Origin of the sequence: Pseudomonas sp. 9.1(2019), from assembly GCF_009910445.1 — a bacterium.
GTDB classification, from domain to species: domain Bacteria; phylum Pseudomonadota; class Gammaproteobacteria; order Pseudomonadales; family Pseudomonadaceae; genus Aquipseudomonas; species Aquipseudomonas paraversuta.
The window spans coordinates 1-57,671 of sequence record NZ_VBWF01000010.1 but is presented as its reverse complement, the minus strand read 5'-3'; the positions used below and the strand labels follow the sequence as shown (position 1 = coordinate 57,671).

The window sequence follows — 57,671 nt, the reverse complement described above, 5'->3', positions numbered from 1 at the left end:
CACCCACTCGGGACCGGTCTCGTGCTCGTTCTTGGAATACACCACGCCCACCGCATGGTCCGGATCGGTGAACTCGATCAGGTGCTGACCCAGGTGGTGCGAGGTGCCATGGAACTGGTCGCGCAGGGTGTCATCTACCCAGGCTTTAAGGTGCGCGCGTCCGGTTTTTTCGCGACCGACGCGGATGTCTTCGGCAAACAGATTGACGTGGGCATCGAGGTCGCGCATGTCCAGCGACAACGAATATTTACCGGCCAGCTGACGGATTTCTTCAATCGATTCCAGGCGGTCAAGCCGGGCAAGCAAGGCGTTCTGTTCCATAAAAAGTCCTTATTCCAGTACCGTGTACAACTCGCTGCTGCGCCCGCCATCTACCGGCAAGCTGGCACCGGTGATGTACGAGGCTTCGTCGCTGGCCAGAAACAGAATGGCGTTGGCCACTTCCAGGGGCTGGCCGACGCGCTTGAGCGGGATCAGTTTTTCGGTATTGAGCCGGGTCTTGTCGTCGGTCAGCATGCCGGCGGTGGCCGGGGTCTCGACGATGCCGGGGATCACCACGTTGCAGCGGATGTTGTGGCTGGCACCTTCACTGGCGGCCGCGCGGCTGAAGTTGATCACCGCCGCCTTGGCAGCGGAATATCCGGCCATCCACGGCGTGCCGAACAGCCCGCAGATCGAGGCAATATTGATGATCGAACCGCTGCCCTGGACCCGCATCAGGCCCATTGCCGTGCGGGTGCCCCAGAACGTGCCGTCGACCGTGGTTGAAAAGTTGGAATGCCAGTCGGCGGTGCTAGTGCTGTCAATTGCGCCCCAGCTGTAGGCCATGGCGTTATTCACCAGAATGTCGAGGCGGCCATTGCGCTCAGCGGCAGCGCCGATGGCACCGACATAGGCGGCTTCATTGCTGACATCGGCCACCGCACATTCAGCACGGCCACCGGCATCGCGAATCTGTGCCGCTACGGCTTCCAGCGGCTCGATGCGGCGACCGCAGAGCACCACCAACGCACCCTCCTGGGCAAACCGCAGGGCGGTAGCCGCGCCAATGCCCGAGCCTGCGCCGGTGATAAATGCAACCTTGCCTTGTAAACGAGTACCCATGCTCTGCTCTCTCCTGTCGGTGCCCCGGGGTCAGATAAACGCCATGCCGCCGTTGACCGCGAGGTTTTGCCCGGTGATGAAGCCGGCGTCTTCGCTGGCCAGAAAGGCAGCGACGCGGGCGATTTCTTCGGTTTCACCCATGCGTCCCAGAGGGATGGCCTTGAGCATGCTTTGCATCCAGTCATCCGGGATGTCGGCCATCATCGGAGTGTTGGTCGGGCCCGGAACAATGGTGTTGACGCGAATGCCGTTGGCGGCCAGCTCACGGGCCATGCTGCGGGTCAGCCCCATTACGCCGGCCTTGGCCGCGCAGTAGTGGCTTGGACCTTCGCCGGTCAGGGCCGAGGTGCTGGAAATATTGATCACCACACCCGGGGTGGCGGCCTTGAGCATCAACTTCACGGCTTCACGGCTACAGAAAAAAGTGCCGGTGAGATTCACCCCGATCACCCGCTGCCAGTTCTCGTCCGGTGTCTCGGCGAATGCATCAATGGAGCCGATGCCGGCGTTGTTGACCAGAATGTCGAGGCTGCCGAAGCGCGCCTGTACAGCGGCCATGGCGGTCGCCACCGAATCACTGTCGGCGACGTTGCAGATCACGGCCAGCGCCTTGTCGCCCAGCCCTTCAATGGTCTGGTTGGCCGCATCGAGGTTGATATCGGCCGCCACTACCACTGCGCCCTGCTCGGCGAAATGGCGCACAATCGCCCGGCCCATGCCTTGCCCTGCACCGGTCACAAACGCAACTTTATTCAGCAACTTCATGGTGTTTCTCCCACCTGCCAGATGTCGGCCGCCCGTAAGCCGTGGGCGGTGCATGGGGACAATCATTGACTGGAGGAAAAAGCTGAACATCGTCCGATGGGACTAAGCACCGAACCGCAGGCAGCAAGCTTGTCCGGGATGGCAGCAATGGACTGCAACAAATACCGCTTCAGTGATCAGGCCCCCTGAGCCACAGCTGGTCTGAATGGACGATGTCCATGGCGCAGGGTTCGTGGAATAAATCGCTCACTAGAACAAAACCGGGAGAACCCGTCGTGTCGATAACTTTACGTCCCACCTGGCGAACTCACTACGCGTTAGGCGTACTGGCTGCCATCTATGTTTTCAACTATATCGATCGGTTGCTGATGGCGATTCTGATCGAGCCGGTAAAGGCTGAATTCGGTATTTCCGATACCGGTATCGGCCTGCTTTCAGGCGTGACCTTTGCGGTTTTCTACACCCTGTTCGGCTTTCCTTTGGGGCGATTGTCTGACCGTATCGGACGCAAGAAAGTCATCGCATTCAGTTGTATTGCCTGGAGCGTGATGACCATTTTCTGCGGTTTCGCGGCCAGCTTTGCGATGCTGGTGGTGGCCCGGATCGGCGTGGCCATCGGCGAAGCCGGCGGCACTGCCCCGTCGATGGCCATGGTCTCGGATCTGTACCCGCCGGAACGCCGCTCCACCGCACTCTCGGTGCTGATGCTGGGCTCAAGCCTGGGGGCGATTTTCGGCCTCGGCCTGGGCGGCTGGATCGCCCAGCATTACGGCTGGCGTTTTGCATTCGTGGTGATCGGTGCGCCGGGGATTTTTCTCGGTCTGCTATTACTGCTCACCGTACGGGCACCGAAACCTGCAATGCTGGTCAGCCCCAATCAAGTGGCGCAAGCCCACTGGGCGGTGACGGTACGCGAACTGTTCCAGACCCCGTCCTTCCTCTGGATCGTGCTCACCGGCGGTTCCGCGGCCATTGCCGGCTACGCCATCGGCACCTGGAGCCCCAGCTTTCTGATCCGCTCCCACGGCCTCAGCCTGCAGGACGCCGGGTTGCTGGCGGGCGTCGCCGGCGGTGTCGGGGCTACCTTGGGCACCCTGACCTGCGGCATCCTGTGCGACCGCCTGGCGCGTCGTGACAAAGGCTGGCAAATCGGAGTGCCGCTGCTCGGCACCCTGATCAGTATCCCCTTTGGCCTGGCCTATTTTCTCTGGCCAACCGGCACGGCATTCCATGTCGGCAGCACCCCGGTACCCAGCGCATTCCTGTTCTATTGCGTGTTCAGCTTCTTCGGCACCTGGTGGGCAACACCCTGCCTGGGCGCCATCTCGCACCTGTTCCCGGCCACCCGCCTGGCCCAGGCCACAGCGATTTTCGTGATGGCCATGACCCTGCTCGGGGTGGGTGTCGGCCCGCTGCTGATCGGCATGCTCAGCGACGGCTTTGCCCACACCCTGGGTAACGAAGGCCTGCGCTACGCACTGGCGTCCTGTATCTCGCTGCTGGTGCTGGCCTCGGTATTTTTGGCCATGGCCTTGCCGCGCTATCGCAACCATTTGAACAACACCCCTGCCCCAGCGCCCCTGGCTGAAGCGGTCAGTGCCTGATATTCCGGAGATTGAGTGATGACTGAACAAGACCTTCCGCTGCCCGTCGGCCATTTCGTGACACTGGACTGCGGCCTGCGCCTGCACTTTCTCGATGAAGGCAGCGGCCCGGTAGTCCTGTGGCTGCACGGCAGCGGCCCGGGTGCCAGCGGCTACAGCAACTTCAAAGGCAACTACCCGCAGTTCGTCGCCGCCGGCTTTCGCAATCTGGTGGTGGATCTGCCGGGCTTCGGTCGCTCCGACAAACCCGAAGACACGCAGTACAACCTGGACTTCTTCGTTAACGCCATGTCCGGGTTTCTCAAGGCCGTGGGGGTCAAGCGCGCCACCCTGCTGGGCAACTCCCTGGGCGGCGCCATTGCCCTGGGGCTGGCACTGGCCGAGCCCGAGCGCGTGGAGAAGCTGATTCTGATGGCCCCCGGCGGCGTTGAAGATCGCGAAACCTACTTCAAGATGGTTGGCATTCAGCGCATGGTCGAGCTGTACAACGCCGGGCCCCTGGGCATCGAGCAGATGCGCCGGATCATGAGCCTGCAACTGTTCGACAGCTCCCAGCTCGAAGACAGCCTGCTGGCCGAGCGAGTGGCGGTGGCCGTGCACCAACCGCGCAATCTGTTCACCACCATGATGGTGCCGAACATGACCGAGCGCCTTGAAGAGCTGCAAGTACCGATCCTCGGTTTCTGGGGCACCGACGACAACTTCAACCCGGCCAGCGGCGCCCTCAAAGTGCTCAAGCATGCACCGGATGCGCGTTTTATCATGCTCAACCGCTGCGGCCACTGGGTCCAGGTTGAACACCGGGAGCTGTTCAACAAGGCGTGCCTGGACTTCCTCAAAAACTGAACAGGCAACATTGACGGCGGCCTGCGGGTCGCCCTCAGCCCTTCTTATCCTGCTCGGACTGAAAAACAACAATGACAAAATTCTCTCAGTTGCTGGCACCCGGTCGCATTGGCTCAATCGAGCTGCGCAACCGCATCATCATGGCGCCCATGGGCTCCAACTTTGCCGAAGCCGATGGCCACTGTGGCGAACGGATTCAAGCCTATTACGAAGCCCGCGCCCGTGGCGGCGCCGGGCTGCTGATCATGGGGGTCTGTTCAGTGGCGTTCCCGGCGGGCACCGCCGAGCCGTTCCAGGTCGGCGTGTCCAGCGATGACTTTATCCCGGGCCTGAGCCAGCTCGCCGAGCGCGTTCACCGCCACGGTGCAAAAATTGCCATGCAGCTGCAACACGCGGGCAAGACCTCGGTACGGGATATGGCTGAAGGACGGCAACTGTGGGTACCGTCAGTGCCCCCGGTACTGCAAAGCGACATGATGGCGGCCCTGACCCCTGAGGAACTGGCCAACTTCGTCAGCTCCATGAAGCGCCGCGCCGAAGGCTCGCCCATCCGCGTGATGGACAGTGCCGACATCGGGCAAATGATCGACTGGTTTGCCTGCGCCGCCGAGCGTGCCCAGCGCGCCGGTTTCGACGGTGTCGAACTGCACGCCGCCCACGGCTATATCATTGCCGGTTTTCTGTCCGGCTATTACAACCAGCGTGAGGATGAGTACGGCGGTTCGCTGGAAAACCGCGCCCGCCTGCTGCTGCAGATCATCGCTGCCGTGCGGGCCAAAGTCGGCTCGCAATTTGCCGTATGGCTGCGTCTGGACGCCGAAGAACTGCATACCCCCGGCGGCATCAGCCTGGACGACGCCAAGGCGGTGGCACGCATGGCCGAAGCGGCAGGCGTGGATGCGGTCAGTGTGTCGGCCAGTGCGCGGATCACCAGCGGCGTGGTGTTTACCGAAGCACCGCTGGTGCATCAAGCCGGCGGCTTCATGGAATGGACTGCGGCGATCAAGCGCAGCGTGCAGGTGCCGGTAATCGCCGTAGGCCGTATCGAACCCCAGGCCGGTGAAGCCGCCCTGAAGCGTGGTGATTGCGACTTTATCGCCATGGCCCGCAAGCTGCTGGCCGATCCCGAACTGCCGAACAAATTGCTCAACGATCAGGAAAGCAGCATCCGCCCGTGCATCTACTGCTACGTGTGCGTGAGCCAGATCTTCGTCAACGAGCGGGTCAAGTGTGCGGTCAACCCCATGACCGGCCACGAATTCGAATACGTCATCAGCCCCACCGCCAGCCCCAGACATATTGCGGTCATCGGTGCCGGGCCTGCCGGCATGGAGGCCGCAAGAATAGCTGCCCTGCGCGGGCATCGGGTGACCCTGATCGAACGCAGCGACCGCCTCGGCGGGACCCTGTTCTTTGCCGGGCTGGCCTATGCCGAAAACGCCCGCTTGCTGGACAACCTCAAGGTCCAGGTGCAGCAATCTTCGATTGATCTGCGCCTCAATACTGAGGCCAGCCCTGCCCTGCTCCGCGACCTGGGCGCAGACCAGGTGCTGGTTGCCGTCGGTGCCGAGCGTGCGGCCCCCGACATCCCCGGTGCAGATCAGGACCATGTCTGGAGCGGTGATGAACTGCGGCGCCTGATGACCGGCGACCGGGCGGAGGAAATTGCCAAGCGTAAATTGTCCTTCACCCAGCGCACCCTGATGAAAGCCGGCAACCTGGCGGGGGTCACCGACAGCAGCGAGGCCATGCAAAAACTGTCACGGGTATGGATGCCCCTGGGCAAGCGCGTGACCATCATCGGTGGCGGCCTGGTTGGCCTGGAACTGGCGGAGTTCCTGATCGCCCGCGGGCGCCAGGTGACCGTACTGGAAAGCGGTAGCCATCTTGGCCGCGAACTGGCCATCGTGCGCCGCTGGCGGGTGCTGCATGAAATACGCGTGCATGGCGGACAGCTGATCACCGGTGCCAGTGTGATAGCCATTGAAGGCAATCGCGTGCGCTATCAACTGGCAGATGGCAGTTCAGGACAGAGCGAAGCAGACTCCGTGGTACTGGCCATTGGCGCGCAACCCGACACCCGTTTGCTGGATGAACTGACCCGCGCAGGGTTATCGGCCAGCAGCATTGGTGACTGTCAGAGCATTGGCTACATCGAAGGGGCAATCAGCGCCGGCCACAAAGCCGGACGCGAGGCCTGAACCCGCCGGGGGCGGCATCCCGCCCCCGGCGTTGACCTGTGTTACTTCCTGAGTGCAGCTATAGTGCTGAGTTTCAAGGAGATAACCATGACTACCGACCCCCGCCATTATCGAATCGACAACATCGAATTCAACGTCCACGACATAGCGCGCAGCAAAGCCTTCTATGGCGCCGTGTTTGGCTGGACGTTCACCGACTATGGCCCTGCCTACACCGAATTCAGCGACGGCCGTTTGAGCGGCGGCTTCACCACTGGCGAGCCGGTGCGCCCGGGTGGCCCGCTGATCATTCTGTACGCCGACGACCTGGCCCTTGCCCGACAGGCCATCCTCCAGGCCGGAGGCAGCATCTCCCGCCCCGAATTCTCCTTCCCGGGCGGCAGCCGCCTGCATTTCACCGACCCGGATGGCTATGAACTGGCGGTCTGGACCCAGGGCTAGAATATAAAACTGCGCCATGAGCATCGCTGGCAAGCCAGCTCCCACAGGTTCTGTAACCCCGATCACATATTTCATCTGTAGGAGCGAGCTTGCTCGCGAGCTTCTCAAGCAGTCCACAGTCACCCGGTTTTCAATATAAGGCCGCTAAAAAGCTCGCGAGCAAGCTCGCTCCCACAGGTTCTGCAACCCCGATCACATCCCATTGTGGGAGCTGGCTTGCCAGCGATAAAGACAACCCGGCAACCCGTTACAGCGGTAAAAACAAAAAGCCCCGTCGTTAACCGACAGGGCTCTTGCTGTTACTTGCAGCTGCTAGCTTATGACCACTTGCTTAACGCCCCATCGCCCGCGCAGCATCGGCGGTGTATTGGTCGGGAGTGAATTTGCCTTCATTGAGAATCGGGCCTTTCTTGGCTTCGTTGGTCATGCCGTAGCCGGTGTATTGCCCCGAATTCAAGTCCATGAAGAACTGGGAACCCGCCTGCCAGCCACTCATGTCAGGGTGGTAGTAGTAGTTGACCATCGCGTGCTTCCACAATTGCCCACGGGCATCGTAGTTGTCCGCCATCACCGCGTTCCAGGTGTCTTCGTCGATGAACAGCACGCGCTTGCCGTACAGGTGGCGATAGCCTTCTTTCAGATCGGCTTCCACCACCCACACACGACGCAGTTCATAACGCATCAGGTCCGGGTTGGGATGGTTGGGGGTCAGCATGTCGGCGTATTTCACCGTCCCCGCGTTCGGCTTGTAGGCGTTGGCCGGGCTGTAGATTTCACGCTTGCCCAGCAGCTTCCAGGTGTAGCGCTCCGGCGAGCCGTTGAACAGGCGGTCTTCATCCACTGTCATGGTGCCGTTGGTGCCGATCATCGGCTGGTCATAGCCATAGCCGGGCAGCAAGCGCACGCGGCGGGTCGAGGGGCTGTAGCTCCAGGCCTGACGCGGGTTGGTCTGAAAGTCGTAGGGTTCGTGGGAGATGCTGATCACACCGTTGTCACGCGCCGGTTTAAGGGTGGTGTTGTTGCCCATGGCCTGAATTTTGTCTTCGGTTTTGGGTTCAACAATCGGTGAGTTGGCCTGCGACAGGCCCCGGGCATAGGCACGCCCCCAGCCAATGCTGCCATTGGGCAGAACCGAGGCCAGATCACTGGTTTTTTCTTCGGTCCAGGCACGGGCCGGCAACTGGTGGTTCCACAACACTTCCATACCGCTTTTAGGGATAGGGAACGGGACCTGGCCCAAACCTTCAATGCCCATGCCATCGTTCACCAGCTTGGCGTTCAGGGCGTTGCTCATGGCGCGCCGGCACACGTAGTCCGGGTAGCGGAAATCACGGTGGCCCGGGTAGATGTTCATCTTGTAAGTGGTCGGATAACGCTTGAACAGCGCTTTCTGGCCTTCGGTGAGTTTGTCTTCGTACTGGGCCATGTTTTGCGCAGTGATCACCACAATCGGCTTTTCAGCGGCATAGGGATCCACTGGCTGGTCACCGGAGAATTTAACGTGGTTCCAACCCGGTACTTCGCCCAGGTATTTGCCGGTGTACGGCGGGATGGTGCCCGCCGCATTACCGGCCTGCTCAGCACCGACACAGGTCAGCTCCTTGCCCAGTTTGGCTGCCTCTGCGCCAGACACCTGGGCAAAAGCCGGACCGATGGCCAGTACGTTGACGGACATGGCGGCTGCGAGCATTACGCCTGTTCTTGTTATTTTCATGTATTGCCTCCTACGCGTAAAAGCTTGCTAAGGGGTATGCGTCCATTCTTCGCCATTTGCCGGCGACTACATCGTCCACAAAGACTACTCAGGGCGTTACCAACAACTCTTTAAGCAAACCTTTGAGCATCTTGCCCGACGCATTGCGGGCAAAAGGGGTGTGCTGGACATGGATCTGCGCCGGCACTTTGAAACTCGCCAGACGCTGGGCGATAAAGCTGCGCACCGCCTCGCTGTCCGGGGTGTCGGACGGGTCACCGCGCACCACCAGGAACACCACTTCCCCCAGCAAATCGTCCGGCACCGAAAAGGCGGCGGCTTCGATCACGCCAGGCATTTCACAGGCGCAGGACTCCACTTCGGCTGCGGATATTTTCTCCCCTCCACGGTTGATCAAGTCCTTGGCCCGGTCGGTGATATAGAGAAATCCTTCGTCATCCAGCAGGCCGATGTCACCGGTGTCGAGCCAGCCATCGCGCAAGGTCTGGGCGCTGGCCTGGGGCAGGTTCCAGTAACCGCTCATCAAGGTCGGTGAACGGATCCAGATCAGCCCGCTGACGCCATTGGGCAGTGGCCGGTCCGGACTGTCACCGATACGCACATCGACGATCGGCAATGGCCAGCCGGCAGCAGCCGGTTTGTAAACAAACTGATCACCGCCGATGGCCGCGCAAATCCCGTTGCTTTCGGTCAGGCCGTAACCACTGCCACCCACCGCTTCCGGTTTGCGCTGGGTCAGATGCGCCAACAGACTGCTGGACGGCGCCGCGCCCCCCAGCCCCAGGCCGAACAGGCTCTTGGTATCGGCCGTGCCGAAACGTGGCGAGGTCAGCAGTTGTTGCATCATCACCGGCGCGCCGTTGAACTGGGTGCAATGTTCATCGCGGATCAGGTCCAGAGCCTTTTCCACGTCCCACTTGTACATCAGCAACAAGCGGCGACCGCTGCGCAAGGCCAGCAGGAATTGCGCATGCAGGCCGCTGACATGGAACAACGGCACTGCCATCAAGGTGGTTGGGGCATAGCCGCAGTTGATCACCACGCTGATACGCTCCGGCGAGCTCAGGGCACAGAACGCCCCCTGAAACTCCAGTGCCACCAGGGCCTGGCACACCGCGCCATGGGTCGACAGCACGCCCTTGGCCAAGCTGGTGGTGCCTGAGGTATAGAGGATCATGGCCGGGTCATCGGCCGTCACTTTCAGGGCCGGTGCAGTCAGCACCGGGGCCGCCAGCAGATCTTCCAGACGCTGGCAGTGTTCAGCCAGCAACTGGCCGGCGGACAGACCGACCACAATCGTCGCCAACCCCTGTTCGCGCAAGTCGCCATCGAGCAAGTGCAGGCGCGGCTCGTCACACAGCAACAGCCGTGCACCGCTGTCCTGCAGACCATGAAACAGCTCGTCGCGCAGGCCCCAGCTGTTGAGGGGGACGCACACCCCGCCGCAACGCTGAATGGCCGCAAACGCCACCAGCCACGCGGGCTGATTGCGCATGGCAATCGCCACCCGGTCGCCCTGACGCACGCCGAAACGATGCACCAGCTGGCCGGCCAGCCGGTCCACCTGATCGAAAAACTGGCTGAAGGTCAGACGCTGTTGTTCCCACACCAGAAACTCGCGCTCGCCATGCACCCGGCCACTGTCGATTGCAGCCCAGACGTGGGCAGCGGTATGCCGAAAATGCTTCGATCCGCTCCCCGGCTGGGTGACCACTTCAAAAGGTGAGCCGGCACCAGTCAATTGCTGCCAGGCGCTCTGCCACTGTTCAAGCTTCATCTTATTATTCTCCTGACTGGCAATCGGCCTAGGCGTGCGCGGGCATCAGATCTGCGTAGCGCTCGCAGTGGTAATCGGCATCCCCCAGACTCGCCTGGGCTACCCGTATGCGTTTCAGAAACAGCCCCACGTCCAGCTCATCGGTTACGCCAATCCCGCCGTGCATTTGCACCGCTTCATTGGCGACATTGAGGGCCATCTGCCCCGCTTTCCACTTCGCCAGACTGGCAAAGCGCTGGCGCTCGGCGGCGCTCAGACGGCTGTCGTCCAGCGCCGCAAGCCCGGCCATCACCGCACTGCGCGCCAGTTGTATCTGCACGTACAGCTCGGCAGAGCGATGCTGCAGTGACTGAAAGGAGCCGATCTTGACGTCAAACTGAACCCGGGTTTTCAGGTAGTCGAGGGTCATGGCGAAGAGCTTCTCGGCCATGCCCAGCATTTCGCCAGCCAGGCACACGCGGCCGCGGTCCAGGGCAATCTCGAGCGCCGGGCCTGCGGATCCGGGTTCACCCAGCAGCGCGTCATGCCCGACCTGGACCTGGTCCAGCTGCAGTCGCGCATGATTGCGCGAGTCGATCAGCGGCAGCGCCTGGACGCTCAGGCCCGGGGCATCAGCGGCCACCAGAAACAGACTAAGGCCCGCTCCTGCGCCCTTGGCGACCACCAGGTAGGCATCCGCACCCACGCCGTCGATGACAAAATATTTGTTGCCGCTCAAGCTGTAGCCGTTTGCATTCGGCACCGCCTGCAACGCCACGTTCGCCGGGTTGTGGCGTGAGCCTTCGTCCAGGACCAGCGCCAGGCGGCGCTCGCCGCTGATAGACGCCGATAACCAGCGATCCTGTTGCCCGGCGTTACCCTGCAGGTGCAGCAACGAGCCGCTGAGCACCACGCTTGAAAGCAGCGGCGAGGCACTGAGGTTGCTGCCAATGGACTCAAATATCGGCCCCAGGCCCATGCAGCCGAAATCCAGGCCGCCGAGATTTTCCGGGAACGGAATCGCGCTCCAGCCCAGCGCCACAGCGTCCTGCCACAGTTGCGGGTCAAAACCGTTGACACCGCCCTCATCGCGCAGTGCGCGCTGGCGCGATACGGGGCTGCGCGCGGCCAGGAACTCTCGGGCGCTGTCGGCCAACAACCGGTGATCTTCGCTATAAACCAGGTTCATGCTGAGTTCCTTACTTCACGTCAGGCAGGCCAAGGACCCGCTTGGCGATAACATTGAGCTGGATTTCCGACGCACCGCCGGAAATCGTCAGGGCAAAGCTGTTTAACCAGCCGCGGGTGATGGCCTGTTCCTGGGGGCTGAAAGCGCCCTTGTCCCAGCCCAGAGCGTGATACCCCATCACGTCCAGCAACACCTCGAACTTGTCGCGTTCCTGTTCGGTGTGCACCAGCTTCATGATCGACATCAGCCCGCTGACGTCCTGCCCGGCACGGGCCTCCTGGCCCATGCGCTGGACTGTCAGGTTGTAGCTTTGCTCGTTCATGGCGCAGGCCACGGCACGGGCTGCAAGGGCCAACTCGCCCTGGCCGGATGGCTCGGGCAAGTACTCGTTGACCAGTGGCAGCAAGTGGAAATGCGTCGGCAGGCTGAACTCGCCGAATTTGGACATGGCTTTGCGTTCGTGTTGCAACAGGCGCTTGGCCAGGTTCCAGCCACCGTGCAACGGACCGATGAGCTGGCTTTTAGGCACTTTGACGGAGTCGAAAAACACCTGGCAGAACGCCGATTTTCCGCTGATCAAATCAATGGGCGCAACGCTGACCCCGGGGCTCTTCATGTCCAGAACAATCAGGCTGATCCCCGTGTGCTTGCTGGCCGCAGGATCAGTGCGCACCAGGGCGTACATCCAGTCCGACTTGTCACCATAGGAGGTCCAGATCTTGCTGCCATCCACCACGAAGTGATCGCCGGCATCCCGGGCCGAGGTTTTCAGGCTCGCCAGATCCGAGCCGGCATTGGGCTCGGAAAAACCCTGACACCAGCGCACTTCGCCACGGGTCATCGGGGTCAGGAGGTTTTTCTTTTGTTCTTCAGTGCCGAATTCCAGCAATACCGGGCCGAGCATCCAGATGCCCAGATTGATTTGCGGCGGCCGGCATTTAAGACGGCGCAGCTCGCTTTCCAGCACCGCGTTGTATTCCTCGCTCAGCCCGGCGCCGCCATACGCCTGTGGCCAGTCCGGACAGAACCAGCCCTTGTCGCGCATGCGTTCGAACCACAGCCGGGCGTCGGCATTGGGAAACTCGACCTCGTTCGCACCCCACACCAGCTCGCCTTCAGGAATGGCTTTACGCTGCGAGGGCGGACAGTTGGCCTCAAGCCAGCTGCGGGTTTGCTCTCTGAACTGATCAATGGCGTTCATGGGTTTCACCTGTAAATGGTCACCTGCTGACACAACACATGCAGGAACGAGCTATTTGTCGAGCACAGCTCGCTCCTGCGGTTAGGTGATGGGTGTCAGCGTTGGGTACGCGGCATGCCCAGGCCGAACTGGGCAATCAACTCGCGCTGGATCTCGTTGGTGCCGCCACCAAAGGTCAGGGTCACCGAGGCACGTACTTCGTACTCCAGCTCGCCTTGCAACAACGACGCCGCCGAGCCGCCTTGAATCAGTCCGTTGGCCCCGACGATGTTGCTCAGCAGCCGCAGAATCTCGATCGCCGACTCCGAGCCGTAAACCTTGGTGGTCGACGCCAGCGCAACGTCCATGCGCTCGCGCTCCAGGTCAGCGGCAATCCGCAGGTTGATCAGGCGCATGGCTTCAAGCCGCGCATAACATTGCGCCAGACCGGCCCGCACCCACGCTTTGTCGGTGGCGCGAACACCTTGCTCGTCGGCCTCACGGGCCCACATGAAGACCTTGCGAAACAGCCCTGCCACCTTGTCGGACCATGCCCCCAGCCCCAGCCGCTCATGGTTGAGCTGCGCCGTGATCAACTTCCAGCCACCGTGCAACTCGCCCACCAGCATGTCCCGGGGCACCTGCACGTTGTCGTAGTAAGTGGCGGCGGTCGGGTTGCTGGTGGTCGGGATCACAGTGGTCGTAAAACCTTCAGCCGCAGTGTCCAGAATCAGGATCGATACGCCCTTGTGCCGTGGGCGCTCAGGGTCGGTACGGGCCGCCAGCCAGATGTAATCGGCCGACTCGGCGCCCGAGGTCCAGAGCTTGGTGCCATTGACCACAAACTCGTCGCCTTGCAGCCGGGCGGTGGTTTTCAGCACCGCCAGGTCGCTGCCGGCATCCGGCTCGGAATAGCCGATGGCAAAAATGATTTCGCCCGCGGCGATGCCCGGCAGGAATTTGGCTTTTTGCAGCTCGGTACCGTGGGCCATCAACGCCGGCCCCACCGTGCTGATGGTCACGAACGGCAGCGGCGCACCGGCAATATTGGCTTCTTCAAAGAAGATGAATTGCTCGGTAGGACCATAACCCTGGCCGCCGTGTTCCTTGGGCCAGCCCACCGCCAGCCAGCCGTCACGGCCCATCTGGCGGATGGTGTCGCGGTATAGCTCGCCGCCCTCTTTGCCGCGCAATTGTTCACGCAGCTGCGGGGTCATCAGGTTCTGGAAATAGTCCCGCACCTTGAGGCGCAGGGCGTGTTGTTCGGGTGTGAGGTCGACGAACATGTGAGCTCCTTAGGCCGTACCAAGAATCAGGCCGCTGGTGGGTACGCCGGTACCGGCGGTCACCAGCACGTTCTCCACGCTGTCGACCTGGTTGACCGCAGTGCCACGCACCTGGCGTACGGCTTCAGCCACGCCGTTCATGCCGTGGATGTAGGCCTCGCCCAATTGTCCGCCGTGGGTATTGATCGGAAACTTGCCGCCGCGGGCATGGTGCCCGGCGCGGATGAATTCCTTGGCTTCGCCGCGTTCGCACAGGCCGAACTCTTCGAGCTGGGGCAGTACAAACGGCGTGAAATGATCGTAAATGATCGCCGTTTGCAGCGCCTCGGGCCCTAGACCCGACTGGCGATACAACTCTTTGGCAACCACGCCCATTTCCGGCAGGCCGGTAATGTCGTCGCGGTAGAACGAGGTCATGATTTGCTGGCCCGAGGTAATCCCCTGCGAACCGGCCTTGATCGTCACCGGCTTCTGGCGCAGGTCTTTGGCCCGCTCGGCCGAGGTGATCACCATGGCCACGGCACCGTCGGATTCCTGGCAGCAGTCGAGCAAATGCAGCGGCTCGCAAATCCAGCGTGAAGCCTGGTGTTCTTCAAGGGTGATCGGCTTGCCGTAAAAGAATGCGGCCGGGTTGGTCGCGGCAAAATCACGTACCGCCACCGCAACCCGACCGAAGTCTTCGGAGGTGGCGCCATAGGTGTGCATGTAGCGCTGGGCAAACATGCCCACCCATGACGCCGGGGTGTGCAGGCCGTGGGGCATGTACCAGCCGTAGTTGACGTTTTCGAAAATCGGCGTCGAGGCGAAACCGTAGCTGCCGCTGCCGAAGCGATACCACGAACGCTCGTTCATGGCGCGGTACACCACCACAACCTTGGCCACACCGGTGGCCACGGCCATGGCCGCGTGCATGATCGGCGCACAGGCGGCCCCCCCGCCATGGGGCACCTGGGAGAAGAACTTGACGTCCTTGCAGCCCAGCAAGCGGGCGATTTCGTATTCCGGGACTTTATCCACCGAGTAAGAGCTGAAACCTTCAACTTCGGACGGGTCGATTCCGGCGTCTTTAAGGGCGGCCAGGGTCGCTTCAAGTGCCAGGCGCAGCTCGGTGCGCCCTGAATTTTTCGAGAACTCGGTCGCACCCAGGCCAACAATGGCGGCGCTACCGGAAAGTGACGATTGCGTCATGTGTGCTGTCTCCCGCTATCAGGGCAGAACCAGCGTGACCGTTCCGGTCACGTGGTTGCCCATCGAATTTTTGCCGCCAAGGGTTATTTCCACCGTGCGGGTGGCAGCATCCAGTCCGGTGACTGCGCCATTGAAGGTCATGCTGTCGCCGGGGTAATTCGGCGCGCCGAGCTTGATCTTCAGCGAGGCAAAACGCGCCTCGGGGCCCGCCCACTCTTCGACATAACGCTGCACCAGACCGTTGGTGGTAAGGATGTTCATAAAAATGTGCGGCGAGCCCAGGGCCTGGGCAGCGTTCAAATCATGGTGACCCGGGAAATAGTCACGGGTGGCAATGGCGCCGCCGGTAACCAGACCCACGGTGATCGGGATCGCCAGGGCCGGCAAGGTTTCGCCGGGGCGCACATCGTCAAAGCGCTTGGTGTTCTGCAAGGTCATATTTCCATCCCAGCTTGTCGTTATGGCTCAGCCAGTCGCCGAGGCGTTCCAGGCATGCTGCCGATCCACCCAGGGCACAGCCCAAAGCGCGGCTCCAGTAGAGAAAGCGATGCATCGGGTACGTCAGATCGACGCCAATGCCGCCGTGTACGTGCTGGGCGTTGTGCCCGATCAGATGACCTGCTTCGCAGGCATGCCAGGCGGTGGCCAGGGCCTCGGACGGCGCGGGCAAGCCGGCATCCAGGCGATAGCACAACTGCCACAGATTGCTGCGCAACGCCTCAAGGGCGATGTGCGCGTTGGCCATGCTCATTTGCACCGCCTGAAAACTGCCGATGCTGCGTTCGAACTGACGTCGCTCGCTGACATACTCCACGGTGCGACGGATCTGCTCGGCGCTGACCCCCAGCTGCAATGCCGCCAGTGCCGCGATGCTGCGTGGTTCCAGCCAGTCCAGGGCGCAGGCCGGCAGCAACTGTTGCGAAGTGATAAACAGCCCGTCGATGGACAAATCAGCCACCGCTTCGCCATGGGTCATACGGCCCGGCACATGGCTGATCGCCGCAGCGCCCAGCTCGACAAATGCCAGCCGCGGCTGACCCTCGACGCTCACCAGCAGCAACGCCGCCTGTGACTGTCCGGCCAGAGCCAGGCCGGCCACCCGACCGTCAAGGCTCCAGCCCTGGCCCTGCGCAGTGGCCTGTAATTGCAGGCCCCGGGCACCGCTCAAGCCCCCAAGGTCGAGGGTCAACAAGACGCGACCGGCAGCCGCATCCGTGGCCCATGCCTGCAAGACCGGATCAGCCCAAGCGGCCAGGGTTGCTGCGGCCAGTTGATGGCGCCACAACGGCACCTGCCCCAGAGCCCTGCCCTGGGCCTCGAGCACCGTCAGCAACTCGGTCATGCCCAGCCCGCTGCCGCCGTGGCTTTCAGGGATGGCCAAAGCCTGCAGCCCGGTCTCTGTGCACAGTTGCCACAGCGGCTCCATAAAGGCATGTTCGCTGGTGTCGAACTGACGCAAGCGGTCATCGGTGCAGTAGTCGGCAAATACGCTACCGGCCATTTCGGCGATAGCGTGTTGATCTTCGGTGAATTCGAAATCCATGCTCGCTCCTTACTCGGCTGCCGGTAAAGAAAGTGCCCGGAACAACGGCAACGTCAGTTCGCCGTCGAAGGTCTTGAACTCAAGTTGCAAGGGCATGCCGATGCTCAGCTCTTCGCGCTTGACCCCCACCAGTCCGGCCACCAGGCGTACGCCCTCTTCCAGCTCGATCAAGCCGATCGGGTTGGGATGGTCGAACGGCGCGACTTCGGGGTAATGCATGATCACGAACGAATACAGGCTGGCGCGGCCGCTGGCCTGCACGCTGTCCCAGTCGAACGAATGGCACTCGATGCATACCGGCGCCGGTGGATGGCGCAGGGTCTGGCACTGGGTACAGCGCTGGATCAACAACTTGCCCGCGTCGCAGCCTTCCCAGAAAAACCGCGTGTCATCGCTCATGCCCGGCTTGGGGCGCTTGACCACAGGGGCGGTTTCAACTTTTGCCGGGGCCGCTTCAGCCGCCTTGGGGTTGGCCGGACGGAATTTGAATACCCGGAACAGCAACTCGCCGACTTCCTCGTCACCGCTTTTGTGCTCAACGAAGTAGCTCATCACCAGGGTGACAAAAAATCCGGTACCAAGACCGGTGGTTTTTTCGTCGCCCACCGAGTCCAGCCGGGTGGTGTAGTAGAGCTTTTCCCCCGGACGGACGTTGCGCTTGAACGTCAGTTCGGAGTTGACCGCCACCACCGAGCCATAGCCATACGACTCAATCAGCTTGAGCACTTCGTAGGGGTTTTCGGTGGTCGAGCCCGGTGCATAGTTGTTCAGGTGAAAGCCTTCCATGCACCACACCTGCAGCATTGCAGGCGGCGCCACCAGCCCGTCCTGCACGCTGTTGGCGGCAAACAGCGGGTCGGTATAAAGCGGGTTGTCCACGCCCATGATCTCGCACCACTGGCGGATCATCGGGGCGTTGACTTCGTCCCAGGCGTAGACGCGACCATATTCACGCCCCACCAGGGCGCGCACGTCGGTTAGCAATTGAGAATCAGCCAAGTTCGTCTCCTGCAAATTGAGAGCGGCAACCCACTGGCCGCCGCTGAAGGTCGATCAGTGAGCAGCGCTTTGCGCCGCACCCAAAAATGCCGGACGTTCGCCGCCGCCGTGCAGCAGCAGATTGCAGCCGCTGGCATACCCCGCCATGGGCGAGGCGATAAACAGACAGGCGTTACCGATGTCCTCGGGCAGCGCCATGCGCCCTGCCGGGATCCCGGCGCTGACTGCGGCAATGCCGTGTTCATCGCCGTAATGCAGATGCGCCTGCTCGGTGCGTACCAGCCCCGGGCTGACCGCCACCACGCGCACTTTGGGCGCCCACTCCACCGCCAGCGATTGCACCAGTGCCAGTATCCCGGCCTTGGCCGCGCCATAGGCCGCGGTCCCCGGGGAAGCGCGCAAGGCGCTGATACTGCCGATAAACACAATGCAACCGCCGCCATCCTGTTGCTGCATCAAGGCATTGGCCTGTTGCGCGACATTCAGCGGGGCGATCAGGTTGAGGCGGATAATGCCTTCGTGAAAACGTGGCGAAGCGCTGCCGGCATCGGCGGACGGACTGCCACCGGCGTTGTTGATGACCACATCGAGGCGACCGAAGTCGGCAGCAATCCCCGCAAACATGGCTTTAAGCGAATCCACATCACGCACGTCGCAAGCCATGAACAGCGCTTGCGCAGAACCTGCCTGCGGCAACGCCTCAGGTGCAGTCCTGCCGCACACGATCACCTGCGCCCCGGCCTCCAGAAAGCTGCGGGCAATGCCTGCACCGATGCCTTTGGTACCGCCGGTGACCAGCACCACTTTGCCGCTGTAGTCCAGCCCTGAGAGTTGGCCCATGACGAGCTCCTTTTTCTACTGATGGAGCCACTCTAGGGGCAATCCGGGGGCTGCTCGTCGTCTGAACGGACGATGAAGCGCCCTCTTGCGAACGCAACAATCCAGCGCACGCTGTGGTGACAGCCCCTGTTAATGAGGAACCCCATGTCAGACCCATCTGCCGCGCCGGTACTGCTTGAATTCCCGGCCCCGGGCGTCGCTTTGCTGCGGCTTAATCGCCCCCAGGCCACTAACGCCCTGAGCCTTGAGCTGCAAGCCTTGCTGTCACGCTATTTCACAGAGCTGGCCGAAAACCCCGAAGTGCGCTGCATCCTGCTGACTGGCGGCGACAAGGTGTTTGCTGCGGGCGGCGATATCAACAGCATGGCCGGTGTCGGCCCGATCGATATTTACCAGCGCCATACCGAGCGGGTCTGGGCCCCCATCCAGCACTGCCCCAAGCCGGTGATCGCGGCGGTGTGCGGTTACGCCTACGGCGGCGGCTGTGAACTGGCGATGCTGGCCGACATTATTGTGGCCGGGCGCAGCGCGAAATTTTGCCAGCCGGAAATCCGCATCGGGATCATGCCGGGAATCGGTGGCACCCAGCGTCTGGTGCGCGCCGTGGGCAAGGCCAAAGCCATGCGCATGGCATTGACCGGGCAGCCGATCACCGCCGAGGAAGCCTGGATCTCCGGGCTGGTCAGCGACCTCGTGGATGATGACCAGGTGCAGGCCCAGGCACTGAAGATGGCGACGTTGATCGCTGCGATGCCGCCACTGGCTGCCGAGCAAATCAAGGAAGTGATTCTGGCCGGGGTCGATGCCCCGCTGGAGACCGGCCTGGCCCTGGAGCGTAAAGCCAATGCGTTGCTGTTTGCTTCGCGGGACCAGAAGGAAGGCATGCAGGCGTTTATTGAAAAACGTGCGGCGGTGTTTGAAGGCAAGTAAGGGCGCGCGCGCTTCGAAGACAATGCTGGCGATGATCCACGCAATCAGCAAGGTCGCTGCAGGAAACCCGCCGCAGTCTCATGAACTGCGGCAGGTTAGCCCGGCACGCACCAGCCGCTTTATTCCAGAGCTGACCTAACGTCGTACATTCATGAAACTATTAAAGTAATTTGTCCTGAACGCTCCGCCTATGGTCCAGGCGACTTCGTCTGCAGCAACAGGAACCACATAATCAAAAAACGCTCTGTTGACCGGATTCTGCATAGTTTGAAAACTGATACCTGCTGCATGCCTTCTGAATTCCGGGGTGAAGGTTCTCAAGCTCTCAGGATCGATCCCGTTGATGTACAAATCCACTGGCAGGTTTCTGGCCCGGCCATGGGTTGCGATTACCCTGACCTCACGGACATAAGATGGATTGTTGGCGAACACAGGGAAATTGACACCGCCGCTGGTAACGGTGTGACCGGGTACAGTATTGAGTGGCAAGGGTAATGTTGGCCTTGGATGTGCGCCTTGATAGTAGGCTCGCACTTCGTTGAATGCCTCCATGCTGCTGATACTGTGGTTATAGGCCGAAACAGGAGCCGCACGGCTCAATGGGTCTGCTGATCCGGCAATGTCCATATGGCGAATTGCGCGCCATGCCTCGCCCTGATCCACGGCTTGGAAGGCCAGAGTTCGCAGGCTCAAGGGCTGGAATCTGCCGGGTGGAAACCCCTGACCCCTGCCCCCTGCATGTTGCAGTTTGTACTGCCAGCTGCCCACGAACTTGCCGGCCTTTTTGACTCCCTTGGCCGCAGCCCCGGCCATCGACGGGGCCGCCGAGGCCAGCCCCGTTGCCATGCCCACCCAGCCCAGAATCCGTCCGGCGTTTTCATTGCCACTGGCCAGCAAGGCTATCGAGGCCACGTCCGCTGCCAGCGATACCACGCTCAGGGTCGCGGTGGTGACCGCCGTTACATAGCTGGCGGTCAGCGCCGCAGTGGGCGCTGCCAACGCACCCAGGGAGGCCACGGTGCCGATCACGGCCAGGGCGATGCCGGCCGCCGGCAACAGCCAGTCCAGCCACGAATGGCCCGACGGGTCGATGCGGTTGACCGGGTCGCCGGCGCAATAGGCATAGCCATTGAGCCCGCCTTCGCCGAAGGGGCTGAGGCTGTCACGGCTGTGGAAACGCATCAGCACCGGGTTATAGATGCGGTAATCACCCAGGAAGTACCAGCCGCTGTCCTGTTCGCGCAAGGCGCCGGCGTAGCCGAGGCTGCCAATGCCCGGTGCGCTCGCGCCGTAGGCACTGTAGACGGGGGTGTGGATAGCGTCCTGGGCTTCTGTGGTCACTGAACCTTGGGCGTCGGTGCCCAGCAGCATCACTTCGCGCACTGCCGATGCCAGTCGGCTTTCTGCCACCGGGACGTCACCGGCCCGTACCCAGCGGGTCTGGGTGTTTTCACCCAGCTCGCAGCTGAGCTGGCCGCCGGTGTGGTAGCGCCAGCGCGGGCCGGTAGAGTCTTCGGTCTTGATGATGTTGCCCGCCGGGCCGTAGTGCCAGCGGCGTTCGCCGGTAGGCAGGCTGACGCCAATGAGTCGGCCCAAGGCGTCGTAGTGCAGCGGATTACCGCGCTCGTCGCGTTTGAGATTGCCCAGCGCGTCGTACTCCAGGGTTACCGGTGCTGGGTAATCGGCGCGACTGTGGCTGACGCTGAGCAGCTGGGTGAGATCGGCGGGGTTGTAGCCGAATACGCTGACATTGTTGGCGCTGGCGTCGGCAAAGACCGTTTCCAGACGCAGGACGTTGTCGAGGGCGTCGTATTGAAAGTGCTGCTCGCGGTAGGTTTTGCCGTGGGCATCGTCGGGCAACGACGGGCCTGCAAGGCGATGGGCAATCACCCGTCCGCGCAGGTCGTAGTCGAAGCTTTCACTACGCACCAGAACACCGTCACGGGTCAGTTCACGCTGGGTCAGCTTGCCGTCTTTACGCCATTGCTGGGTCTGAACTTCAAGGGAAAGCTGGGTGGGCGTGCGGGTAGCCGTTTCACGACGGGCCGGGCGACCCAGGCTGTCGTAGCCCAGGGTTACGGTCATGTCCCGCGAGCCATCGTTTGATTGGGTTCGCTGCTGGTGAATCCGCGAAGCCACATCGTAGGTCACGCTGACGGTTACATCGGGGCCTTGCTGTTGAATCAAGCGACCCAATTCGTCGTACTGGCAGCGCTGTTCGGCACCGTCGGCATCGGTCAGGCGCGTGACTTTTCCCGCAGGGGTGGTGCTTTGCTGTTGCGAGCGTGGTTGGTCGCCATACCAGGCGTAGTCGGCTTTGGTCAGTTGGCCTGAGGGAGACCAGTGATCTTTTTGCAGACCCAGATTGCCCCGGGATTCCAGCAAACGGCCGCTTAGCGGATCGTATTTATTGAATACGCTGATCCCGGGCGCTTGCAGCGACAGCAATGCGTCGCCCAGTTCCGGTTGGCGCTCACTCTGCACTCGGGTTCCATCTGGCAGAATCCGGGTATGGGCGTGGATTTGTCCTTCGGCATATTCCCATTTGGAGACACCCTGCCCGACCTTTTCCCACACCAGTCGGCCCAGGCCGTCATATTTGCGCTCGCCCAGCAGGACTTCATTAGTGCCCAACGACGGATGAGTGATCGATACCGTGGCCGGTAAATCGCCGTCATGGCCTTCGGCGTAGGTGCGTTTAATAAGCGACCCATCAGGCAGCGTTGTCGATACCAGCCGATCCCGCACATCCCACTGCTGTCGGGTCTCCCGGCCCATGGCATCGAACTGGCTGACGCAACGGCCAAGGCCGTCATAGCTCCAGCGCAAGGTGTGTTGCAACTCCCCTTGGGCGCAAAATAATTGCTCGGTCAGCGGCTTGCCATCCAGAGTATGGGTGGTCACGGTTCTGGCCCCGGCCACGCCATTGGCGTCGGTCTGCCAGCTGCTGCCGGTCAGGGCCACCGGGTCGGCCAGAGTGTGTTGGGTGACACCGTCCGCGCCGGTTTCGGTCAGCACATTGCCCCAGTCATCAAAGGTGCGTTCAGTGGTCAGGCTCAGGGCCGGAACGTCTTCGTTACCCGGGTCGTAGCTTGTTTCACGGAACACCCGGCCCAGCACGTCATATTCCGCGGTCCAGGCGGTATAGGTCGTACCGCTGTCGGTTTGTTTTTCACGGCGGATTTCCCGGGCCATGCCATCGAGCCAGACAGTTTCCTTACGCCCGGAAGCGCCGATTCGGGTCTGGCAGCGCTCGCTGGCCGACAACGAATAGGCCCAATTGACCTCAGCCTCGAACGCCGAATCCGGGGCTGCGACTTCCTGAGTCACACGCCCCAGGGCATCGTGGGCAAAGGCCATGCGCAGCTGCTCGTCGGTCTGTTCGGTGACCATTAGCCCCGAGTACAGATCCTGTGAGGATTGGGAGCTGGATTTATGTCCGTCGTGGCTGGTGATCGTGACGTTTTCCTGCAGTACCGCCCGCTCCTTTGATCGAGTGTTGCGGGCCAGACTCAGGGTATAGCTGTAGGCCCGGGTGGTGCCTTTACCCTCTACGGTTCTGGTTTCGCTAAGCATGCGAGCGTGATGGGGCGAGGCCGGAGCATTGATAAAGGTCTGGCTGGAACGGCCCAATTCAGTGCGTTTCTCGCCCTCAACCAGCAACAAACGTTCTTCACTGCTCTGGACAAAAGTCGGCAATGCAAACCCCGGGGCATCCCCACGCACCGGTAGCGCCTGATAACGGTAGCGGGTCTGTTTGACCGGGCCTTCGGTACCGGGTGGCGGGCTGACCGTACGACTTTTCAGACGGGTGATGCGGCCCAGTGGGTCGGCCGGGCAGTTGTCGGTCTCGCCGCTCACCGGGTAGTACTCGGACTCTTCAATTGCGCCCAGAGCATTGCGATGCCACACCGGGTTACCCAGCTCGTCGTAGCGGGTTTCTTCTTCGGTAACAAGTTCTCGCAGCACCCGTTGGCCATCCAGCTGCGCCTTGCGGGTAATGACCTTGTGCGGGAACTGGAAGTAAGGCAGTTGCCGGGCAATGGGCAGCCAGGGCTCGTCGTAATAGGTGGTCTCGGTTTCCTGCAGGATCTGGCCCTGCAAGGTGCGTTCGCGGGTCAGCAGGTGGAAGCGGTTAAAGGTGCGGCTGATGGTTTGCAGGGGCGTGCCCCGGGCATCCATCAGGGTTTCGGTGGAGCCATAAAGGAAATCGCCGCCCCCGGTCAGGTGGTAGAGATTGTCTTCGCGGTTGCGCCATTGACGCACTGCCGGCCAGCCGAAGTAATTGTTGCTGCCATACAGCCCATAGTCATAACGAACCAGTTGCACCGGCTGACCATCTCCCGGGTCCTTGCGGGTCTGGATCACAACCGGCATCCGCGCAAACGGCGCCCCTGCAGGCAGGTTGAGGCCGTTGGCCTCGCTGTAAGTCACTTCCTCGGTGCTGCCGGTGGGCTGGGTGCATTTGTTCAGCAGCAACAGACCTGAATCACCGCGGGTGTATTCAAACTGCCAGCCATTATCGGGCAGGCCGTCCACCGTCACCCGGCGCAACTGCCCGGAGACCCGGTGAAAAGACATCACCACCTGTGCGGGGGTATCCGGCTGTAAGGTCAGATGGGTTGTCACGCCCTCGTAGGCCAGAGCCAGCACAGTGCGGCCTTGGGCATCACTGACTTTTTGCAGGTACGCCGCGTTGCCGACCGAACGCCAGTCAAAGGTCAAGGCGCTGCCATCGGCGCCCACCAGGGTGCTGACCACCCACAGGCTGGCATGCCCCGGCAAAGGAATCAGGCGCTCACAGCTGCCGTCGTTATGCCGGACCCACATTTCCTGACGCTGAACGGCCACTGCGACTACCGGCAAACGCACATCGGGAAAGCGCATGTTCTGGCCAACAATCTCACCGCGAAAACGCTCGCCGGAATTGAGTTGCAACTGCTGGCTGGCGCCATCCCAGGAGGTGGTGCCGAGCATCCAGCCCAGACCGAAGCCCTGATCTTCGCCCATCAGCGGGCTATGGCTCAGGCGCAACTGGCTGATGGGCCCGCGCAAATCGTTGGCGGCGCCGGTGGGCAGGGTTATCGAGGCCGAGAACGCACCGGTGCGCGGATCGACGCCGGCACTGATGCTGCTCATAAAGTTGTAGGCCCCGGAATATACGTCGCCACTGCTGAGCAGGCTGGCGGCGGACTGGATATCGGGGGTGTGCTCAGATAAATCAGGCATGTTCGCTACTCCTTGGTTCGCTGAAAGGAGTCGCAAAATAGAATCTCTGACTTGAGGGTAACAATGAGCAAGGGCTGTAAGTGATGCCGCTACAGAAAGAAATGAGAGCCGGATCAGTTCCTCAACGACAGCAGAGTTCAGAACGCTGCACCCACACAAACTTTGAGAGTAATCCTATATAAGCACATTTCCTTACTCGCTAACTTACCAGGCTGCAGACTTGCTACATTGAACAGCAACCGTTCATTTATAGACTTGCCAATAACCCTATTGAAATTTGCCCATGGCATCCAATGAACGGCCACCTGCCACTCACCACAACTAAACAATGACCGATATATTACCCAGGGAGACGGGGATGGGCGGCATCATTTACAGGCATAAATTTGTTTTCATCAAGTCGATCAACCCTGCGGCGGAGCATGCCATTCTCTTCGCTCACGGAGGCATCAGACGCTCTCAGAAGGCCTATGCGACACCGGTGATTGTGCCTAAAGGAAGAAAACTGGTTTATTACGCCTACCACTCTGAAGATACAAACACCGACGTGGGGTGGCGCCTGCTATTGAATAACAGTACTTACAACCCCGCACGCGAACCTAAAAACATTAATCCTAAAGAATTCATCCACGCAGACAACACCACGTTTAACTACACACTGAGCAACGCATTCGAATCAGAGCTGGCATTACCCACTGCTCATCATGATGTGATCGGTGTCATCACAAGAACCTATATGCAAGAGGTTTTTGAAGCGATATCAATTTACCGGCCAGCCATTAAATATATTCACTGCATACATTGCAGGGCCGTTTACAGGCACCGTGGCAGTGAGCGACTGTATTTCGAACAACCTCAGATTTATGACGAGGTGGTTCGAAGTACTCAAACGCAAAAAGGGTATTACGACCGAGCCTGGGAGTACCTGTTCGGTTAATAAAAACCGATCGAAGGTTCTGCTGCCATGACCCGGACATGTATTTCTGCCAGAGCTGATTATTGACCCTGCGGTTTCAAGCGGGGGGACAGGCGCTTGGGAGCAGAGCGCAGGTGCTGTGGTGGTTAGCCCCAAACACCTGCCTGCCAACCGGCCCGGCAGTTGCACGCAACAGCGTAACGGGCAATCGAAATGCGGTTCCTAAACAATCAGGGACCGCAGCTCATTCTTCGCCACCTTGTTCGATGCATTGACCGGCAACGCCTCGTAGAACCTCACCATGCGCGGCACTTTGTAGTTGGCCATGTGTTCCCGGGCCCACAGAATCAGACCCGCTTCGTCCAGCCGCTGCTCATGGCGCAGCACCACACAGGCACAGCCCACTTCGCCCATGCGCTCGTCCGGCACGCCAATCACCGCCACCTGGGCGATGGCCGGGTGTTCGATCAGGCCCGCTTCAATTTCCGCCGGGTAGCAGTTGAAACCCCCGACGATAAACATGTCCTTGAGGCGATCGGTGATGCGCAAGTTGCCCGCAGTATCCAGCTGGCCAATGTCGCCGGTGTGCAACCAGCCTTCACTGTCGATGGTTTCGGCTGTGGCCCGGGGATCTTCAAAGTAACCCTGCATCACGTGAAAACCTCGCAGGCAGATTTCTCCGGTATCCCCCGCTGCCAGGGCCCGGTTTTGCGGATCACGGATGCTCACTTCGGTGCCGGCAATGGCCCGCCCGCTGGTGCTGGCAATGGTCTGCGCCGGGTCATCCGGGTTGCAAATGGTGGCCAGGCCGCCGCACTCGGTGAGGCCGTAGGCCGTGGTGACCACCGCAAAGCCCAGTTCGCGACGCATCCGTTCGATCAGGCTCGGGGCAATGGTCGCCGCCCCTGTGACGGCAATGCGCAAGCTCGAGAGGTCGGTTTGCGCCAGTTTGGGGTGCGCCAGCATCGACAGATACAGGGTCGGCGGCCCCGGCAGTACGTTGATATTCTCGGCCGCAATGCGCTGGAAGACGGCTTCGGCGTCAAACACCGGGTGCGGCAAAATGGTTGCCCCGGCCAGCAGGCACGTCAACCAGCCCGCCTTGTAGCCGAAAGCATGGAAAAACGGGTTGATCACCAAATAACGGTCACCGGCCCGCAAACCAATCACCTTCACGTATTCGCTGAATGCCCGGATGTTCTGCCCGTGGGCACTCATTACCCCTTTGGGTTTACCGGTGGTGCCCGAGGTAAACAGCAGGTCGCTCAAATCATCGGCACTGACCCCGGCGGCCCGCTGCCTGGCGTCGGTTTCGCTGACGCCGGCCCCCGATGCCAGAAATTCATTCCAGGCCGGGGCATCTCCCAGCAGCACCAGCCCCTCAAGGCTGTCCGGGCGATGCGGGGCGAGCAAGGCCAGGTAGTCGGTGCCTAAAAACTTCGGCTGGACGAATAACAGCCGGCTGGAACTGCGCTGCAGAATATCCGCTGCCTCGTTGCCTTTCATCCGGGTGTTGACCGGCACCATTACCGCCCCTGCGCAATGAATGCCCAGTGCCGCAATGATCCAGTCCCGGCCATTGGGGGCCCAGATGGCCACCCGGTCACCCTTGCCGATGCCCCGGGCCATCAGGCTGCGGGTCACGGCCAGGGCCAGGCGCGGCAAATCGCGGTAGTCGGTGCACACGCCGTTTTCTTCAATGGCGGTACGTCCTGCGTGTTGCTGCGCGGCGCCAAGCAGTAACTCGGGAATAGTCGTAGGGCTGAAAGTCATCGATCACTCGTCCGGCTGATTATTCGGGGAAGCACACCCGCAGGTGTTCGCTGTTGGGCACGGACTGGCATGCCAGGACCCAGCCGTCATTGAGTTCCTGTTGGTCAAGGGCATCGTTGCGCAGCATCTCGACACTGCCCCGCTCCACGGTGCACATGCAGGTGGCGCAGGACCCCACCAGACAGGAACTGGGGGGTTTCAACCCGGCGCGCAGCATGGCATTGAGCACCGTTTCGCCTTCGGCGCAGGGCACTTCGAACTCCTCGCCATCCAGGCGCACCGAGAGCTGGCTGCCGATTACATCAGTGTTGACCGGGGCCGGGGCTGCGATGCTGCCCTCTTGCGGCAACGAAACAAAACGTTCGACGTGGATGCGCCCATGTTCCATGCCGATGTCATGCAAAGCACTGACAGCGGCATCCATGAACGGCCCCGGACCACAGATAAAGGCCTGGGCATGCACAAACGGCCTGGCCATTTGCGCCAGTTGCGCAACCGAAGGAATCCCTTGTACCGAGTCCAGCCAGTGGATCACCTGCAGGCGCTGCGGGTAGGCGCTGGCCAGGGCCTTGAGTTCGTCGGCAAAAATCACCGAGGCCTCGTCGCGGTTGGCATAGATCAGCAGGACCCGACCGCTGCCGGCGATCAACGCCGAACGCAAAATCGACAGCACCGGGGTTACCCCGCTACCGCCGCCAAACAACAGGAAATCATCATCGAAATGGCGCGGCACAAAGACCCCGGCCGGAACCAGCACCTGCAGTTGGTCGCCTTCGCGCAACTGCTGGCATAACCAGTTGGAAGCGCGACCGTCACGCACCTGCTTGATCGTGACCCGCAGCGGTTCATCCACCAGCGGCGTGCTCGACAACGAATAGCAGCGCGGCAACCAGCCGCCTTCAAACGGCACCCGCAGGGTCAGAAACTGGCCGCTCTTATAGGCAAACTGCTCGCGCAAGTCCTGGGGCACCTCAAACACCAGCGATCTGGAGTCCGCGGTTTCAGTGACGATTTGTGCCACGCGCAGAGAAATATAGGCAGGTGAATTCATATCAAATACTCATTACAAACTGGCCACTGTCGATCCGCAGTTCGATACCGTTGATTGCACGTGACTCGTCGCTGGCAAGAAACAGCACACTGGCAGCGACATCTTCAGGCAGGCACATGCGTCCCATGGGGTCGGCATCGATGGTCAGGCTCCAGGGGTCCAGGCCCGCCGGCAGGGTGGCCGTGGTCATGGGGGTGAGAATGCCGTCCGGGTGCAGGGAGTTGCAGCGGATGCGATATTTGCGACGCCGGCACATCACCGCCACGGTGCGCGACAGCGCTGCTACGGCACCTTTGGAGGCGCTATAGGCGGCGTAGTCATCACGCCCGGCCACACCGGCGATGGAGGACATATTGATGATCGAACCGCCGGCCCCCTGTTTCATCAGGCCAATGGCGGCGCGACACCCCAGAAATACGCTGTCGGAGTTGATCCGCTGCACCCGCTGCCAGTCGCTCAGGCTGGTGTTTTCAATGTCGCCCTTGAGCAGGATTCCGGCATTGTTGAACAGGATGTCCAGCTGGCCATGGCGCTGGCCAATGGTTTCGATGACCCGCGTCCACTGCACTTCACAGGCCGCATCGTGCTCGATGAACAGCGCCTGGGGGCCGATTTCTTCAGCCAGGGCCAGGCCTGACGCCACATCGATATCACTGATCACCACGCGCGCGCCTTCGCGGGCCAGGAGCAGCGCGCTGGCCCTGCCCACACCACTGGCGCCGCCAGTGATCAGGGCAACCTTGCCTTCAACTCGTGTGCTCATGCTGCAATCCTTGTTGGATAGAAGTGCCGGTGGACGCCCGCTGGCCCGCCACCGGTTCATCGCGTTCGAGATCACTGCCAGCGGTGCTGGCCCGCCCTGCCCGGCGTCCCGAAAACACGCAGTCGGCAAGGGACAGGCCACTGATATACAGGTGTGAGGCCACGCCTATTGCGGTACGCCCGGCGCTGTACAACCCGGCAATCGGCTGGCTGTTGTCATCCAGCACCGCGCCCGTGTTTTCATCGACTTTAAGCCCGCCCAGGGTCAAGGCCCCCAGCGGAAATACCGGGTTGTCGACGCTGATATTGCAGGCGTAGAAGGGTCCTTTATCCAGCACCTGGCGACTGCCTTCAGACTTGCCGAAGGGGTCCGCCACTTCGCCCCGGGCAGCGGCGTTATACCCCCGCAGCGAGCTGCTCAATTCACCGGACTGCATGCCGCAGACCTGGGCCAGCCGGTCAGGGTTATCGCCCTTGCGCACCCGCAGCAGCATCAGGGCCAGTGCCGGCAGGCTCTGAAACCACCAGTAACCACCGAACAGGGCCTGGCGGATCGCCTGCTTGCGCAAGCGCGCATCCAGCACCAGCCATGCCTGACCGCCCTGCTCTTCGCACAACGGCTGGCCCAGGGTGGCGCCATAAACTTCCTCATTGCAGAAACGCTGCCCCTGGGCGTTGACCACAATCCCCTTGGGCCAGCAAAACGGCGGGTTGATAAAGCGCCAGGCCGATACCCGGCTCAGGCGTTCGCTTTTGCCCCCCACTGACTGTCCGAGGCGCAGGCCGCTACCATCGCAACCGGTGGCACCGACCTTGAAATTACGGCGGAATTTGGGGGCATGTTCACGGATCAAATCGCGATTGAAGATAAAACCGCCGGTGCTCAGAATCACTCCGCGCCGGGCCCGGACCAGCACAGGATGCCCATGGTCACGTTCAAGGCGGCTGATCTTTTGCCGCAGGCGATCGCAATAACCGGGGGCAAAGTTTTGCCAGCGCTCGGCACGGGCTGCCAGACGTGCATGTACACGGGCTTCGCGGGTGCCCTCGGGCAAACGCCAAAGCTCGGCACCCAGCACGCGCCCGTTGTCATCCACCACCAGGCGGCGCGCCGCCGATTGCAACAAGGGCTGTACCCCGGCGCGCAGGCAGGCGGCTTGCAAATGGCCATAGAGCACGGCACCGCATTGCCCCTTGCCAACGGTGCGATGCCCGCGGGGTGCCGCGGGGTGCTCGCCACTATGGGACGGCACCAGTTCGTTGCCGGAGTAATACAGAAAATAGCCATCGGCCGGATATGAGGTTTTGCCACCCGGTGGCAGGCTGTGGGCATAGCGTGCGCCATGGCTTTCGAGCCAGCGCAGGTTGTCGGCACTGTCATCGCAAAACTTGCGCAGGGTGTCGTCGCTGATCACGCCCCGGGTTTCGTGCTTGAGGTAGTCAAACATCGCTTGCGGGGTATCGCTGAACCCGGCGTCCTGCTGTTGGCGGGTACCGCCACCGGCATACACCACCCCGCCACTTTTGGCGCTGGCACCGCCGCCGGTAAAACGGTCGGCAACAATCACTTCAGCCCCCTGGCTGCGCGCTTCCAGCGCAGCACAGGCACCGGCGGCGCCCCAACCGATAACCAGGACATCGCAGCTGTAGTCCCAGCCCCGGCCATCCAGGCGGTCGGCCTGTAACGGGGCCAGGATTTTGGTATTGCTGCCGGAACGGGGCCGGCTCATGACAGCGCCTCGGCGATGGCGCCCGCCGCCACCGGTACGTTGCTGCTGGCAATATGGTTGGCGGCGATATAGCCAAAGGTCATGGCCGGGCCAAGGGTGCCGCCGGCACCGGGGTAGCTGGTACCCATGACCGAAGCGGAGCAGTTGCCAATGGCATACAGGCCGCTGATGGGCTGGCCGTCCTCACGTACCACCTGGGCGTAGCGGTTGGTCAGCAATCCGCCCTTGGTGCCAATGTCTCCGGCATCCAGGCGCATGGCGTAATACGGACCTTTGCGCAGCGGCGCCAGGCACGGATTGGGCTTGATATTGCTGTCACCGTAGTAACGGTCAAACACATTGGCGCCGCGCTCGAAGTCAAGGTCGACACCGGTTTTCGCGTATTCATTGACCTTGTTTACGGTGCTGGTCAAGCCGGCACCATCAACGCCAATCTGCAAGGCCAGTTGCTCAAGGCTGTCGGCCTTCCAGTACAGGGTATTGAGCCATTCTTTGCGCAGACGGCTGTCTGGCATCACCTGGGCCGGCATCAGCGGGCCCATGGCGTAATGGAAACGGAAATGGCCATCAAAGATCACCCATGACGGCACCGTGCGGCCGCCGGTTTTCTGGTTGTCCTTGTACATGGCATCAACGAATTCAAGATACGGCGCAGCTTCGTTCACAAAGCGATGGCCCAGGCTGTTGACCACAATGGCCCCCGGAAACGCACGCTCGGCAAACACGCCGCGGGGTTTTTCTTCACCGGGCACGGCAATGGTCGGCGCCCACCACGCCCAGTCCATCAACGCCGTGGCCGCGCCGATATTGAGCCCCGCTTCCAGTGCGGCACCGGTGTTGTTGCCCGGTGGCGTGGCACTCCAGCCGGCCTTGGTGGGTTGCGGCAGGAATTTTTCCCGCAGGGTCTGATTCTGCTCGAAACCACCCGAGCCAAAGATCACCCCACGCCGGGCCTTGAGTTCGAGAATCTTGCCCCCCGTGGCGACCTTGATCCCGCAAACGCGATCACCGTCCAGCAGCACGTCCTGGAAATCGGTGTTGAGCCACAACGGCACATTGCGATCCATCAGCGAGCGACGCAGGGACGCCACCAGGGAACTGCCCAGTGCCGCACGACGGTCGTACTTGCTCTTGCGCCGCCACTTGAAGTCCATCTTGTAGCGGGCCATCAGCCTGAAGATCAGCCATTGCCAACCGAAGCTGCGGGCCATGGCCTTGTGCGCATCGCGGGCAGTCCAGGCAATACGCCCCATCAGCAGGGTCGAGGGCGAAGGCTTGCGCAGGTTGGGCAGTTCTTCTTCGAGCAAACTGGTGTCGAACAGCTCGGGGTCAAGGGTCCGCCCGCCCGGCAAGGCGCCGGGCAGTTGCGGGTAATAATCCGGATATTTGTCGGCCACGGCATAGCGCACCCGGCTATTGGCGGTGAGCTTTTTGATCATCGGCGCAGCGTTATCCAGATACGCCTGCAGGCGCACCGGATCGCCGTGTTCGCCGGTAGCGGCCTTGAGGTATTGCATTGACAGCTCAGCGCTGTCCCGCCCGCCGATGGCAGCGAAGTAATGGTTGTTCGGAATCCAGATACCGCCGCCGGAAATTGCCGATGTACCGCCGTATTTGTCGCTCTTCTCGACAATCAGAACTGAAAGGCCCTGATCGGCAGCAAACAGGGCCGAGGTCATCGCCCCCGCACCGGAGCCGACCACGATTACGTCATAGCTGGACTGAGACTGAACTTGAGCCGTCATTATTGTTATGCCATCCGCTGAGGTCAGAAAGTCATTACTCGATCAAACAAAAGGGTCCGAGTTGGGTAAACCCAATTGCACCACGCCATAGCTGCGGCGATAGGCCGCCTCGTTGTTGGCGATATGCCCGCGCGCCTGATGCAGGTCGCGGAAATAACGGGCCACCGGGTTGGTGTTGTACAAACCCGAGGCTGCCATGCAACGCAGCAGGTCGCTGACCCGGTCGGCGCAGACATTGGTCACATGGGATGACTGGTAGCGATACAACAGGCGGGTTTCAACGTCCGGATACTCGCCTGCAGCAGCCAGCGCCATGAGGTGTGCGTAATTGCGCATCAGCACCAGCTTGAGCGAATCAACGGTGATGGTGGCCTCGGCGACTGCCGCCTGGGCTGCCGGGTCTTCGGCGGTTTTGGCGCCATGCTTGCCGATATGCGCAGCGGCGTTGGTCCGGAACTCGTTGATCGCCCCTTGCAATGCACCCAGCGCCGAGGTGGATACCGCGCGGGCAAATACCTGGGCAAACGGGATGGAGTACATCGGGTTGGTGTTGACCAGCCGTCCCGGGGTGGCTTCGATGCTGTAGTTGTTGGTGCGTTGCACCCGGTGTGCAGGGACAAAGGCATCTTCAACGATGATGTCGTGACTGCCGCTGCCGCGCAGGCCCAGTACGTCCCAGTTCTGTTCGATCCGATAGTCAGAAGCCGGGATCAGGAAGGTGCCGTGTTCGGTCGGGCCGGTTTCATCTTGCGGCACGATGCCGCCCAGCAGGCACCATTGCGCATGCTGGCTGCCACTGGAGAAACCCCAGCGCCCGCTGACCCGGTATCCGCCCTTGACCGGAGTCACTTTGGCCACAGGCATATAGGTCGAAGCCACCAGCGTGGAGCTGTCTTCGCCCCAGACATCGCGTTGTGCTTCTACCGGGTAACGCGCCAGTTGCCACGGGTGAACACCGACCACACCAAAGACCCAGGCAGTGGACATGCAGCCCTCGGCCAGGATCATCTGAATTTCAAAGAAGGTGCGCAGATCCACTTCATGACCGCCCCACATCTTCGGCTGCAGGGCACGAAACAAGCCGGCCTCCTGCATGTCGCGAACGGTATCGTCGGGCAGTTTGCAATCCTTGTCCGCCTGGGCTGAACGGCTTTTTAGCGCAGGTATCAGATTGCGCGCGCGTTCCAGCAGCTCAAGCTCTATCGGACTTTTCTCTCGTATCTGATCCATCCGTCTGTTCTCCGTCAGTCTCTCGCTGCGCGAATGCGCGGGCGCTGTATGACGAATAATCCGGCCTGGCGCGCTGCTGATCATCGTCAAAGCGGACTAGGCGTTACGCCACCAACCCCCGCAGGGGTTGAAGAGCTGCGCGAGGCTGCGATCGATTGCGCAGCGCTGGTGGACCTTGCCAGCCTGGGTTACCGATCGCAGCCTCGCGCTGCTTGTCAGCGACTACAGACGCTGCAATGGGTTATCAAACAGTGGGCAATTTCGCCCACGGCCGGTCCTGCTCGATTTGTGCGCTCAGACGCAACAGCACGTCTTCGCCGCCCAATGGCCCGGTAAACATCATGCCGATCGGCAAGCCGTTGTCGCTCATGCCCACCGGCAACGAGATCGCCGGCTGCCCGCTGACGTTGGCCAGTACGGTAAACGCCGCGCTGCCCATGGCGTTGTGGGCGTAGCTTTCCCAGGGCTGGTTGAGGCTGAGCAGGCCCAGTTCCGGGGTGACGTTGGCAGTGACCGGCGACAGGATCACGTCGTAGGTGTCGAACTGCTGCTCCATGTAGCCACCAATGCTTTCAAACGACTGCCGGGCCCGGTACAGGCCCTCGCCCGTGACTTTCTTGCCATTGTCCAGCACCACCTGGGTGATGCGTTCAAAGTCATCGGCAGTGGCCGGCCGGCCCATCGCCTGTTCGCGGTCGTGAACCAGGGTCAGCAAGGCGTCGCCGATCACCGATCCGTGGGCACCGAACAACTGGCGCGGGTCGATATTCAAGCGCAACTCTTCAACGTTGTGCCCCATCGCGCTCAGGCGTCTGGCCGTATCGTCCAGCACCTTTGCAACTGCAGGGTCCAGTGGCGAACCGGTCAGTGAATCCCGTACCAGGCCGATGCGCAAACGCCCGGGGGCGGTGCGCAGCTCTTCGATATACGGGCGTACCAGCGGCTTTGCCCAGTACGGGCTGCCTGGCTCATGACCCTGACCGACATCCAGAAACAATGCCATGTCGCGGATATTGCGCGATACCACGTTGCCGACGCTGGCACCGAACCAGCCTTCATATTTGCCCGGGCCGCTGGGGGTACGGTAACGGGTGGGCTTGAGGCCAACCACACCGCAATAGGAGGCCGGAATACGGATCGAGCCACCGCCGTCAGTGGCATGGGCCACCGGCACAATGCCGGCCGCCACTGCCGAAGCCGCACCACCGGAGGAGCCCCCTGCGCTTCTGCCCAGGTTCCACGGGTTGCGGGTTTGCCCCCAGAGCAGGGATTCGGTGGTGGTGGTAAGACCAAACTCCGGGCACGCGGTTTTGCCGAAGGGTACAGCGCCAGCCGCCTGATAGCGGGCAATCAGGGTGCTGGTTTGTGGCGCCGGCGGTGCATCCTTGAACAGACGGCAACCATTGGTGGTGCGGGTGCCTTCAAGGTAGGTGTTGAGGTCCTTGATCAGGATGGGCACGCCAGCCAGCGCGCCGGTGGCGGGTGCCCCTGCGGCGCGACGGGTCTGGAGCAGCGCCCGGGCGTACTCATCGTGACGCATGTTGACCGCATTGACCTTGGGGTTGACCGCATCACAACGGGCCATGGCCGCAGCCAGCAGGTGCTCGGGAGTGAGCTCACCCTTTTGCACGGCCCGGGCCATGTCGGTGGCGTCCATCGCCAGATATTCGTTGGATGATACGGCGCTCGAACCCGCCGCACCGGCATAGCGGCCGAGCAGACCGGCGCCTGCGGCCAGGACACCGGCCTTGAGTACGTGGCGGCGTTGCCAGCCGGCCGGGGTCTGGGTGTCTTCTGGGGTAGCAGCAGGGATTGGCAAAATATCTCTCCGGATCACATCTTGTTGTTATGGGCAGGAGCAACCGCTCGACACTGGATTGCCCGCGATTGCGACACCCCGACCGGTCTGAACCGCCGGGTTGCCGGCATCGCGAGCAAGCACGCTCCTGCAGGGTTGATTTATTTCTGGGTGGAATCAGTCAGGGGTGACCATCGACTGCATGGTCGCCTGGAAGTGTTCGCCATAGGGCGGCAACATGCCCCACTCGCGGCGCGGATCATGGGCCGCAGCCTTGAAAACGGTGCGCATGTGGCTGAACTCGAGGAAGCCTTCACGGCCGTGGTAATGCCCCATGCCGGAGGCACCAATGCCACCAAACGGCGCGTCGTGCATGGCCGCGTGCATCATCACGTCGTTGATGGTCACGCCGCCCGAGATAGTGCGCTGCAGTACATGACGCCGCTCTTCTTCGCTCTGGCCAAAGTAATACAGGGCCAACGGTCGATCCCGTGAATTGATGTCCGCCAGCGCCCGGTCGATCTCATCGTAGGGCAGCACCACCAGCGCCGGCCCAAAGATTTCTTCCTGCATGATCAGGCTGTCACGGGGCGGATCGATCACCACTTGCAGGGGGCGACGCCGCGCCTGGGGATCAGCCTCCAGCTCCCGCGGGAAGCTCTCCACCCGGGCGCCCCGCTGTCGGGCGTCCTGCACGTAGCTTTCTATGCGCTGCAAGTGCCGGGCGTTGACCACGGCCACCACATCCGGATTGTCGGCCACGGTCGGCAACAGCTCGTTGTAAGCCGCACCAAGGGCGCCGATAAAGTCTCCCAATTGCTCTCGGGGCACGTACACCACGTCCGGATTGATACAAATCTGCCCGCCGTTGTTGGCTTTGGCCACGGCAATGCTGAATGCAGCCTTGGCCAGATCGGCGCTGCGGGAAATGATCACCGGCGATTTGCCCCCGAGCTCCAGGGTCAGCGGCACCAGATTTTCGGCCGCGTTGCGCATCACCGAGCGCGCCACGGCAGTGCTGCCGGTAAATACCAGATGGTCAAACGGCTGCGAAGTAAACGCCTGGGCCAGGTCTGCATCACCGAGCACCACCGCGACTTCCAGCGTATCGAACAATTCACCGAAGGCCCGGGCCAGCACCTCGGCTGTGCGCGGTACCACTTCCGAGGGTTTGAGAATGGCCCGGTTACCCGCGGCCAGCACGCAGGCCAGCGGACTGAGCAAGGTGAACAGCGGCGCGTTCCAGGTGCCCATGATCCCGATCGAGCCCTTGGGCTGATGCATCACCCAGGCCTTGGCGCCCAACTGGTCATAGGGGGCGAATACCTCGCGCGGCTCGTCCTGCACCCAGTGCGCAACATGGTCGCGGGCATATTTGAGCGATGCCAGTGAACCCAGCACATCATTCATCAACGAAAAACCCTGGGGCCGGCCACCAAAGTCCGCATCCATGGCTTCAACCAACGGCTGCTGATAACGCACCAGCAGCTCTATCACCCGCTGGATCCGTTGCTGACGCTGTTCAACGCTGACCGGACCGGCCTCGATAAAGGCTTTTTTTTGCGCTGCCAACAGGCTGGACAGCTGTTCTGGGGCCGTACTGCTGCATGTCATGGATCAGTCCTCTTGGCATCGTTTTAATGCGCCGACGCTAGACAATTACGACCCTCCACGCCTCGTCCGATCGGACGATAATCGGCTGTATTCGTTAGTCCATTAAGACGATGTAGGGCCCCACTGCGAGGGGAATACTGCAAGCACGAAAATTCAATCCATGAGGTTCGTCATGGCAATGCAAAGCAGTTTCGATCCCCAGGCATTCCGTACCGCACTCGGTACCTTCACCACCGGGGTGACCATCATCACCACCCAGGCTGAAGACGGATCACCTATCGGGATCACCGCCAACAGCTTCAACTCGGTGTCGCTCAATCCGCCGCTGGTGCTGTGGAGCCTGGCCAAGTCCGCCCGCAGCCTGCCGGTATTCAGCTCGGGCAAACACTGGAACGTGCACGTGCTGTCGACCGAACAGGAACCTCTGTCCGGGCGCTTTGCCATGCAGGGCGAAAACAAGTTCGCCGAAATCGAACTCGACAGCGGTATCAGCGAAGCCCCGCTGCTACAGGATTGCACTGCTCGCTTTCAGTGCCGTACAGCCTTTCAATATGAAGGCGGCGACCATGTGATTTTTGTCGGTGAGGTGCTCGCCTTTGATCACAGCGACCGCGCGCCGCTGGCGTTCCAGAGCGGCCAGTACGCACTGGCAACCCGCAAGCCCCGTAGCGAGCTGCGCCTGGCAACCACCCCGCCACCTCCGGAATGCAGCTACACCGAGGATTTGCTGGGGTATTTGCTGGGCCGCGCCCACTACCAGCTGCTGGACGCCCTGCATCGCCTGTTGAGCAACCAGCAACTGGACGAACATGCGTTTTTCATCCTTTCCGTGCTGTGCATTCGCGACAACCTGACCCTGAACGAGATCAACACCTTCGTCAGCTACACCGGGCACGTGGTCACGCTGGCCAGCATGCGCTTCCTGGAAAAACAGAATCTGGTGGCACTGGAGGGCAGCAACCATGAACCGCGCTACGTCCTGACCGCCACCGGCCGTGAAGCCTCTTTGCAACAGCTGGCCCTGGCCAAGGCAGTTGAGGAGAACGTCTCGGCCAAACTAGGCCCCGGCGATGCCCAGGCGCTCAAGGTGCTCCTCAAGCGACTGATCAGTGTCAGCGACCCGGGACTGCCTGACCTGTGGGCTCCCCGTTAATAAAGGATTATGTATGAGCATTATTTCGCGATTTGACCTGACCGGCAGTGTGGCGGTGATTACCGGCGGCGGCCGCGGCATTGGCCGGGCCATTGCCCTGGCCTACGCCGAAGCCGGCGCCGATGTGGTGCTGGCGGCACGTACCCTGGGCGACGTTGAAGCGGTTGCCCAAGAGGTCCGCCTTTTAGGACGCCGGGCCCTGGCCCTGAGCTGTGACGTGAATGACAGCGAGCAGCGCAGCGCCCTGGTGACCCAGGCGCGTGAACACATGGGCAGCATCACCCACCTGGTGAATAACGCTGGCGGCGCCGGTCCGAACGATCCGCTGACCCTGAGCGTCGAGCGTTTTGAAGAGATCATGCGCTTTAACGTGTCCTCGGCTTATCACCTGTGCCAGCTCTGCGTGCCCCATATGCGCGCTGCAGGCGCGGGCAACATTATCAATATCACCTCGGGGGCGGCGCGCTACGCGCAAACCCAGTTCAGCGCCTACGGCACGGCCAAAGCCGCTCTGAGCCACATGACCCGTCTGCTGGCCCAGGATTTCGCGCCGCTGGTGCGGGTCAACGGGATTGCCCCCGGACCGATCCTGACCGACGCCCTGAACCGCGTCCTGCCGGTGGCCATGCGCGACGTCATGATCAAGGCCACGCCGCTGCAAAGTCTGGGCGAGGTGGAAGATATTGGTGCCGCCGCACTGTACCTGGCCACCCCGGCGTCGCGCTGGGTGACCGGCAAGATTCTGGAAGTGGACGGCGGTGCCGAGTCCAGCGTCTGGCCGGGCTGACGCTGTACCCATGAACCTGTGGGAGCTGGCTTGCCAGTGCTGCACACGATTGGGTTTTGCAGTCAGAGCGTGCGCAATCCATCGCTGGCAAGCCAGCCCCCACAGTGACTCATATTTTCCGGATTTTAGAGAGAGTGTTTATGGACCCGAAGTTGATTGAAGCCCTGGGCGATGAACTGTTTCACGCGCTGCTCGAACGCCGCAGCCTGCAGCCGCTGACCCAGCGTTACCCGGACCTGACGCTGGAAACGGCCTATCAGATTTCATTGCGCTTCCTGCAACGGCGCGAAGCCCTCGGTGAACAGGTGATCGGCAAGAAGATCGGGGTCACCAGCCGTGCCGTGCAGGACATGCTCGATGTGCATCAGCCCGACTTCGGCTTTTTGACCAACCGTATGCAGGTCGCCGATAACAGCGATGTCAGCTTCAGCGCCAATCTGCTGGTGCAGCCCCGGGCCGAAGGTGAAATCGCCTTTATTCTCGGCGAGGATCTGCACGGGCCCGGCATTACCGCCGAGGACGTGATGGCGGCCAGCCAATGGGTGGTGCCGTGTTTCGAGATTGTCGATTCGCGCATCGCCGACTGGAAAATCCGCATTCAGGACACCGTGGCCGACAACGCCTCATGTGGCGTGTTTGCCCTGGGCGAGCAGCGCATCGATCCCCGTGATCTGGACCTGGCCAAGGTCGAACTGCACCTGCTGAAAAACGGCCAGCCGGCCGGCAACGGCTTCGGTTCGGCGGTGCAGGGTCACCCCTGCGCGGCAGTGGCCTGGCTGGCCAACACCCTGGGCAAATTCGATATTCCGTTTCGCAAAGGCGAAATCATTCTGTCCGGGGCCCTAGCGCCGCTGGTACCGGTGCTGCCCGGCGACGAGGTCAGCCTGACCCTCAGCGGCCTGGGTTCTGCACGCCTGCGCTTTGTGTCTTAAACCCAGTTCGAGAGGCTTACCATGAGCAATAAAATCAAGTGTGCCCTGATCGGGCCGGGCAACATTGGCACCGACCTGCTGTACAAACTGCTGCGCAGCGAGGTGCTGGAGCCTGTGTGGATGGTCGGTATCGATGCCACCTCCGAAGGCCTGACCCGCGCCCGCGAGTTAGGTCTCAAGACCACCAGTGACGGCGTCGACGGCCTGTTGCCCCACGTCCTGGCGGACAATATCCAGATTGCCTTCGATGCCACTTCCGCTTACGTGCATGCCGAAAACAGCCGCAAGCTCAATGAGCTGGGGGTGCTGATGATCGACCTGACACCTGCGGCCATCGGCCCGTATTGCGTGCCACCGGTCAATCTGCAAGCCAATCTCAAACGCGGCGTGATGAACGTCAATATGGTCACTTGCGGCGGCCAGGCGACAATTCCGCTGGTGGCTGCAGTATCCAGCGTGCAGCCCGTGGCGTATGCCGAGATCGTGGCCACGGCGGCGTCCAAATCGGTCGGCCCGGGCACGCGCAAGAATATCGACGAATTCACCCGCACCACCGCCAGTGCCATCGAGCAGGTCGGCGGCGCGAAAAAAGGCAAGGCGATCATTATCGTCAACCCTGCCGAGCCACCGCTGATCATGCGCGACACCGTGCATTGCCTGACCGAAACCGCGCCGGACAAGACGGCGATTACCCTGGCAATTACCGACATGATCCAGCAGGTACAGAAGTACGTACCGGGCTACAAACTGGTGAACGGCCCGGTATTTGACGGCAATCGGGTCTCGATCTTCATGGAGGTCGAAGGCCTCGGTGACTACCTGCCCAAGTACGCCGGCAACCTCGACATCATGACCGCTGCGGCGGCGCGTACGGCCGAGATGTTTGCCGAGCAAATGCTCAACGGCGAGCTGCAACTCAAGGCCACCGCCCCTCAACCTGCCCTCGCTTAAGGAGCTATCCATGGATCTTCGCGGCAAAAAAATCACCGTGCATGACATGTGCCTGCGCGACGGCATGCACCCCAAGCGTCACCAGATCTCCCTGCAACAAATGAAAGACATCGCCTGCGGCCTGGATGCTGCCGGTGTGCCTTTGATCGAGGTGACCCACGGCGATGGCCTGGGCGGCAGTTCGGTGAACTACGGTTTTCCGGCGCATACCGACGAGCAATACCTGTCGGCGGTAATCCCGATGATGAAGCAGGCCAAGGTTTCAGCCTTGCTGTTGCCGGGTATCGGAACCGTGGATCACCTGCAAATGGCCTACGAGCTGGGGGTCAACACAATCCGGGTCGCCACCCATTGCACCGAGGCAGACGTCTCCGAACAGCACATTTCCTATGCCCGCAAGCTGGGCATGGACACCGTGGGCTTTCTGATGATGGCGCACATGAACAGCCCCGAAGGGCTGGTCAAGCAAGGCAAGCTGATGGAGAGCTTCGGGGCCAACTGCATCTACCTCACCGACTCCGCAGGCTACATGCTGCCCCATGACATAAAGGCCCGGGTAGCGGCCATGCGGGCCGCGTTGCACCCGGACACCGAGATCGGTTTTCACGGCCATCACAACCTGTCGATGGGGGTCTCCAACTCCATCGCCGCAATCGAAGCCGGGGCTACCCGGATCGATGCGGCCGCCGCAGGTCTGGGCGCCGGCGCGGGCAATACGCCGATGGAAATCCTGGTGGCGGTCTGTGACCGCATGGGCATTGAAACCGGGGTCAGCGTGTTTGGCATCCAGGACGTGGCTGAAGACCTGGTCGTGCCGATCATGGACTTCCCGATCCGCAGCGATCGCGACGCCCTGACCATGGGCTATGCCGGTGTGTATGGCTCGTTCCTGCTGTTCGCCAAGCGCGCCGAGAAGAAGTACGGCGTACCGGCACGGGAAATTCTGGTGGAGATGGGCCGACGCGGCATGGTCGGCGGCCAGGAAGACATGATCGAAGATACCGCCATGACCCTGGCTCGCCGCCGGGGCTGAGGCAGGGGTTTGGCAAAGGCGCTGACGCAATGTGGGTCAGCGCCTTTGGCGTTTTTATCTGACAGGAAAACCGATTATGTCCAACCCTAACGTCGGCTGGCGCAGCCATGCTTTGCTGTTGTTGCTGGCTGCGGTGTTTGCCGACAACTTTGTCGGCCGGCAGATCCTGGCGGTCATGATTGAACCGATCAAGCTCGAATTCGGCGTCAGTGACACGGCCATGGGGCTGATTTCCGGGCTGGCATTTGCCGGGGTCTACGCCCTGCTCGGCTTGCCTGCCGGGCGTCTGGCCGATCGCATGTCGCGCACCCGCCTGCTGGCCATGGCGTGCCTGCTGTGGGCCGTGGCGACCATGGTCTGCGGCCTGGCCGTGAGTTTCTGGATGCTGGCCCTGGCGCGCATGGCGGTTGCGGTGAGCGAGTCGCCCACCACCTCGGCGTCGATGTCGATCATTGCCGATTTGTACCCGCCCCAGCGCCGTTCGTTTGCCATCAGTTGTTTCACCGCTGCACCGACCTTCTCGGCGGTGATCGGCTTGAGCCTCGGCGCCTGGGTGGTCGAGCAGTATGGCTGGCGCATGGCGTTTATCGTAATTGGCATGCCGGCGCTGCTGTTTTCCCTGGTGCTGGCCTTCGTGGTCAAGGACCCGGCCCGTGGCCGTTGGGATCTGGCCAGCGCCCATGCCGCGCATCCCCTGCAAAGCCTGAGCCGCGAAGCCCGCGCACTCTGGGCCCTGCCCGCTTACCGCTGCCTGATCATGGCCGGGGGCCTGACCACCCTCAGCTCCTATGCCATCGGCATGTGGAACACCAGTTTTCTGGTGCGCTCCCATGGCTTGTCGTTGCAGCACGCCGGACTCCTGGCCGGGTTTATTTGTGGCGGCTTTGCCGGTATCGGGGCGTTGTTCAGCGGCTGGTTGAGCGACCACCTGACGCCGCGCAATCCGCACTGGCAAGTGGGTATTCCGGTGATCGGGCACGTGGCCGCGATCAGCGCACTGTTCGCCTATTTGTTGTGGCCCGACACGGTCTGGACCCAGGTTGCAGGCGTGCCGATCCCCAGCGCCATGCTGTGGTGCGCGCTGTACAGTTTTTTTGTGGTGTGGTGGGTGGCGCCGTCCTACAACCTGGTCACGCAACTGGTGCCGGCCAATCGCCGGGGCACGGCGATGGCCTTGCAAACCATTATTTCGACACTGCTGGGGGTCGGGGTCGGGCCTTTGCTCGCCGGTTTGTTCAGCGATGCCCTGCTGCCACGTTTTGGCATTGAATCGTTGCGCTACGGCTTGCTGCTGGTGAGCCTGCCGGTGGTCGGTTCGATCATACTTTTAATTCGCACCTCCACCCACGCCGCGCAGACCCGCTATTTGCATGTGGAACGCGCGGCGTAGTCAGCGACCAACTTGCGGGTCAGTTCCTCGGACGACAATTGGGCGCTGCGTCCCGGACTCAGTGCGAAGGCCTGGCCCGCCCACAGGTTGATGAAATCCCCGGAACCGGCAGGCTCGGTTTTGGCCTTGAGCGGTAGTAGTACGCCGCCCGCCAACGGGAACTCCGGGGCCTGGGAGTTCATCGGCCCCAGCTCTCGCATCACCCGATTGAGGATGCCGCGAGCCGGTCGACCGGTGAACAGGTTGGTCAGGGCGGTGCTGCCGGGGGCGGCTTCGCGCAAGGCGCGGTAATGGGGCTGGGCAAGTTTGGCCTGCTGGCAGAACAGGTAGGCCGTGCCGATTTGCACGGCACAGGCACCCAGAGCAAAAGCCGCGGCGATACCCCGGGCATCGGCCACGCCACCTGCGGCAATCACCGGCACGGATACCGCATCGACAATTTGCGGCACCAGGGCAAAGGTACCGATCTGGGTCGCCAGCTCATTGCTCAAAAACATCGCGCGGTGGCCACCGGCTTCGTAGCCCATGGCAATGATCGCGTCACAGCCGTTGCGCTCCAGCCACTGCGCTTCTTCAACGGTGGTGGCGGAACTTAAAATCTTCGCCCCGCAGGCTTTGACCCGGGCCAACAGGTGCGGAGCCGGCAGGCCGAAGTGAAAGCTGACCACCGGTGCACGCAGCTCTTCAACCAGGGCGCAGGCGGCCTCATCAAAAGGCGCACGGCTCGACACCGGGGTCGGCGCGTCATAGTCCACTCCCAGTTCGCGGTAATAATCCTTGAACAACGACTTCCACTGCCGGGCCCGGGCCTCGTCGGGTTCCGGGGCCTGATGGCAGAAGAAGTTCAGATTGAACGGTTGATCGCAGGCTTCACGAAAGGCCGCCACTTCGGCGCGTACCCCCTCCAGGGTCAGGGTGGCACAGGCCAGGGAGCCCAGCCCTCCGGCCCTGGCCACGCCAATCATCATTGCTGCCCCCGCCCCCAGCATCGGAGCCTGGATGATCGGATGGGCAATGCCCACCAGGTCGGTAAAACGGGATTGAGTCATTGCAGGTCTCGCAGATCAGTTCAAGGTTGAAACGGACATCAGCGCTTGGCGGCCAGGGCCGATATCAATGCCGGGTCACGATTATAAATGTCCGGTGAGTACACCACCTTGCCGTTCTTGTCGGCATGGGCGGTCCAGTACGTCATGAGGATAGGCACCGGGTTGGACAGCCTGAACTCGGTGGTGCGCCCGGTGGCCAGCAATTCCTCGGTGCGGGCCTTCTCCGCCGGGGTCACCAGCAGGTCGCGCAACTGGAACACCGACTCGACCCGCACGCAGCCTGAACTGAAGGCACGGGGGCCTTTACTGAACAGGGCCTGGCTGGGGGTGTCGTGCAGGTACACGGCAAACGGGTTAGGGAAACGGATGACGATACGCCCCAGCGGGTTGCGCGGCCCGGCACCCTGACGCAGCAGGATGTTGCCCGGACGGTCCCAGTCGATGCTCTGTACCGCCAGCGGCTGCCCGCTGCTGTCGAGTACCTGCAGGTCATGCTTGCTGAGGAAAGACGGATCGCGGCGAATCTGCGGCAGTTTGTCTTCCTTGAAGATGGTCGGCGGGATGGTCCAGGTCGGGTTCAGGGTCAGGCGCGTCACCCGGGACTTGAGCAACGGCGTCTGCCGGTCGGCCCGCCCGACCTGGGTGCGGGTCTGCCATACCGGCTGGCCGTTCTGGAACACGGTCAACTGTGCAGCCGGAACATTGACCAGCAGGCTGGTGGGTTCGAAGTCCCGGGCCATCCAGCGAAAACGCTCCAGATTGATCCGCAGTTGCTCGCGGCGGGTTGCCGGACTGACGTTCAACTCTTTAACAGTGCCCGGCCCGACAACGCCATCGGCCTGTAGCGAGTGATCGAGCTGGAAGCTCTTGACCGCCGAGGCCAGCTCATTGGAGTAGGTGTTGTTGACGATCTGCGGCTCACCGCTCAGGTAACCCTCGCTGGCCAGACGCCTGGCCAGTGCCGGTACCCGCGCATCCTGCATGCCGGGGCGCAGCAAGGGGCCATCCGCGATCGGCTGCCACTGGGGCAGCGGCTGCTGGCGCTCCCGGGCATAGACCCGGCGCAAGTCTTGATATTGCTCAAGGGCGGGACGGGCCTGTGCAAAAGCAGCTGCCACGTTCTGCACCCCGGGCCCGGCGATTGCCAGCAGTTCGGCCTGGGGATCTACCTCTACAGCGTTGGCGTGCCAGACCGGTTCAAAGCGGCTTTGCGTCAGGCGACCAAAATGCAAATCGTGCAGGGCTTGCAGATATTGACGGCTGGTGTCGATGTCGGCACACAGGTCCTGGCCCTCGGGCAAGGGGTAATTGAGCGGGTCGAGCCCGTCGTCGGCCAGCTGTGGCAAGGCGGCCTGCAGAGCGGCCAGACGCCCTTCTTGTGCCCATACCGGCTGGTAGTTCTGGCCTTCATAAAAGGCCTGCAAAAGTGCCTGGGTCTGAGGCGTCAGGCCGGACGCCAGGGTCGGACAGGCCTGGGGCAGTTGTAGCAGGGTCTGCTGCAGGGGGTTGTCAGGCTGGTCGGGGGGCATGTCGGCCCATGCGACCAATGGCGACGCGAGCAAGGCAATGCTCAAGTAAAATGCCTGTTTTTTGATCAACTGCTTTACTCCAATCCATGGCCGTCACGTTGGCGGTCACCGTAACAGCCGTCACGGCAACCCTGAAGGCTAGCAGTAAATAAAGGATCGCCATTAACTCGATGGAGTGTCAGGAGCCAATTCAACAGTGGAAACTCTTAATCTATGCTGATTTCTTTGCGACGACTTTTTCTGGTCGCCGCGACCCTGGGAGCCTTGTGCAGCCCAGCGTTCGCCGCCAATACTTCTTCACCAGGGCTTTACAACAGCCTCGCCCAGGCCGCTCCGGAACTCAATCCCCAGGTACTTAAAAGCGCCCTCAGTGCCATGCAATGCGCCGTCAGCAGTGGCGCCAGCCCCGCACAAAACCTTGCAGTCATCGACTATTCGCAACCTTCCACGGCCCGCCGCCTGTGGATCTTCGACTTGCGCAAGAAGACCCTGGTGCTGCGTGACCTGGTGGCCCACGGGCAAAAATCCGGGGAAAACTTCGCCACTCAATTCTCCAATAACGAAGGCAGCCATCAATCCAGCCTTGGCCTGTTCCGCACCCAGGAAAGCTACCAGGGTGCCAACGGTTACTCACTGCGCATGGACGGCCTGGAGCCGGGTATCAATGACAGTGCCCGTGAGCGGGCCATCGTGATTCACCCTGCCAGCTATGTGAACCCGTTGTGGAGCCAGACCCAGGGCCGCATCGGCCGCAGTCAGGGCTGCCCTGCCGTACGCCCGCAAGTGGCGCGCCAGGTGGTAGACAAACTCAAGGACGGTCAGTTCATGTTTGCCTGGTACCCCGATCAGCATTGGCTGCAATCGTCGGCTTATCTGAACTGCAAGCCCCGCCTGGTGGCGAGTATCGTCTCCACCAAAGGCGGCTGAGAGGCAGGACGTCGGTGCTGACTACGCCGATGACACTTTTGAAGCGAACCCTTTCACTGACTGCCTCGATAATCGAAAGCATTCTGATGAAATGTCGAGGTTCAGCATGACGAGTGCCATCACCGGGCAGGTCAGCCCCAAAACCCTGAGAAAAGTCATTGCCGCCGCGGCCATCGGGAACTTCGTCGAATGGTTCGACTTCGCGGTTTATGGCTTTCTGGCCACCACCATCGCCCAGCAGTTTTTCCCCAGCAGTGATGCCAGTGCCGCGCTGCTCAAGACCTTCGCCGTATTCGCCGTAGCCTTTGCGTTCCGTCCCCTTGGCGGCATTTTCTTCGGCATGCTGGGTGACCGCATCGGTCGCAAAAGAACCCTGGCGATGACCATTCTGTTGATGGCGGGTGCCACCACACTGATCGGGGTGCTGCCTGTCTATGCCGCCATTGGCGTGATGGCGCCGATCCTGTTGACCCTGATCCGTTGCGCCCAGGGCTTTAGCGCCGGGGGTGAATACGCCGGTGCCTGCGCCTACCTCATGGAACACGCTCCTGATGATAAAAGGGCCTGGTATGGCAGCTTCCTGCCGGTATCGACCTTCTGTGCCTTCGCTGCGGCGGCCGTGGTGGCCTATGCCCTCGAGGCGTCGCTATCGGCACAGGCCATGGCCGATTGGGGCTGGCGCCTGCCGTTCCTGATTGCGGCACCACTGGGTCTGGTGGGGCTTTACATGCGTCTGAAGCTGGATGAAACCCCGGCATTCCAGGCGGTGGCCGAGGAACATGCGGTGGCCCACTCCCCGCTCAAGGAAACCCTGCGCAACCATGGCGCGGCCATCTGCTGCCTGGGCGCCTTTGTGTCGCTGACGGCGTTGTCCTTCTATATGTTCACCACCTACTTCGCGACCTACCTGCAAGTAGCCGGGGGCCTGAGTCGGGCAACGGCGTTGCTGGTTTCACTGATTGCCTTGCTGTTTGCCGCCGCGATCTGCCCGCTGGCAGGACTGTATTCAGACCGCGTCGGGCGCAGGGTTACGGTGATGACGGCCTGTGCACTGCTGATGGTTGTGGTCTATCCATCGTTCCTGATGGCCAGTTCCGGCGGCTTCGCAGCGTCCATCATCGGTGTCATGCTGCTGGCGGTGGGCGCGGTGCTGTGCGGGGTAGTAACCGCCGCCCTGCTCTCGGAAACCTTTCCGACCCGCACTCGCTACACCGCCTCGGCCATTACCTACAACATGGCCTACACCCTCTTCGGCGGTACCGCACCGCTGGTGGCGACATGGCTGATCAGCACCACCGGCAGCAACCTGTCGCCAGCCTTCTACCTGATAGCCGTTGCACTGCTGGCATTGCTCGGTGGCCTGGCGTTGCCGGAGACCTCAAGGATTTCCCTGCATGAGGCCGGGGCCGGAACCCCGGGCGCAACAGATCCGCGCAGTAAAATGGCCATTCACTGCGGGATAGGTGACGGGTAGTCAGCACCGGAAAAATGCGCAGCCAGATTGGCCAGGGTCAGGTCGGACATCGCCCTGCGGGTATCCCAGGTGGCACTGGCCATATGTGGCGCCAACAGCACATTGTCCAGCCCCAACAAGCCGGGATGAGGCCGTGGTTCATCCTCGAACACATCCAGCCCGGCCCCCAAAAGACGACCCTCGGCCAGTGCGCTGGCGAGCGCGGCCTCATCAACCACGCTGCCACGCCCCACGTTGATGAGGATGCCTTCACTGCCCAGTGCCGCGAGCACCGTGGCATCCACCAGGTGCCGGGTCGATTCCCCGCCGCCCACGGCAATCACCAGAAAATCCACAGCTGCAGCCAGCTCGGTCAGCGATGAAGAGTAAGGATACTCAACCGCCAACGGACGCCGCCCGTGGTAGCTGATGCGCATGTCAAACGCCGCCGCGCGCCGGGCAATCGCCATGCCGATGCGCCCCAGCCCGACGATGCCCAGACGCGCGCCGCTGACCTTGCGGGTAAAGCCGAACGGACCTTGCTGCCATTGCCCGGACCGCACGAACTGATCGGCCCTGGCAATGCGCCTGGCGGTGCCGAGCATCAAGGTAATGGCGAAATCGGCAACGTCTTCGGTCAGCACGTCCGGGGTGTGGGTCACCACAATGCCCCGGGCCCGGGCGAACTCGACATCGATACCGTCGTAACCGACACCGAACACCACTATCACTTGCAGATCAGGCAGGCGCCCGATCAGTTCGGCCCCCACCCGCGACTCACCATTGGCGACCATGGCACGGATTCCCCGCGCCTTCAGTGCATCGAGTCCGGCACCGCTCTCGCTGCATTCCAGCACCTCATATCGGGCATGTAAACGTTCGCTGAGCATGTCCGGCAGACGCGCCACTTTAAGCACTGTGAACATTTTCGCGGCCCTCCCGTATAGCATCACGTACGACCTGGCGCTTGCGTTGCCCCCCCAGGTACAGCCCCAGCACGCCACCGGCCAGCAAGGCGACGGCGACCATCAACAAGGCGTAGTCATAGCTGAGGGTGGTGTCCTTGATCCAGCCCATGACCGGTGGCAGACCAAGCCCGGCGATGTTGGCAATGGAGTTGATCAAGGCAATCGAAACAGCGGCCGCTGGCCCGGACAGGTACTCGGTAGTCGTGGCCCAGAACACCGGGGTCGCCGCCCAGTTCAGGCCGACCGCCACCACCAGCATCACGTAGGCCAGCCACTGATTGCCGGTAAACACCGCCAACCCCAGCATGCCCCCGGCCAGCAACAGTGGCCCGCCCAGGTGCCAGCCCCGCTCACCGGTGCGGTCGGAATGGCGGCCGTTGGCGTACATGAATACACAGGCCAGGAAAAACGGCATCGCCGACAGCAGGCTGACCACAAACGAACCTTGCTTTGATACCGACTGCACGATCAGCGGCAAAAACAGCGTCACCCCGATAGTGCCGAAAGCCTGTAGCAACCAGAACAGACTCAGCAACCACACCTGGCGACTGCGAAATGCCACATGCCAGGCATCCTTGTGCGAGATGACCGTGGTCGCCTGTTCGGCCTCGATGGTGCGGCTGAGCCAGGCTTTTTGCGCACTGTCCAGCCAGTTGGTAGTGGCGGGAGAATCTGGCATGTAGCGCAGGACCACGATGCCCAGCGCCACCGCAGGAATGCCCTGGAGAAAGAACAGCCAGCGCCAGCCGTTGATGCCCAGCAAACCGTCCAGGTGCAGGAAGGCACCCGACAGCGGCAAGCCGATCACCGACGCCAGCGCCGCGCCGATGTAGAACCATGACATGGCCCGGGCGCGGTCACTGCGCGGATACCACTGGGACAGGTAGTAGATGATCCCGGGGGTGAAACCGGCTTCGGCTGCACCCAGCAACAGGCGCATCACGTAGAGCTGGTTGGCGCTCTGGATCAGGCTCATGCCGGCGGCGATGATGCCCCAGGTGATCATGATCCGCGCAATCCAACGCCGTGCACCGACCCGGGTCAGGATGATGCTGCTGGGCACTTCGAACAGAATGTAGGTGAGGAAGAACAGACCCACGCCGATGCCGTACATGCGCGCGCTGAGCCCGAGGTCGGCGTTCATGGTTAACGCCGCCACCGAAATGTTCGACTTATCAATGTAAGCCACCATGTACAACAACATCAGGAAGGGAATCAGCTTCAGGTTGAGCTTCTTCATGGTGCTGGCATGCAGACAACTGTCCAGCGAAGGACCTGTCATGGGGAAAACCTCTTGTTGTATTTATTTTAGGAACCCGACAGCCGCCTGATCCCTTGGTTATGGCCAGACGATAAACCAGTCGCGACAACAGTTCAATATATGATTCCGCGTCCCTTTATATGGGATTAATCATTGCCCAGTTCGACCCGCTGCCGACATTTGCTTGCCGGTGCCGCGGCTCGGGGGTGGCGGCCAAAGGCCATCGCTGGCAAGCCAGCTCCCACAGGGGAATGGCAACTTTTCAGATGACAGCAAATCTGTGGGAGCCTGGCTTGCCAGCGATGCGGTGGACTGGGTATCTCTGTTCAATCGCTGGCAAGCCAGCTCCCACAGTGGGAGTGGCAACTTTTCAGATGACAGCACATCTGTAGGAGCTGGCTTGCCAGCGATGCGGGGGACCGGGTGTCTGTGTTCAATCGCTGGCAAGCCAGCTCCCACAGGGGGAGTGGCAACTTTTCAGCACACAGCAAATCTGTAGGAGCTGGCTCGCCAGCGATGAGGGCGACTGGGTATCTCTGTTCAATCGCTGGCAAGCCAGCTGCCACAGGGGAGTGGCAGTGCACACCACTGTTCAGCACACAGCTCCCACAGGGGAGTGGCAACTTTTCAGCACACAGCAAATCTGTAGGAGCCTGGCTTGCCAGCGATGCGGGGGACCGGGTGTCTTTGTTCAATCGCTGGCAAGCCAGCTCCCACAGGGGGAGTGGCAACTTTTCAGATCACAGTAAATCTGTGGGAGCCTGGCTTGCCAGCGATGAGGGCGACTGGGTGTCTGTGTTCAATCGCTGGCAAGCCAGCTCCCACAAAACACAGTGCCCAAAAGGGATTTTCGGGCGGCTTTCAGATCAGAAGTTGGCGGGGGTGTTGGCACTGATGATTTCAGCCTCGTCCGCCCCGATATTTCTGAAGCGATGGGGTAGCGTGGTCGGGAAGTAATAGCCGTCCCCGGCATTCAAGATGCTGCTCATTCCATCTACGGTGAGCTCAACCACTCCCCGCGTGACCAGCCCGCACTCCTCCCCTTCGGCGTGCACTATCGCTTCTTCACCCGAGCTTGCGCCAGGCGCATATTGCTCGCGCAACAAACGCATCTGCCGGCCCGGCACCGAAGCTCCAATCAGCAACAGGCGCAAGCCGTCACGGCCCAGATCCGGCTGTTCATTGGCCCGGAACACGTACTGGTGAGCACGGGGCGGCTGGTCGAAGGTGAAGAAGTCGGCCAAAGACATGGGGATGCCTTCCAGCAGTTTCTTCAGAGAGCTGACTGAAGGACTGACGCGATTCTGCTCGATCAGGGAGATGGTGGCATTGGTGACGCCGCTACGTCGGGCCAGCTCGCGCTGGGACATTTTGTAGCTTTCGCGTACTAGTTTGAGTCGTGAGCCCGTGTCCATGACAGCCTTATGTGTGAACTACTTAAGGGTAATGGGGGGGCGACGGATGGCGTAGATCGCACCGTACCCCTGTACCACAAACGTGAAAGGCGGCTATTAAATCACGTTTGCGGGTGTTGCTCAGCAGGTTCGCCAAATGACCGCTAAATATAAGACCTCCGGGAGCGGACTTGCCCGGGATCAAGCCGCTTGCCAGGTGTTATCAGATACCGAAACGGTCGCGCATTGCGTAGTACGCCGCGCCCATGGCTGTAAGCGGCGCCTGGAAGGTACGGCCGCCAATCATCGGCATGTGCGGCAAGGAGGCAAAAGCGTCGAAACGCTCGGCATCGCCACGGATCATTTCCGAGATCAATTTGCCGGCCAGGTGCGAACAGGTCACCCCGTGGCCGCTGTAACCCTGCATGTAGTAGGCGTTTTTCTCGATACGACCGAATTGCGGCATGCGTGACATGGTCAGCAGGAAGTTGCCGGTCCAGCGATAGTCGATTTTGACGTTCTTCAATTGCGGGAAGGTCTTGAGGATTTTCGGCTTGATCAGTTTTTCGATGTCGTCCGGTTCGCGGGCGCCATAGACCACGCCGCCGCCATACAGCAAACGATTGTCGGCAGTCAGGCGGTAGTAATCCAGCAGGTAGTTGCAGTCTTCAACGCAGTAGTTGTTGGTGATCAGGCTGCGGGCAACCTCTTCGGGCAGCGGTTCGGTCACGGCAATTTGCGACCCGCAAGGCATGCTTTTGGCGGTCACTCGATTGTCGAGGTTCTGCGGCAGATAGGCGTTACCGGCGATCAGCAGGTACTTGGCCCGTACTACACCCTTGGCGGTGCGCACTGTGATCGGCTCGCCGTAAGTGATGTCCACGGCAGCCGACTGTTCGTAAATTTTACCGCCCAGGCCAATGAACGCCATGGCTTCACCCAGTGCCAGATTCAGCGGATGGATGTGCCCGCCCTGCATGTCCAGCAGACCACCAACGTAGTTGGCACAGCCTACTTCGCGCTTGATGTCCGCGGCGTCGAGCATTGTCAGTTTCTGGTTGCCATAACCCTCCCAGCTGCTTTTCTGCTCGGCCAGGGCTTTGAGCTGCTTGCTGTTCAGCGCGGCAAAAATTCCGCCTGGACGGTAATCACACTGGATGTCGTACTGGTCGATGCGCTGGCGAATGATATCGGCGCCTTCGAACATCATGCTGCCCAGCACCCGGGCCGTCTTTTCACCGTAACGGGCCTCGATGACATCGACGTCCCGGCTATAGGAGTTGACCAGCTGACCGCCGTTGCGACCGCTGGCACCGAAACCGACCCGGGCCGCTTCAAGTACGGTCACGCTGTAGCCCGCCTCGGCAAGGAACAGGGCCGAGGATAGGCCGGTGTAGCCGGCGCCGATCACACAGACATCGCACTCCACCGATTCCTCGAGCACCGGGAATTCGGCCCTGTGGTTTCGGGTCGCGGCGTAATAGCTGTTTACATGGGTTTGTTTCATGAAATTCTCCGATGGGCACCGCCGGCGTACCGGCAGGTCCGGACGCCGGCGGCACGCATTCGTGGGGGACGCAGGCTCTGCGTCCCCCACCAACTGCGCAATTGTTCTATCTGTGAATGACAGCCGTTGGCCAATCAGACGGTGTGCAAGTACCAGTTGTACTCCAGGTCCGAGATGGAGTTCTCGAACTCGGCCAGCTCGCTTTCCTTGCAGGCGACGAAGACGTCGATGTACATGGGATCGATATATTTGGCCATGACTTCGCTGTCATCCAGCTCGCGCAGGGCATCGCGCAAGTTGTTCGGCAAGCTCTGTTCATTTTGCTCGTAGCTGTTGCCTTCCACCGGTGGGCCCGGTTCGATTTCGTTGGTCAGACCGTGGTGAATACCGGCCAGTACCGAAGCCATCAGCAAGTACGGGTTGGCATCGGCGCCGGCAACCCGGTGTTCGATGCGTACCGAATCGGCAGAGCCTGTGGGGACGCGAACCGCTACGGTGCGGTTGTCGATGCCCCAGCTCGGTGAGTTAGGCACATAGAACTGGGCACCGAAACGGCGGTACGAGTTGACGTTCGGGCAGAGAAAGGCCATCTGCGCCGGCAGGGTCTCGAGCACACCGCCGATCGCGTGACGCAGTGCGGCGTTCTGCTCGGGATCCTCGCTGGCAAAGATGTTATTGCCCTGCTTGTCGAGAATCGAAATGTGCACGTGCAGACCATTGCCCGCCTGGCCCGGGTACGGCTTGGCCATGAAGGTGGTGTCCATCTCATGGTCGTAGGCAATGTTCTTCACCAGACGCTTGAGCAACACCGCGTAATCGCACGCCTTGATCGGGTCGTTGACGTGATGCAGGTTGACTTCGAACTGCGCCGGGGCGCTTTCCTTGACGATCGCATCAGCCGGGATGCCCTGCTCTTTTGCACCTTCCAGAATGTCCTGCAGGCAGTCGACGTATTCGTCGAGATCATCAATCAGGTACACCTGGGTCGACATCGGGCGCTTGCCGGACACCGGCGAACGCGGGGACTGCGGACGACCGTTTACGTTGTCCTGATCGATCAGGTAGAACTCGAGTTCAAAGGCGGCGCAAATGGTCAGGCCCATGTCATCGAACTTGCTGACCACCTGACGCAACACTTCCCTCGGGTCAGCGAAGAACGGCTGGCCTTCAAGTTCGTGCATGGTCATTAACAGCTGGGCCGTCGGGCGCTTCTGCCAGGGCTCGATGCACAGCGTATCGGGGATGGGGTAGCAGATGCGGTCCGAATCACCGATGTCCAGGCCCAGGCCGGTGCTTTCCACCGTAGAACCATTGATGTCCAGTGCAAACAATGATGCCGGCAGGTTTATGCCTTTTTCGTAGACCTTGTGCAGACTGGTGCGTTCGATGCGCTTGCCGCGCACCACGCCGTTCATATCCGCAATGAGAAGGTCGACGTACAAAACCTCAGGATATTTCTTAAGGAATGCGTTCGCTTCATTGAGCTGAATGGCACGCAGGGGGACCGACATGAGGCACCTATTATGTTAATTATTATGTTCACAGCCGTTTCTGAAACCCAGTCAATCCGAAAGGCAAAGTGAAGTCAATAGCGAACACCCGGGCCTTCATCGTTATTTTTCAGGCAAAAATTAGCTCATATTGTGCCAACGGAGCTTTGGCATAGCGGCGAATTATGACGATCCGAAGCTACGTGTTTAGAATTTTTTACATAGAAGTTGTTAATTAAAATCAACAAGGCTAAGCTCCGAAAAAGCTCTTCAAGTGTCAAACTTCGAGGTGATAAAAATGGCAATCAAGCCATTGATCGGCGTTACAGCGTGCGTCAAACAGATTGGCCTGCACCCCTACCACGTCAGCGGCGACAAGTACCTGCGGGCTGTCAGTGTCGCGGCGCAAGGGCTCCCGGTGATCATTCCCAGCCTGGCCGAACTGACAGAAACAGATGAACTGCTAGCCCGTCTGGACGGCCTGCTGCTCACCGGCTCACCGTCGAACGTACAACCAGTCCACTATGATGGCCCCGCCAGTGCACCCGGCACGGAGCACGATCCGGCGCGCGATGCCACCACCCTCCCTCTATTGCAAGCAGCCATTGCGGCGGGGATTCCGGTGCTCGGCATTTGCCGAGGCTTTCAGGAAATGAACGTGGCGTTTGGTGGCAGCCTGCATCAGAAGGTGCATGAGCTCCCCGGTGCCCTCGACCACCGCGAAGCGGATCACCCGGATCTGTCCGTGCAGTACGCCCCGGCCCATGCCGTTCACGTGCAACCGGGTGGTGTATTCCAGGCGCTGGATCTGCCCACGGTGTTTGAGGTCAACTCGATCCACGCCCAGGGCATCGACCGCCTGGCCCCGGGTCTGCGCGCCGAAGCCATTGCACCGGACGGCTTGATCGAGGCGATTTCTGTCGAGCACAGCGAGGCGTTTGCCGTCGGCGTGCAATGGCACCCGGAATGGCAGGTCATGAACAACCCTGTCTACTTGAGTATTTTCCAGGCGTTTGGCGATGCATGCCGACAACGTGCAGCGCTTCGTGAGAGCCGCTGACTGACAAGTCCGATACCTGTTTGAACACTGAACTGCCCCCGTGAATCAGGAGGGCGTGTCTTGGCACGCCCGTCCTTCACTACAACAACAAACCGCAATAACAACAAGTACTACCGACAGCCCGTCCACAGCTGTCTTGCAATCAACTCTTATGTCGGGCCCTTCTGGCCTGACGACTGAAATCTGTTGGGAGTTTCACATGGCAAACGCCTCCAGCCTTTACAGGAAGGTTCTTGAAGGCCAGCAGACACCGAAAAAGGTGCTGGTAAAATTCGATCGGGTCACGAAAAAATTCGACGAGACGATTGCCGTGGACGATGTGTCCCTGGAGATCCATCAGGGCGAAATCTTTGCCCTTCTCGGCGGTTCCGGTTCCGGCAAGTCGACCCTGCTGCGCATGCTGGCCGGCTTCGAGCGACCGACTGAAGGACGGATTTATCTCGACGGGGTCGACATCACCGACATGCCGCCCTACGAGCGGCCGATCAACATGATGTTCCAGTCCTACGCCCTGTTTCCGCACATGACCGTAGCCCAGAACATTGCCTTCGGCCTCAAGCAGGACCGTTTGCCTGCCAGCGAAATCGACGCCCGGGTTGAAGAAATGCTCAAGCTGGTGCACATGACCCCGTACGCCAGGCGCAAGCCCCATCAATTGTCCGGCGGTCAGCGTCAGCGTGTGGCCCTGGCCCGTTCGCTGGCCAAGCGTCCGAAGCTGCTGCTGCTCGATGAGCCGATGGGCGCACTGGACAAAAAACTGCGTTCGCAAATGCAGCTCGAGCTGGTGGAGATCATCGAGCGCGTCGGCGTGACCTGCGTCATGGTGACCCACGACCAGGAAGAGGCCATGACCATGGCCCAGCGCATCGCAATCATGCACCTGGGCTGGATCGCCCAGATCGGCAGCCCGGTGGATATCTATGAAGCACCGGTCAGCCGCATGGTGTGTGAGTTCATCGGTAACGTGAACGCCTTTGACGGCGATGTGATCGAAGACGAAGAAGGTTTCGCGATCATTCACTGCCCGGAACTGGAGCGTAATATCTACGTCGGCCACGGGGTCACTACGTCACTGGAAGACAAGTCGACCACCTACGCTATTCGCCCGGAAAAAATGCTGGTCACCACAGTCAAGCCGGACTTCGAGTACAACTGGTCCCGGGGCAAGGTGCATGACATTGCCTACCTGGGTGGCCATTCGGTGTTCTACGTCGAACTGCCCGGCGGCAAGATCGTGCAGTCGTTCATGGCCAACGCCGAGCGCCGTGGTGCACGACCGACCTGGGACGACGAAGTTTACGTCTGGTGGGAAGACGACAGCGGCGTGGTACTGCGCTCATGAACCTTCGAAAA

At 61.3% G+C, this 57,671-nt stretch carries 45 protein-coding genes (1 of these 45 running past the window's edge); 16 read left to right on the top strand and 29 right to left on the bottom strand.

What is annotated here, in order from left to right; translation table 11 throughout:
- The 3 genes in view from FEZ21_RS13845 to FEZ21_RS13835 are tightly spaced (at most 30 nt apart) and all read right to left on the bottom strand, a layout consistent with a single transcriptional unit that may run on beyond the window.
- Positions 1-321: the 5' portion of a nuclear transport factor 2 family protein gene (locus tag FEZ21_RS13845; protein ID WP_003445116.1), read on the bottom strand. It extends 309 nt beyond the left edge of the window; the window shows 321 of its 630 coding nt (coding positions 1-321); it begins with the start codon at positions 319-321; its stop codon lies off the left edge, out of view.
- A gap of 9 nt (positions 322-330) precedes the next feature.
- Positions 331-1,104, bottom strand: a complete 774-nt coding sequence (locus tag FEZ21_RS13840) for an SDR family NAD(P)-dependent oxidoreductase (protein ID WP_003445115.1) — start codon at positions 1,102-1,104, stop codon at positions 331-333.
- A gap of 30 nt (positions 1,105-1,134) precedes the next feature.
- The gene (locus FEZ21_RS13835) at positions 1,135-1,869 is read right to left on the bottom strand and encodes an SDR family NAD(P)-dependent oxidoreductase (RefSeq protein WP_003445112.1); all 735 of its coding nucleotides are present in this window, start codon (positions 1,867-1,869) and stop codon (positions 1,135-1,137) included.
- Between the two features lie 275 nt (positions 1,870-2,144).
- Here FEZ21_RS13835 and FEZ21_RS13830 point away from each other — a divergent pair, with 275 nt between their 5' ends.
- The 4 genes from FEZ21_RS13830 to FEZ21_RS13815 all read left to right on the top strand — a co-directional run bounded on the left by FEZ21_RS13830 (position 2,145) and on the right by FEZ21_RS13815 (position 6,961).
- The gene (locus FEZ21_RS13830; RefSeq protein ID WP_003445109.1) at positions 2,145-3,473 is read left to right on the top strand and encodes an MFS transporter; all 1,329 of its coding nucleotides are present in this window, start codon (positions 2,145-2,147) and stop codon (positions 3,471-3,473) included.
- A gap of 18 nt (positions 3,474-3,491) precedes the next feature.
- Entirely contained in the window at positions 3,492-4,319 is an 828-nt protein-coding gene (locus tag FEZ21_RS13825; protein ID WP_160627480.1) for an alpha/beta fold hydrolase, read from the top strand.
- Positions 4,320-4,390: 71 nt separating this feature from the next.
- Entirely contained in the window at positions 4,391-6,520 is a 2,130-nt protein-coding gene (locus FEZ21_RS13820; protein ID WP_010656627.1) for an FAD-dependent oxidoreductase, read from the top strand.
- An 87-nt stretch (positions 6,521-6,607) separates the two neighbouring features.
- Complete coding sequence (locus tag FEZ21_RS13815; protein ID WP_160627478.1) at positions 6,608-6,961, top strand: VOC family protein; 354 nt, start codon at positions 6,608-6,610, stop codon at positions 6,959-6,961.
- Between the two features lie 331 nt (positions 6,962-7,292).
- Here FEZ21_RS13815 and FEZ21_RS13810 read toward each other — a convergent pair whose 3' ends face one another.
- From FEZ21_RS13810 to FEZ21_RS13765, 10 genes are all read right to left on the bottom strand, one after another.
- Positions 7,293-8,675, bottom strand: coding sequence for a DUF1329 domain-containing protein (locus tag FEZ21_RS13810; RefSeq protein ID WP_369826385.1), 1,383 nt, complete (start codon positions 8,673-8,675; stop codon positions 7,293-7,295).
- An 88-nt stretch (positions 8,676-8,763) separates the two neighbouring features.
- Positions 8,764-10,452 (bottom strand): class I adenylate-forming enzyme family protein, encoded by a 1,689-nt coding sequence (locus tag FEZ21_RS13805; RefSeq protein WP_160627476.1) that lies wholly within the window; start codon positions 10,450-10,452, stop codon positions 8,764-8,766.
- Positions 10,453-10,480: 28 nt separating this feature from the next.
- Positions 10,481-11,620: an acyl-CoA dehydrogenase family protein gene (locus FEZ21_RS13800; protein ID WP_160627474.1), complete on the bottom strand. Its 1,140-nt coding sequence runs from the start codon at positions 11,618-11,620 to the stop codon at positions 10,481-10,483.
- Positions 11,621-11,630: 10 nt separating this feature from the next.
- Positions 11,631-12,821, bottom strand: coding sequence for an acyl-CoA dehydrogenase family protein (locus tag FEZ21_RS13795; RefSeq protein WP_003445093.1), 1,191 nt, complete (start codon positions 12,819-12,821; stop codon positions 11,631-11,633).
- Between the two features lie 95 nt (positions 12,822-12,916).
- The gene (locus tag FEZ21_RS13790) at positions 12,917-14,086 is read right to left on the bottom strand and encodes an acyl-CoA dehydrogenase family protein (protein ID WP_003445092.1); all 1,170 of its coding nucleotides are present in this window, start codon (positions 14,084-14,086) and stop codon (positions 12,917-12,919) included.
- Between the two features lie 9 nt (positions 14,087-14,095).
- Positions 14,096-15,274, bottom strand: a complete 1,179-nt coding sequence (locus FEZ21_RS13785; RefSeq protein ID WP_003445091.1) for a lipid-transfer protein — start codon at positions 15,272-15,274, stop codon at positions 14,096-14,098.
- 18 nt (positions 15,275-15,292) lie between these two features.
- Positions 15,293-15,712: a MaoC family dehydratase gene (locus FEZ21_RS13780; protein WP_003445078.1), complete on the bottom strand. Its 420-nt coding sequence runs from the start codon at positions 15,710-15,712 to the stop codon at positions 15,293-15,295.
- A complete protein-coding gene (locus tag FEZ21_RS13775; protein WP_160627472.1) occupies positions 15,684-16,817 on the bottom strand; it encodes an acyl-CoA dehydrogenase family protein in 1,134 nt (377 codons plus the stop codon). The genes FEZ21_RS13780 and FEZ21_RS13775 overlap by 29 nt, the downstream gene beginning before the upstream one ends.
- Positions 16,818-16,826: 9 nt before the next feature.
- Entirely contained in the window at positions 16,827-17,816 is a 990-nt protein-coding gene (locus FEZ21_RS13770; RefSeq protein ID WP_003445073.1) for a bifunctional MaoC family dehydratase N-terminal/OB-fold nucleic acid binding domain-containing protein, read from the bottom strand.
- Positions 17,817-17,870: 54 nt separating this feature from the next.
- Positions 17,871-18,656, bottom strand: coding sequence for an SDR family oxidoreductase (locus FEZ21_RS13765; protein ID WP_010656632.1), 786 nt, complete (start codon positions 18,654-18,656; stop codon positions 17,871-17,873).
- A 144-nt stretch (positions 18,657-18,800) separates the two neighbouring features.
- Between FEZ21_RS13765 and FEZ21_RS13760 the strand changes: the two genes are divergently transcribed.
- The gene (locus FEZ21_RS13760) at positions 18,801-19,586 is read left to right on the top strand and encodes an enoyl-CoA hydratase (RefSeq protein ID WP_003445069.1); all 786 of its coding nucleotides are present in this window, start codon (positions 18,801-18,803) and stop codon (positions 19,584-19,586) included.
- Between the two features lie 135 nt (positions 19,587-19,721).
- On the opposite strand, the gene FEZ21_RS13755 is transcribed toward FEZ21_RS13760, so the two are convergent.
- Entirely contained in the window at positions 19,722-24,815 is a 5,094-nt protein-coding gene (locus FEZ21_RS13755; protein ID WP_160627471.1) for an RHS repeat-associated core domain-containing protein, read from the bottom strand.
- A 358-nt stretch (positions 24,816-25,173) separates the two neighbouring features.
- Here FEZ21_RS13755 and FEZ21_RS13750 point away from each other — a divergent pair, with 358 nt between their 5' ends.
- Positions 25,174-25,752, top strand: coding sequence for a putative adhesin (locus tag FEZ21_RS13750; RefSeq protein WP_127195625.1), 579 nt, complete (start codon positions 25,174-25,176; stop codon positions 25,750-25,752).
- Positions 25,753-25,953: 201 nt separating this feature from the next.
- Here the strand turns inward: FEZ21_RS13750 and FEZ21_RS13745 are convergent, their stop codons facing one another.
- The 8 genes from FEZ21_RS13745 to FEZ21_RS13710 form a co-directional block, all read right to left on the bottom strand.
- Positions 25,954-27,504, bottom strand: coding sequence for a FadD3 family acyl-CoA ligase (locus FEZ21_RS13745; RefSeq protein WP_127195626.1), 1,551 nt, complete (start codon positions 27,502-27,504; stop codon positions 25,954-25,956).
- Positions 27,505-27,523: 19 nt separating this feature from the next.
- Complete coding sequence (locus FEZ21_RS13740) at positions 27,524-28,555, bottom strand: ferredoxin--NADP reductase (RefSeq protein ID WP_010657404.1); 1,032 nt, start codon at positions 28,553-28,555, stop codon at positions 27,524-27,526.
- A 1-nt stretch (position 28,556) separates the two neighbouring features.
- The gene (locus FEZ21_RS13735) at positions 28,557-29,318 is read right to left on the bottom strand and encodes an SDR family oxidoreductase (RefSeq protein WP_160627469.1); all 762 of its coding nucleotides are present in this window, start codon (positions 29,316-29,318) and stop codon (positions 28,557-28,559) included.
- On the bottom strand, positions 29,302-31,047 hold the full coding sequence (locus tag FEZ21_RS13730) for an FAD-binding protein (protein WP_160627467.1): 1,746 nt from the start codon (positions 31,045-31,047) through the stop codon (positions 29,302-29,304). The genes FEZ21_RS13735 and FEZ21_RS13730 overlap by 17 nt, the downstream gene beginning before the upstream one ends.
- A complete protein-coding gene (locus FEZ21_RS13725; protein ID WP_003447744.1) occupies positions 31,044-32,792 on the bottom strand; it encodes an FAD-binding protein in 1,749 nt (582 codons plus the stop codon). The genes FEZ21_RS13730 and FEZ21_RS13725 overlap by 4 nt, the downstream gene beginning before the upstream one ends.
- A gap of 42 nt (positions 32,793-32,834) precedes the next feature.
- Positions 32,835-34,022, bottom strand: a complete 1,188-nt coding sequence (locus FEZ21_RS13720) for an acyl-CoA dehydrogenase family protein (RefSeq protein WP_003447746.1) — start codon at positions 34,020-34,022, stop codon at positions 32,835-32,837.
- Between the two features lie 244 nt (positions 34,023-34,266).
- Entirely contained in the window at positions 34,267-35,841 is a 1,575-nt protein-coding gene (locus FEZ21_RS13715; RefSeq protein ID WP_003447748.1) for an amidase, read from the bottom strand.
- Between the two features lie 156 nt (positions 35,842-35,997).
- A complete protein-coding gene (locus tag FEZ21_RS13710; protein WP_160627465.1) occupies positions 35,998-37,434 on the bottom strand; it encodes a coniferyl aldehyde dehydrogenase in 1,437 nt (478 codons plus the stop codon).
- A 172-nt stretch (positions 37,435-37,606) separates the two neighbouring features.
- On the opposite strand from FEZ21_RS13710, the gene FEZ21_RS13705 reads away from it, so the two are divergent.
- From FEZ21_RS13705 to FEZ21_RS13680, 6 genes are all read left to right on the top strand, one after another.
- On the top strand, positions 37,607-38,587 hold the full coding sequence (locus tag FEZ21_RS13705) for a flavin reductase family protein (RefSeq protein WP_003447751.1): 981 nt from the start codon (positions 37,607-37,609) through the stop codon (positions 38,585-38,587).
- 13 nt (positions 38,588-38,600) lie between these two features.
- Positions 38,601-39,374, top strand: a complete 774-nt coding sequence (locus FEZ21_RS13700; protein WP_003447753.1) for a glucose 1-dehydrogenase — start codon at positions 38,601-38,603, stop codon at positions 39,372-39,374.
- Between the two features lie 140 nt (positions 39,375-39,514).
- Positions 39,515-40,306: a fumarylacetoacetate hydrolase family protein gene (locus tag FEZ21_RS13695; RefSeq protein ID WP_003447755.1), complete on the top strand. Its 792-nt coding sequence runs from the start codon at positions 39,515-39,517 to the stop codon at positions 40,304-40,306.
- A 21-nt stretch (positions 40,307-40,327) separates the two neighbouring features.
- Entirely contained in the window at positions 40,328-41,257 is a 930-nt protein-coding gene (locus FEZ21_RS13690) for an acetaldehyde dehydrogenase (acetylating) (RefSeq protein ID WP_003447757.1), read from the top strand.
- Positions 41,258-41,267: 10 nt separating this feature from the next.
- On the top strand, positions 41,268-42,290 hold the full coding sequence (gene dmpG / locus FEZ21_RS13685; protein WP_003447759.1) for a 4-hydroxy-2-oxovalerate aldolase: 1,023 nt from the start codon (positions 41,268-41,270) through the stop codon (positions 42,288-42,290).
- Between the two features lie 76 nt (positions 42,291-42,366).
- Complete coding sequence (locus tag FEZ21_RS13680) at positions 42,367-43,680, top strand: MFS transporter (RefSeq protein WP_160627463.1); 1,314 nt, start codon at positions 42,367-42,369, stop codon at positions 43,678-43,680.
- Here the strand turns inward: FEZ21_RS13680 and FEZ21_RS13675 are convergent.
- Together FEZ21_RS13675 and FEZ21_RS13670 are read right to left on the bottom strand one after the other, a co-directional pair.
- Entirely contained in the window at positions 43,653-44,729 is a 1,077-nt protein-coding gene (locus tag FEZ21_RS13675) for a nitronate monooxygenase family protein (protein ID WP_160627461.1), read from the bottom strand. The genes FEZ21_RS13680 and FEZ21_RS13675 overlap by 28 nt on opposite strands.
- A 38-nt stretch (positions 44,730-44,767) precedes the next feature.
- A complete protein-coding gene (locus FEZ21_RS13670) occupies positions 44,768-46,327 on the bottom strand; it encodes a murein L,D-transpeptidase (protein ID WP_003447779.1) in 1,560 nt (519 codons plus the stop codon).
- A gap of 144 nt (positions 46,328-46,471) precedes the next feature.
- Here FEZ21_RS13670 and FEZ21_RS13665 point away from each other — a divergent pair, with 144 nt between their 5' ends.
- Positions 46,472-47,185 carry a murein L,D-transpeptidase catalytic domain family protein gene (locus FEZ21_RS13665; protein WP_003447781.1) on the top strand — a complete coding sequence of 238 codons (714 nt, stop codon included), beginning with the start codon at positions 46,472-46,474 and terminating at the stop codon, positions 47,183-47,185.
- 106 nt (positions 47,186-47,291) lie between these two features.
- Entirely contained in the window at positions 47,292-48,659 is a 1,368-nt protein-coding gene (locus tag FEZ21_RS13660; RefSeq protein WP_160627459.1) for an MFS transporter, read from the top strand.
- On the opposite strand, the gene FEZ21_RS13655 is transcribed toward FEZ21_RS13660, so the two are convergent.
- The 5 genes from FEZ21_RS13655 to FEZ21_RS13635 form a co-directional block, all read right to left on the bottom strand.
- Entirely contained in the window at positions 48,635-49,564 is a 930-nt protein-coding gene (locus FEZ21_RS13655) for a 2-hydroxyacid dehydrogenase (RefSeq protein ID WP_160627457.1), read from the bottom strand. The genes FEZ21_RS13660 and FEZ21_RS13655 overlap by 25 nt on opposite strands.
- A complete protein-coding gene (locus tag FEZ21_RS13650) occupies positions 49,548-50,888 on the bottom strand; it encodes an MFS transporter (RefSeq protein WP_003447785.1) in 1,341 nt (446 codons plus the stop codon). Before FEZ21_RS13650 ends, FEZ21_RS13655 begins: the two co-directional genes overlap by 17 nt.
- An 845-nt stretch (positions 50,889-51,733) precedes the next feature.
- On the bottom strand, positions 51,734-52,282 hold the full coding sequence (locus FEZ21_RS13645) for a cupin domain-containing protein (RefSeq protein ID WP_003447789.1): 549 nt from the start codon (positions 52,280-52,282) through the stop codon (positions 51,734-51,736).
- Between the two features lie 202 nt (positions 52,283-52,484).
- On the bottom strand, positions 52,485-53,768 hold the full coding sequence (locus FEZ21_RS13640; protein WP_003447790.1) for an FAD-binding oxidoreductase: 1,284 nt from the start codon (positions 53,766-53,768) through the stop codon (positions 52,485-52,487).
- Positions 53,769-53,902: 134 nt separating this feature from the next.
- Positions 53,903-55,279: a glutamine synthetase family protein gene (locus FEZ21_RS13635; protein ID WP_003447791.1), complete on the bottom strand. Its 1,377-nt coding sequence runs from the start codon at positions 55,277-55,279 to the stop codon at positions 53,903-53,905.
- 277 nt (positions 55,280-55,556) lie between these two features.
- Between FEZ21_RS13635 and FEZ21_RS13630 the strand changes: the two genes are divergently transcribed.
- Together FEZ21_RS13630 and FEZ21_RS13625 are read left to right on the top strand one after the other, a co-directional pair.
- Positions 55,557-56,318, top strand: a complete 762-nt coding sequence (locus tag FEZ21_RS13630) for a gamma-glutamyl-gamma-aminobutyrate hydrolase family protein (RefSeq protein WP_127195633.1) — start codon at positions 55,557-55,559, stop codon at positions 56,316-56,318.
- 199 nt (positions 56,319-56,517) lie between these two features.
- On the top strand, positions 56,518-57,660 hold the full coding sequence (locus tag FEZ21_RS13625) for an ABC transporter ATP-binding protein (protein ID WP_060781773.1): 1,143 nt from the start codon (positions 56,518-56,520) through the stop codon (positions 57,658-57,660).
- The last annotated feature ends 11 nt before the right edge of the window (positions 57,661-57,671 follow it).

Excerpts from the sequence above, each read along its gene's own strand:
- FEZ21_RS13760 (WP_003445069.1), top strand. The coding sequence starts at position 18,801 with ATGTCAGACCCATCTGCCGCGCCGGTACTGCTTGAATTCCCGGCCCCG.
- FEZ21_RS13695 (WP_003447755.1), top strand. The coding sequence starts at position 39,515 with ATGGACCCGAAGTTGATTGAAGCCCTGGGCGATGAACTGTTTCACGCG.
- FEZ21_RS13650 (WP_003447785.1), bottom strand. The coding sequence starts at position 50,888 with ATGACAGGTCCTTCGCTGGACAGTTGTCTGCATGCCAGCACCATGAAG.
- FEZ21_RS13780 (WP_003445078.1), bottom strand. The coding sequence starts at position 15,712 with ATGACCTTGCAGAACACCAAGCGCTTTGACGATGTGCGCCCCGGCGAA.
- FEZ21_RS13745 (WP_127195626.1), bottom strand. The coding sequence starts at position 27,504 with ATGACTTTCAGCCCTACGACTATTCCCGAGTTACTGCTTGGCGCCGCG.
- FEZ21_RS13640 (WP_003447790.1), bottom strand. The coding sequence starts at position 53,768 with ATGAAACAAACCCATGTAAACAGCTATTACGCCGCGACCCGAAACCAC.
- FEZ21_RS13775 (WP_160627472.1), bottom strand. The coding sequence starts at position 16,817 with ATGGATTTCGAATTCACCGAAGATCAACACGCTATCGCCGAAATGGCC.
- FEZ21_RS13795 (WP_003445093.1), bottom strand. The coding sequence starts at position 12,821 with ATGAACGCCATTGATCAGTTCAGAGAGCAAACCCGCAGCTGGCTTGAG.
- FEZ21_RS13750 (WP_127195625.1), top strand. The coding sequence starts at position 25,174 with ATGGGCGGCATCATTTACAGGCATAAATTTGTTTTCATCAAGTCGATC.
- FEZ21_RS13720 (WP_003447746.1), bottom strand. The coding sequence starts at position 34,022 with ATGGATCAGATACGAGAGAAAAGTCCGATAGAGCTTGAGCTGCTGGAA.
- FEZ21_RS13675 (WP_160627461.1), bottom strand. The coding sequence starts at position 44,729 with ATGACTCAATCCCGTTTTACCGACCTGGTGGGCATTGCCCATCCGATC.
- FEZ21_RS13625 (WP_060781773.1), top strand. The coding sequence starts at position 56,518 with ATGGCAAACGCCTCCAGCCTTTACAGGAAGGTTCTTGAAGGCCAGCAG.
- FEZ21_RS13680 (WP_160627463.1), top strand. The coding sequence starts at position 42,367 with ATGTCCAACCCTAACGTCGGCTGGCGCAGCCATGCTTTGCTGTTGTTG.
- FEZ21_RS13705 (WP_003447751.1), top strand. The coding sequence starts at position 37,607 with ATGGCAATGCAAAGCAGTTTCGATCCCCAGGCATTCCGTACCGCACTC.
- FEZ21_RS13645 (WP_003447789.1), bottom strand. The coding sequence starts at position 52,282 with ATGGACACGGGCTCACGACTCAAACTAGTACGCGAAAGCTACAAAATG.
- FEZ21_RS13800 (WP_160627474.1), bottom strand. The coding sequence starts at position 11,620 with ATGAACCTGGTTTATAGCGAAGATCACCGGTTGTTGGCCGACAGCGCC.
- FEZ21_RS13840 (WP_003445115.1), bottom strand. The coding sequence starts at position 1,104 with ATGGGTACTCGTTTACAAGGCAAGGTTGCATTTATCACCGGCGCAGGC.
- FEZ21_RS13725 (WP_003447744.1), bottom strand. The coding sequence starts at position 32,792 with ATGACGGCTCAAGTTCAGTCTCAGTCCAGCTATGACGTAATCGTGGTC.
- FEZ21_RS13635 (WP_003447791.1), bottom strand. The coding sequence starts at position 55,279 with ATGTCGGTCCCCCTGCGTGCCATTCAGCTCAATGAAGCGAACGCATTC.
- FEZ21_RS13660 (WP_160627459.1), top strand. The coding sequence starts at position 47,292 with ATGACGAGTGCCATCACCGGGCAGGTCAGCCCCAAAACCCTGAGAAAA.
- FEZ21_RS13700 (WP_003447753.1), top strand. The coding sequence starts at position 38,601 with ATGAGCATTATTTCGCGATTTGACCTGACCGGCAGTGTGGCGGTGATT.
- FEZ21_RS13630 (WP_127195633.1), top strand. The coding sequence starts at position 55,557 with ATGGCAATCAAGCCATTGATCGGCGTTACAGCGTGCGTCAAACAGATT.
- FEZ21_RS13690 (WP_003447757.1), top strand. The coding sequence starts at position 40,328 with ATGAGCAATAAAATCAAGTGTGCCCTGATCGGGCCGGGCAACATTGGC.
- FEZ21_RS13730 (WP_160627467.1), bottom strand. The coding sequence starts at position 31,047 with ATGAGCCGGCCCCGTTCCGGCAGCAATACCAAAATCCTGGCCCCGTTA.
- FEZ21_RS13810 (WP_369826385.1), bottom strand. The coding sequence starts at position 8,675 with ATGAAAATAACAAGAACAGGCGTAATGCTCGCAGCCGCCATGTCCGTC.
- FEZ21_RS13765 (WP_010656632.1), bottom strand. The coding sequence starts at position 18,656 with ATGGGCCAACTCTCAGGGCTGGACTACAGCGGCAAAGTGGTGCTGGTC.
- FEZ21_RS13755 (WP_160627471.1), bottom strand. The coding sequence starts at position 24,815 with ATGCCTGATTTATCTGAGCACACCCCCGATATCCAGTCCGCCGCCAGC.
- FEZ21_RS13825 (WP_160627480.1), top strand. The coding sequence starts at position 3,492 with ATGACTGAACAAGACCTTCCGCTGCCCGTCGGCCATTTCGTGACACTG.
- FEZ21_RS13710 (WP_160627465.1), bottom strand. The coding sequence starts at position 37,434 with ATGACATGCAGCAGTACGGCCCCAGAACAGCTGTCCAGCCTGTTGGCA.
- FEZ21_RS13790 (WP_003445092.1), bottom strand. The coding sequence starts at position 14,086 with ATGTTCGTCGACCTCACACCCGAACAACACGCCCTGCGCCTCAAGGTG.
- FEZ21_RS13820 (WP_010656627.1), top strand. The coding sequence starts at position 4,391 with ATGACAAAATTCTCTCAGTTGCTGGCACCCGGTCGCATTGGCTCAATC.
- FEZ21_RS13665 (WP_003447781.1), top strand. The coding sequence starts at position 46,472 with ATGCTGATTTCTTTGCGACGACTTTTTCTGGTCGCCGCGACCCTGGGA.
- FEZ21_RS13815 (WP_160627478.1), top strand. The coding sequence starts at position 6,608 with ATGACTACCGACCCCCGCCATTATCGAATCGACAACATCGAATTCAAC.
- FEZ21_RS13835 (WP_003445112.1), bottom strand. The coding sequence starts at position 1,869 with ATGAAGTTGCTGAATAAAGTTGCGTTTGTGACCGGTGCAGGGCAAGGC.
- dmpG (WP_003447759.1), top strand. The coding sequence starts at position 41,268 with ATGGATCTTCGCGGCAAAAAAATCACCGTGCATGACATGTGCCTGCGC.
- FEZ21_RS13735 (WP_160627469.1), bottom strand. The coding sequence starts at position 29,318 with ATGAGCACACGAGTTGAAGGCAAGGTTGCCCTGATCACTGGCGGCGCC.
- FEZ21_RS13785 (WP_003445091.1), bottom strand. The coding sequence starts at position 15,274 with ATGACGCAATCGTCACTTTCCGGTAGCGCCGCCATTGTTGGCCTGGGT.
- FEZ21_RS13740 (WP_010657404.1), bottom strand. The coding sequence starts at position 28,555 with ATGAATTCACCTGCCTATATTTCTCTGCGCGTGGCACAAATCGTCACT.
- FEZ21_RS13655 (WP_160627457.1), bottom strand. The coding sequence starts at position 49,564 with ATGTTCACAGTGCTTAAAGTGGCGCGTCTGCCGGACATGCTCAGCGAA.
- FEZ21_RS13805 (WP_160627476.1), bottom strand. The coding sequence starts at position 10,452 with ATGAAGCTTGAACAGTGGCAGAGCGCCTGGCAGCAATTGACTGGTGCC.